This is a genomic window from Streptomyces sp. NPDC006372 (assembly GCF_040612515.1).
Classification (GTDB): Bacteria; Actinomycetota; Actinomycetes; order Streptomycetales; family Streptomycetaceae; genus Streptomyces.
The window spans coordinates 1-52650 of record NZ_JBEXQJ010000046.1; the positions used below are offsets into that span (position 1 = coordinate 1).

The window sequence follows — 52650 nt, forward strand, 5'->3', positions numbered from 1 at the left end:
GGACGGCGAGGCCGGCGGCGGCCGTCGCCCGGGCGACGGTACGCCGCGACACTCCGGCGGCGGGCTTCGGCGGCAGGTCGGACATGGCGGCTCCTCGGGTTCGGTTCAGGGGGCCCGCTCGGCGAGCACCCGGCTCAGGTGGGCGGCGATCTCGTCGACGTGCGGCGGATCGAGCAGTGACAGGTGGTGACCGGGCACCCGCACGACCTCCAGCCGCGGGCACACCTCGTCCCAGCCGAGCGCCTCGTCGTCCCGCTCGTACGCCGGATCGCGCACGGTGTGGGGAGCCGGCTCGGTGGCCCGGTAGAGGACGACCTGCCCGGTGTAGCCGCCGGGGTCGTGCGACTCCCCGATGCCGAGGTCCAGGTAGGAGGCCCGCTGGTGCTCCAGCGCGGCGGGGGGCACGTCGGCGGCCTCGCGCAGCGCCCCCAGCACCGTGTCGATGCGGGCCCGGTCGTCGTCCATGGCCGCGAGCCGGTCGTAGGGCAACTCCAGCTCTACGCAGTAGGTGCCGGCGATGTGGCGGGCGAAACCCTCGAAGTGTGCCCGGATCCGGTCCGCCCGCGTCAGCCCCGGGCGGGGGAGGGGCCGTACGGAGTCGATGAGCACCACCAGCCGCACCTCCCACCCCGCGGCGGTCAGTTGCCGGGCGGTCTCCTGGGCGACGAAACCACCGAAGGACCAGCCGCCCAGCACACAGGGCCCGTCGGGACGAGCGGCGCTGATCGCCTCCGCGTACCGACGTGCCTTCTCCGGCACGGTCCGGGCCTCCTCGATCCGCTCCAGGCCGTACACCGGCTGGTCGTCCCCCAGCCGTTCGGTGAGCGCGCGGTAGACGGACACCGGACCACCGGCGGCATGGACCAGGAACAGCGGGGGCCGCGAGCCGGTGGCGCGCAGCGCGGACAACGGAGTTCCCTCACGGGGGAGCGCCCGCTGGACACGGGCGGCGGCGTCCTCGACGGTGGCGGCGGCGAAGAGGTCGCGCAGGGACAGTTGGATACCGAACTCGCGCTCGACGGCCGTGCGGATGCGGACGGCCATCAGCGAGTCCAGCCCGAGGTCGGCCAGACGGGCCTGCGGACCTATGCGGGCGGGCCGGTGGCCGGTGACGGCGGCGATGTGGCGGGTCAGCCGGCCCAGGACCGAGGAGTGCTCCGCCCCGTCGGCGGGAGGCTCCTCCCTCGGCACCGGCTCGGCGTGTGCCCGGCCGTCCGTCCACCAGTGCCGTACGTGCCGCCACCGGGGCAGGGGCAGGTCGATCACCCGGCCGGGCGGCACGGGCAGCCGCCCGCCCGCCGCATAGAGGGCGCCCAGCCGGCCGGCGAACGCCTCCGCCCCGTCGGCGTCCCGGCGCAGGGTGGCCAGGGCGAGGGCGCCGGGCACGGTGTCGGCGACCGCGCCCGCCAGTACCGGGTGGGGAGAGATCTCGACGAACGCCGTGTGGCCGTCGGCCGCCGCGGACGCGAGCGCCCGGTCCAGCCGCACGGGCCGCCTCAGGTTGGCCGCCCAGTGGGCCGCGTCGAACACGCAGTCGCCGCGTGGATCGTCGAGGACGGTGGAGTGGACCGGGACACTCGGCCGCCGGCCCCGGATGCCGGAGAGCGCCTCGACCAGCTCCGGCAACAGCGGTTCCACCTGCGGAGAGTGCCCGGCGCCGACGACCCGCATGGCCCGGGCCGCCCGTCCCTGTCCCTCCAGCCGGCGCACCAGCCCGGCCACCGCCGCCTCCTCTCCCGTGACCACCTTCTGCCGGGGCGAGGAGTGCACGGCGACGTGCACACCGGGGAAGTCCCGCTCCAGGGAATCCAGTTCGGTGTCGTCCAGGTCCACCACGGCCATCGCACCACCGCGCAGCCCGCTCAGCAGCCGGGCCCGTACGGCGATGACACGCGCTCCGTCCGCCACGTCCAGCGCGCCCGCGCACACGGCCGCCGCCACCTCGCCCATGGAGTGACCGATCACCGCGGCGGGCTCGACCCCGTACGAACGCCACAGTTCGGCCAGCGCCAACTGGATCCCGAACAGGACGGGTTGGGCGACCTCCAGGCGGTCGAGGCCGGCCCCCGAGGACAGGTGGTCGTGGAGGGACAGACCGCACTCCGGGGCGAGGTGCGGGTCGAGCTTCTCCACGGCGGCGGCGAACGCCGGTTCCTCCGCCAGCAGCCGGCGACCCATGCCGGGCCACTGGCTGCCGTAGCCGGAGAAGACCCACACCGGGCCGCGCCCCACACGGTCACGGTCGTCGGTGACCACCCGCGGGTCGGCCCGCCCGGCCGCCAACGCGCCCAGGGCATCGGCCAGTTCGGCACGGTCCCGGGCCGCGACGGCGGCGCGGACGGGGCCGCGGCCGGTCCGCCCGGCCAGGGTTCGGGCCACGTCGGCGGGGTGCGCGGTGCTCCCGCGCAGCCAGTCGGCCAGCCTGCCCGCCGTGTCGCGGAGGCGCTCGGCGTCGAGGTCGGAGAGCAGGTGCAGGCGGGCGGCGGGCTCCCCGACCGGTCGTGCGGGGACCGGGCCGGGCGCCCCTTCCTCCAGCACCACATGGGCGTTGGTGCCGCCGAAGCCGAACCCGGAGATCCCGGCGACGGCCGTGCCGCCGTAGCGGGGCCAGGGCTCCGGCTCGGTCACCACGCGCAGCCGGTCGTCGGTGAGGGAGGTGCCCTCCGCACAGTGCAGCGACGGCGGAATGCTGTCGTGGTGCAGGGCGAGCACGGTCTTCACCAGGCCGGCGATGCCGGCGGCCGATTCCAGATGGCCGAGGTTGCCCTTCACGGACCCCAGCAGCAGTGGCTGGTCCGGGTCGCGTCCCGCGCCGAGCACGGCGCCGAGCGCGCCCGCCTCGATCGGATCGCCCAGCGGGGTACCGGTGCCGTGCGCCTCCACGTAGTCGACCTGAGCCGCGGCGAGCCCCGCCCGCGCGTACGCGCTCTCCAGCAACGCCTGCTGAGCCGCCGGGTTGGGCGCCATCAGACCGTTCGAGCGGCCGTCGGAGTTGACGGCCGTGCCGCGGATGACGGCCAGCACCCGGTCCCCGTCGCGTTCCGCGTCGGACAGCCGCTTAAGGATCACGGCCGCGCAGCCCTCGCCCCGCCCGATGCCGTCGGCCTCCGCCGAGAACGGCTTGCACCGCCCGTCCGGCGCGAGGGCCCCCGCTCTGTGGAAGGCGACCGTGACGGCCGGCGACAGCAGCAGGTTCACCCCGGCGGCGATCGCCGTGTCGCTCTCGCCCGTCCGCAGGCTGACACAGGCGTGGTGCACCGCGACCAGCGAGGACGAACAGGCCGTGTCGACGGCCAGACTCGGCCCCCTCGTGTCCAGGACGTAGGCGAGCCGTCCGGCGGCGACGCTCAACGCGCCCCCGGCCGGGGCCCAGGGATCGACGGCGGCCGGATCGGCGCCCGTCAGCTGCCCGTACTCCGGAGCGGACACGCCGACGAACACCCCGGTGGCGGTGCCTGCGAGCGAGCCGGCCGGCACCGCCGCGTGGTCGAGCGCCTCGTGGACGACCTCCAGCAGGATCCGCTGCTGAGGGTCGATCACGGCGGCCTCGCGCGGGGTGATGCGGAAGAAGTCCGCGTCGAACCCGGCGATGTCGTCGAGATACCCGCCGTAGGGGTGCGCGTCGGCGGGCGGGAAGGCGGTGAAGTCACGCCACCGGTCCTCCGGTACCCGCCGGATCGCGTCGACGCCCTCGCTCAGCAGCCGCCAGTAGCCGTCCGGGCCGTGCACTCCGCCGGGGAGCCGGCAGCCGACCCCGACGACCGCGATCGGCTCGGTGGTCCCGCCCTGCACCGTGAGCCGTGCCACCTGGGGCGCCTTGGCCTCCGTGCCGCACAGCCGTGCCACCAGGGCCTCCCCGGTGGGCGTCTCCCACAGCAGCGTGGCCGGCAGTTCCCGGCCCGTGGCCCGGGACAGCTCACCGGCCAGGGCGACCGCGTCCCGTGACGACATGCCGAGATCCGCGAGCGGCCGGTCCATCGGGACGCCCTCGGGGGTGGTGCCGTACCAGACGGCCACCCGTTCCGCGATCAGCCGGCGCAGCGCGCCCTCGTCGGCCCGCCTCATCCCGCGGCACCCGCCGCCACCCGGACCTGCCCGCCATAGGCGCCCTCCAGGTACCGGGCCCGGGTCAGCGACCGCGACACCTTCCCGCTGGAGGTGCGCGGCACCGTGCCCGGTGGCACCAGCACGACGTCGGCGAGCCGCAGCCCGTGCCGCGCGGAGACGGCACCGCGCACGGCCCGCAGCACGCCCGGCACGTCCAGCTCGGCGAGGCGCGCGGTCCGTGCGTGCTCCGCCACGACGACCACCCGTTCACCACCGTCGGGTCCACCCGGCACGGCGAAGGCCGCGAGCCGGTCCCGGCGCACCACCTCGTGCGCCTCCTGGGCCGTGGCCTCGACGTCCTGCGGGTAGTGGTTGCGGCCGTCGACGATGATCAGGTCCTTCAGCCGGCCCGTGACGACCAGTTGCCCCTCCAGCACCGTCCCCAGATCACCCGTGCGCAGCCACCGGCCGGGGCCCGCGGCGGAGTCCGCGAACTCGGCGCCGAAGACGTCCTGCGCGTCCCGGTTCCAGTAGCCGCGGCCCACGTTCGGCCCCTGCACCCAGATCTCACCGACCTCGCCCTCCGACAGGAGCGCCCGCGTCACCGGGTCGGCGATCCGGACCCGCTGGTCCGCCGGGCTGCCACAGCCCGCGAGCAGCACGGCTGACGGATCGTCAGGCCGCGCGGGCAGGGCCTTCCCGGCTGCCAGGGCGTCACGGTCGAGCGCGAACCGGCGGAGCGGTTCGCCCGGCCGGGCCGCGCACACGAACACCGTGGCCTCGGCCAGTCCGTACGAGGGACAGTGCGTCTCGGGCGCCAGGCCCTGCGCGGCGAACGCGGCGTGGAACCGGTCGGCCGTGCCGGGGCGGACCGGCTCGCTGCCGTTGATCAGCGCGGTGACCCCGTCCAGCCGCAGGCCCTCCTTCTGCTCGTCGGTGACGGTCGCGACGCAGTAGTCGTAGGCGAAGTTGGGCGCGGCGCTGATCGCGTTCGGATGAGCGGTGAGCAGCCGCAGCCAGCGCACCGGCTCGTGCAGGAACGCCGCCGGGTCCATCAGCGCCGACAGCCGCCCGCACACCACCGGGGCCGCGACGCTGAGCACCAGACCCATGTCGTGGTAGAGCGGCAGCCAGCCGACGCAGGTCACCGGGCGCGTGTCGGCACCGTAGGCGGACAGAGCCTGGCGGGCGTTGGCGACCACGTTGCCGTGACTGATCTCCACGCCCGCCGGGGCACGGGTCGAACCGGAGGTGTACTGGAGGTAGGCGGTCGCCCCGGGATCCGGTGCCACCGGCAGCCAGTCCCGGCCCTCGTCGTCGGGCACCTCGTCCGCGACGACGATCCGCGGCCCGTCGGCACCGATGAACTCCCGCACCTCCTCCCGGGCCCCGCTCGTGGTCACGACGGCCGAGGGGCACGCGTCGGCGAGCACGCCCGCGAGCCGGTCCGCATGGCCCGGCAGGCCCGGCGGATACAGCGGTACGGCGACCAGCCCGGCGGCCAGGGCCGCGAGGAAGGCGGTCACGTACTCCGTGCCCTGCGGGCACAGCAGCGCGACCCGGTCCCCGGGCGCGGCCTGCCCGGCGAGGCGCGCGGCGAGTGCCCGCACGCGTACGTCCAGGCGCCGCCAGGTCAGGGTGCGGTGGACGCCGCGCGAGTGCGGTGCCGGATGCTCGACGAAGCTGAACGCCCGGCGTTCGGGGGTGGAGGCGGCCCAGTGCCGCACGTACTCCGGCAGCGTGGCGCACACGGGCGCGAGCGGGGGGCGGCGGCTGTCCATCAGGCGGGGCTCCTCACGGCGCGGATCTGCTTACGGGCTGCAAGAAAAATGGGGGGCTGGCTAGAGCGGGATGTTGCCGTGCCGGCGCTCCGGCATCGGCGCGCGTTTGCCGCGCAGGGCGCGCAGCGCGCGGCAGACCTGCTCCCGGGTCTCGCGCGGCGCGATGACGGCGTCGACATAGCCGCGCTCGGCGGCGAGATACGGGGTGCCGTGGGTGTTCTCGTACGCGGCGAGCAGGCGGGCGCGCAGCGCCTCGGGGTCGGCGGCGGCGGCGAGTTCACGCCGGTGCAGCACGCCCACGGCCCCCTCGGCGCCCATCACGGCGATCCGGGCGGTGGGCCAGGCGAGGTTCACATCGGCGCCCAGGTGCTTGGAGCCCATCACCGCGTACCCGCCGCCGTACGCCTTGCGCACCACCACCGTGACCTTGGGCACGGTCGCCTCGGCGTAGGCGTACAGCAGTTTCGCTCCGCGCCGGATGATCCCGGCCTGCTCCTGCCGTACCCCGGACAGGTACCCGGGTACGTCGGCGAAGGTCAGCAGGGGAATGCCGAAGGCGTCGCAGAACCGTACGAACCGGGCGGCCTTCTCGGACGCGTCGATGTCGAGGACCCCGGCGGCGTGCAGCGGCTGGTTGGCGACGACACCCACCGAGCGGCCCTCGACACGGGCCAGGGCGCAGATGATGTTCGGCGCGAACAGCTCCTGCACCTGGAGCAGTTCACCGTCGTCGACGACCGCGTGCAGGACGTCCCGCATGTCGTAGGCCTCGCCCAGCCGGTCCGGGACGACCTCGTCGAGCGCGGCGCCGGGCGGAACGTGCCCGGGGGCGTATTCCGGCGGCCGTTCCAGGTTGTTGCCCGGGAGGTACGACAGCAGGTCGCGCACGGTGTCGAGGGCGTCCGCCTCGTCGGCGGCCAGGAAGTGGGCGTTGCCGTTGACCGTGTTGCTGGTGCGGGCGCCGCCCAGCTCCTCGGCGGTGGTGCGCTCACCGGTGACCGTCTCGATGACGTCCGGCCCGGTGACGAACATGTGGGAGGCGCCGTCCACCATCACCGTGAAGTCGGTGATGGCCGGCGAGTAGGCGGCACCGCCCGCACACGGCCCCAGGACGACCGATATCTGCGGGATCACCCCGGATGCCTTGACGTTGCGGCGCACCAGCTCGGCATAGAGGGCGAGAGCGGCGACACCCTCCTGGATCCGGGCCCCGCCGCCGTCGTTGAGGCCGATCACCGGGCATCCGGTCTTCAGCGCCAGGTCCATCAGCGCGGCGGTCTTCTCGCCGAACGCCTCGCCCATGCTGCCGCCGAACACCGTGGAGTCCTGGGCGAACACGCAGACCGGGCGGCCGTCGACCGTGCCGTAGCCGGTGATCACCCCGTCGCCGTAGGGACGGCGGGCGCCCTCCGCGGAGGGACGGGCCCGCACGAACAGGCCGGTCTCCGTGAAGGAGTCCTTGTCCACGAGCCGCTCGATCCGTTCCCGGGCCGAGAACTCCCCGCGTCTGCGCGGCCCGCCCGGAGCCACCGCCGCGTCCCGGCGGTCCTCCAGGCCGGCGACACGCTCCGCGGTGCTCCCGGGCACGTGTGTCGTCGCTTCCCCCGGACCGGATGCCGTCACCTCTGTGCTCACGACCACCTCCGAAGTGGTCCTCGAATATGGCAGTGAGACGGGGGAGTGCCGAGCGGATCGCCGTTCTGTGTGGGGGAGTTGAGTCCTCGGACGCGGGCTTTCATCCCCCGGTGACAACGGGCCGTCCGCCCGGCCGCCGAGGGACGGGCACGATTCAGTGGCCCGAGTGCTGAATGCGTTCTCCATCTTCTATTGGACCTCGGGCCGCCCGGCGTCCAGGCTGGAACGCACCATCGCCCGACAGCTGGAACGACAGCCGGAAGAGGTCACGAGCCCATGCACACCCGCCGCATCGGTGACGTCGAGGTCAGCGCGATCGGCCTGGGCGCGATGCCCATGTCCATCGAGGGACGACCGGACGAGGAGCGCTCCCTCGCCACGGTCCACGCCGCGCTCGACGCCGGCGTGACCTTCATCGACACCGCGGACGCCTACCACCGCGACGCCGACGAGGTCGGCCACAACGAGACCCTCGTGGCCAAGGCCCTCGCCTCCCACGACCGCGGTGGCGACGTCCTGGTCGCCACCAAGGGCGGCCACCTGCGCCCCGGCGACGGCAGCTGGACGCTGGACGGCAGCCCCCGCCACCTGAAGGCGGCCTGCGAGGCGTCCCTGCGCCGGCTCGGCGTGGAGGCCATCGGGCTCTACCAGTTCCACCGCCCCGACCCGCGCGTGCCCTACGCCGACTCCGTCGGAGCGATCCGGGATCTCCTCGACGAGGGCAAGATCCGCATGGCCGGGATCTCCAACGCCGACCCGGACCAGATCCAGCAGGCGAACGACATCCTCGGCGGCCGGCTGGTCTCCGTGCAGAACCAGTTCTCCCCGGCGTTCCGCTCCAGCGAACCGGAGCTGCGCCTGTGCGACGAACTCGGCATCGCGTTCCTGCCCTGGAGCCCCCTCGGCGGCATCTCGCGCGCCGGTGAACTGGGCTCGGCCCACGCCGCGTTCGCCCGTATCGCCGAGGTGCGCGGGGTGAGCCCGCAGCGGGTCTGCCTGGCCTGGATGCTCGCCAAGTCGCCGGTCGTCGTCCCGATACCGGGCGCGAGCCGCCCGGAGACCATCCGCGACTCGCTCGCCGCCACCGACCTCACCCTGACCCCCGAGGAGCTGGCGGACCTGGACGCCGCCTAGGTGTATTGATCACGAGCGTTGTTAACGCTGGCCGGGCTTGCCCGTCTGACCGTTCACGGCAGGCGGCTGCTCATCGAGCGTGTCCGTTCCGGCCGTCCGGTCGTGTGCATGCTGGGCCCGGCCCCGTATCGGGCCGATCCTGGGCCTGCCCGCCTCGACCGTCCACCGGGTCCTGACCCGGCACGGCATGAGCCGTCTGGCCTTCCTGGACCGGCCCACCGGCGAGGTCATCCGCCGCTACGAACGCGACCGGCCCGGCGAGCTGGTCCACGTGGAGCCACCACCTGCGCGGCCTTCCTGACCCGGGCCGCAGCCTTCTTCGCCAGCTGCGGTATCGGCCGCATCGAGCGCCTCCCGGCGGGGCCTACACGGCCCTGCACAGCGGCCAACTTGCCTGACGACCGGCCGGAGCCGATCAGTTCGCGTCAAATCCACCCCAGGTGAGAAAGACATGTGAATGTTTCCGCGTGGTTCGGGCATACGCAGCGAAAAACAGAGAGAGGGGCGCTACGTGCTCGTACCGGACCGGAAGGTCGTCAGGGAGTTGCTGACGCGGTACGCGTCGCTGAGGATCGCTCAGGCGGAGAGGCACGTGCCGACGGCGGCACGCGAGCTGGAGGACCTCAGTTACACGCTGTGCGTGATGATGGGAACGTCGAGCATTCACGACGCCATCGCCAAGGCGGACGCCCTGTTGCTCGTCAAGGGGCGGTCCGAGGCCGCGGACGCGGACGGGGAGAACGGCTTGACGCTGGTCGGCTGACATCGTGAGAGACCCGGCACGGGCCGGGTGTCGCGCCTCGGCGGCCTACGAACGGGCCGCCGAGGCGTTCGTTCGCCCGTTCGTCCGCCCGTGGAACGCCGTGCGGTACGCGTACGGCGTGGTACCCACCACCCTGCGGAACCGCTCCCGGAACGCCGTCGGTGAACCGAACCCAGCCTGACGCGCGATCCGTTCGACGGAGTGGTCGGTGTTCTCCAGCAGGTACTGCGCCCGGCGCACCCGGGCCCGCAGCAGCCACTGCAACGGCGTGGTGCCGGTCTGTTCGCGGAAACGACGGCTGAAGGTCCGCTCGCTCATCCCCGCACGCGCCGCGAGCGCGCCCAGTGTCACCTCGTGCGCGAGGTTGTCCTCGATCCACTCCAGCAACGGTTCCAGCGCCGACCCCCGGGGCACGGGCGGGTGCTCGTGCACGATGAACTGGGCCTGTCCGCCCTCCCGTTCCATCGGCATGACCGACATCCGGGCGATGTTCGCCGCGACCGCCGACCCCAGATCCCGCCGGATCATGTGCAGGCACAGATCCAGCGCGGCGGCCGCACCGGCGGAGGTGAGGATCTGCCCGTTGTCGACGTACAGCACATCCGGCTGCACCTCGATCCGCGGGTAACGGTGGGCCAGTTCGCCGGCCGCCACCCAGTGCGTGGTGGCGCGCAGCCCGTCCAGCAGCCCGGCTTCCGCCAGCACGAACGCGCCCACGCACACGGACGCGATCCGGGTACCGGCCTCGGCCGCTTGCCGCAGCGCCGCGAGCACCCGGGCCGAAGGCGGCGCCGCATCGGGGGAGCAGCCCGGCACGATGACGGTGTCGGCCTCCGCGAGCGCCTCCAACCCCCGGTCGACGCGCAGGGTGAACCCGCCGTCCGCACGCACCTCCGGTGTCTCCGCGCACAACCGGACCCGGTAGGCGGGCCGCCCGTCCGGCATCCGGGTCCACGCGAACGTCTGCTGGGGAGCCGCCATGTCGAACGGCACCACTCGGTCGAGAACCAGGATCGCCACGGTGTGCATGACCGCCACCCTAGGGGACTTCCCGCCAGCCGCATCACACGGGGAAAGGGCGCCCGCCGGGACAGGGGCGCAGGTCAGGCGAGTTGGCGGGAATCCGTTGGAAGCTGTCGTTCCAGCCCATGGGAGATCACGCCCCGGCTGCCTAACGTGAGCCCGGCACCGTCGATCGCATCACGGAAAGAGTCCCGGTGACCAAGTTCCTGCTGTCCCTCCACGTCCTGGCCGCCATCGTCGCCATCGGTCCCGTGACCGTCGCGGCCAGCATGTTCCCGCCGGCCGCGCGTCGCGCCGCTCCCGCGGACGGCGACGCCCCCGACCCGTCGGCCACCGGCACGGTCGCCCTGCTGCACCGCATCTGCCGGGTCTACGCCGCTGTCGGACTGGCCGTCCCGCTCCTCGGTTTCGCCACCGGTGCCGCGATGGGCGTCCTGGGCAGCGGCTGGCTCGTGACCTCCGTCGCACTGACCGCCGCGGCGGCCGGTGTCCTGATGGCTTTCGTCCTGCCCCGGCAGGAGGAGCTTCTCGGGCAGCTCAGGGGCGAACAGGCCCTCGACCACCGTGCCACCGTGCAACTCGCCATGCTCACCGGCGTCTTCAACCTGTTGTGGGCGACGGTCACCGTCCTGATGATCGTCCGGCCGGGCTCCACGACGGGGGCCTGAGCCCGGCGCGTGCGGCACTTGTCACAGGTGTCCGGTCTGCGTCAAGTCCGCCCAGGGAATTCACACTCCGGGGCATCGGGCCGCCTACACTCGCACTCTCGCCCCCGTACGGGTGCGACGAGCAGAAAGGCACGTTGACGGGTGTTCCAGGATTCCCCCATCTACGACCGACTCATCGCGGAGTGCGGCGATGTGCCCGCACAGGTTCGCCGCGAGGCCGAACGCGTGAGCAGGGAACTGGAGCTGGTCATGCGGCCCGCGCAGTCCCCCGGATACGACCGGCCGCACTCCCCGGGCACGGGCTGGCAACGCACCGCCATGCTGCCGGCCCCCCGGCAGCAGTGAGCCTTCCCTCTCAACGGATACTCGTGTTCCAGCCGTTGACCTGCGACAGCTCCTGGGGAACGGGACGGGCCAGCCACTCGGCGATGGTGCGGGCGATCGGCTGCCCCGTCTCCACCTCCACGAACCCGAACTGTCCCGACTGGTTGCACTCCAGGAACCACCAGGTCCCGTCGGCGTCCTCGACGAAGTCGAAGGCGCCGTACGCCAGTTCCGCCTCCCGCAGGTAGGCCCGGACGCCCGGCGCGATGCTCGACGGCACGTCGGTGGGCTCCCACGGCGAACCGGGAGCGGCGAACCGCACGTCGACCTCCTCGGGGTCGGCGTCCGCGGCGGTCGCCTTGCGGGCGGCCAGCATCCGCTCGCCCACCACGGTGAGACGGATGTCGGCCCGCTTGCCGATCCGCCGCTGTAACAGCGTCGGCCCGAACGCCACGGCCGAGAAGTCCGTGTCCGGCGCGACCCGGCTGGTCGGCACGGCCCGTGGCGGGTCCTGCGGATGCGCGCCCGACACCGGCTTGACCACCAGCTCCGGGTAACGCTCGGCGAACTCGCGGGCGGCGCGCGGGAAAGTCGTGATCAGCGTCGCCGGTACGGGCAGGCCGCACCGCTGGGCGAGGCGCAACTGCCACGGCTTGTGCCGGGCCCGGCGCGCGGCGTCCGGATGGTTCATCCACCGCGCGTCCGAGCCCCGCAGCATGCCGTAGAGCGCTTGGGCGGCCTCCTCCGTCAGCCACGCCGACGGCTGGACCGCCCGCCCGGCGGGCGCGCCGGGCCGGCGGACCCAGACCGATCGCAGTCCGCCTATGCTCACCAGCCGCCCCCCGGCGGACAGATGGCCACGGAAACGGCCGTGGACGTACTCCCCGGACAGTGCCACACCCCCGGTCAGGTCGGCGGGATCGACCCGGACCACGGGGACCCCCGAGGCGTTCAGGTGCACGACCACCATGTCCGCGGTCACGTCCTCCTCACAGGTGAGGATCAGTACGGTCATCTTCGGCGGCCCGTGTTCAGTCGTCGAAGTGCGTCTTGGAGCCGGCGGTGGACGTCGTGGTGCCCGCCTCTCTCAGCACGGCGAAGTCGCAGGCGGCGACCCGGCCGTCAAGAAGCACGTTCAGCTGCAGTCCGGCGTCGTACACGTACGGAATGACAGCTTCCAACTCCACTGCCGGGCGCGCGTAGTTGAGCGCGAACGGTTGCATCGTCTCTCCCTCGTCGGTGCTGCGCCGATCGAGCGGTGGTTCAGGGGCACGGCCACCCGGTCCGCCGGCTCGTTTCGGCTTCCAGAGACTTATACGAATCGAACGGGTGGTTGGTTTCCTTACTTTCCGTAGTCATCGCGCCGGTTGGCGGTCCGGCCGGCGTGTCGTACTGCGCTCCCGCTCGCCGAGGGAGCCGCGGACGGTGCGCAGAGCGAGCAGCAGGACGCCGATGTCGTCCAGGTACACGGGGTCGGGCAGCAGGTCGACGGGAAGCACGAAATAGAGGACCGCGCCCCAGAAGACCCAGCGCGGTCCTGTGGGCAATCCCACCCGCCGCAGTTCGCGCCGGGTCCGGACCAGCCGCACGAGGATGCCGACGGCGAAGACGAGGACGATCGCCGCGAGAAACGCGGCCACGATGATCACCTTTGTGGTCGTATCCACGGGGTCCCCTCCCAGGCGTGCCGCGACACAGGGTGTCCCTACGTGGATTCCCGTTTCCGGCGGCTGTATTGCCATCGGAGCCGGACATGTCGGCGAGTCGGCGGATTTTCCCGTGCGGGTGATCATCCCTGTGGCGTACCCGAGTGGCACGGTGTGACGGGGGCGCCTAGTAATGGTCACCGTAACGTCGCTCGTCACACGACGGGGGGCGCAGGAGCGGCCGCACTCTTCCCCGGGAGGCGAGTATGACCACCTGCTCTTCATCACCCGTCGCCGGCGGCAGCCATCAGGCGGACCAGACGAGCACACAGCCCGCAGCCGGCTCACACCCCGAACGGCCGGGCACCGAGCCCGTCGCCCCTGGCGTTCATCCGGTGGACCGTGCGCCCGACGGACCCGGTTCCCACCAGGTCGATGGTGCTGAGGAGCGTCCCGCCGAGCCCGGCCGGGACCGGACGGCTCCGGCGGACCAGGCGTACCCACGTGCCACCGACGTCGATGGCCGGACGGCGAAGGCAGCCGCACAGTTTGCCGCTTGCGACGCGGACGGCGCGGGCGCAGCGGACGCGCCGCCTGCCGGTCCCGCCCCGGAGCGGATGAGCCGGCCCGCCGCGCGGCGCGCCTTCGACGCAACGTACGCGGCCCGCCCCCATGAGCCCGCCGCGCGCGAAACGGGCCGGCCCGGTTCCGGGGCGTTCGTCGTGCGCTCCCTCGACGAGAACCTGGTGGAACTCCGGCCCGGCACCGGCCCGGACGCCGCCCCACCGTACGGCGAGGCCGTCAGCGACCTCGTGCACGCCGCGGTCGCGGACCGGCCCCTGGAGGAGGTCGTCGCCCTCATCACCTCGCTGGAGGAGTCCCCCGCCCACGCGGAGGCGAGGCTCGACGCACTCCGCACCGCCGGAGTGGGCCGGGACGTCGAGGACGTCTGCCGGATGATCGCCCTGCTGACGAGGCCTCCGCGCGACCCCGAGTGCGCGGACGAGGCGATCCGGGCCGCGGCCGCCCACCGTCCGGTGGCGGAAGTGACCCGGCTGGTCACCCTGCTGCACAAGCAGCCACAGGAACCTCACGTCCGCGAGGAGGCCCTGCGGGCGGCCGCGACCGGCCGGTCCGTCGAGGAACTGGTCGAGCTGATCGACCGCCTCGGCCTGGAGCGGCTGGACCGCAACGGCCCCCTGCCTCCCCGGCCTTCGCGTCCCGACCCCGGCGACGTCATCGAGACGGAGCCGCCCCGCCGACTGGGCGGCCGCCGCCTGGCACGGCTGGGCCCGGCGCACGGAACCCCCCGGGCGTTCGGATCCGCATCTCCGGGCCAGGACCGTGCCACGGATCCGCTCGCCCGGTTCGTGCCGTGGTCGGGCTGGCTCGCCGCCCTCGCCCTGGTGGTGTGTGCGGTGGCCCACTTCCCGTTGCAACGCGGCGGAGCGCCCCTGGGCCTGCACGCGTTCGCCCTCGCCCTGTCGGTGCTGTGCACGGTGCTGGCGCTGCTGCTGGCCGTGCGCCCGGTCCTGGTGGTGCTGGCCGGAGCTGTGGTGGTGCCCACGGTGCTGGCCGGGGCGCAGGCGTACCGCAGTTCCTTCCCGTCCGCGTCGCTGCCGCAGGCCGTGGAACTGGCGCTCGCCCCGCCGTGGTTCGCCTCCGGGGCCGCCGTGTGCGCGGCGCTGCTGTCCGTGACCACCCTGGCCTTCCGGACTCTCCTGCCCCTCATGGGCAGACAGTGGGCGCCCGTCTCTCCGCCCGAGGTACGCCGTATGGCGGAGTGACCACTACGGCCGCGGTACCGGACCGGATCCGCTCGTGGCGGGTCCGGTCCGAGCGTCGTTCGTGGCCCGGTGTCCGAGCAGCCCGGCCAGTACCCGGTCCGGCGTGAGCGGGAGTTCACGGAAGCGGACGCCGGTCGCATGGTGAACGGCGTTGCCCACCGCCGCGGCCGTCCCGACGATGCCGATCTCCCCGATCCCCTTGCTGCCCATGGGGTTGAGATGCGGATCGTCCTCGTCGATCCAGTGCGCCTCGATCTCGGCCACGTCGGCGTGCACGGGCACGTGGTACGACGCCAGATCCGACTCGGCGAAGTCACCGAACGCCACGTCCATCGTGCTGCCCTCGGTCAACGCCATGCCCAGACCCATCGTCATGCCTCCGACGAACTGGGAACGCGCCGTACGGGCGTTGAGGATGCGCCCGGCGGCGTACACCCCGAGCAGCCGGCCGGCCCGCACCTCGCCGGTCACCGTGTCCACCGCGATCTCGGCGAAATGCGCCCCGAAGGCGTGCCGCGACCAGGCGCTCTCGGCGTCCGCCGTGCCCCTCGTGTCGGCGCGCGCCTCTAGGCCCTGCTCGGGCAGCGGCCCCGAGTGCTCGGCCAGCCGTCGCGTCAGCCGGTCGCAGGCCTCGTGGACCGCCCAGCCCCAGGAGGCCGTACCGGACGAGCCGCCGGCCAGCGAAGCCGACGGCAGTTCGGTGCTGCCGATCTCGATCCGCACCTGTGCCTGCGGCACGCCCAGCGCGTCGGCACCGACCTGCGCGAGCACGGTCCGGGCACCCGTACCGATGTCCGTGGCGTTCACCCGCACGAGGAACGTCCCGTCGGGCAGCGCGCGGGCCGTAGCCGCGGAGGGAAATGCCATGACGGGATACGTCGCCGCCGCCACGCCCGTCCCCAGCAGCAGGGGCCCGTCCCGGCGGGAGCGCGGGCGAGGATCGCGCCTCTCCCACCCGAAGCGCCTGGCGCCCTCGCGCAGACACTCGACCAGATGCCTGCTGCTGAACGGCTTGCCGCTGTCGGGCTCGGTGTCCGGCTCGTTGCGGACGCGCAGCTCGATCGGGTCCATGCCGAGTTCGGCGGCGAGCTCGTCCATGGCGGACTCCAGGGCGTACATGCCCGGAGCCTCGCCCGGCGCCCGCATCCACGACGGGGAGGGCACGTCCAGCGCCGTGACCCGGTGCACCGTACGGCTGTGGGGCGCCGCGTACATCACCCGCGCGGGCACCGCCGCCTGCTCCACGAACTCCTTGATGCGGGAGGTGTGCGTGGTGGCCTCGTGGATGAGTGACGACAGCCGCCCGTCCGCGCCGGCCCCCAGCCGCACCCGGTGCAGCGTCGGGGCACGGTGCCCGACGACAGCGGGCAGGAAGCGGCGCGGGAGTGCCACCGTGACAGCCCGGCCGGTCTGCCGTGCCGCCATCGCGGCGAGCACGACGTCGGGCCGTGGCGTGCCCTTGGAGCCAAAACCGCCGCCGACGTGCTCGGCGGTGACGACGATCCGCTCCTTGGGTGTCTCGAACAACCCGGCGAGCACGCCCCGTACGGCACCGGTGCCCTGGCTGGAGGTGTGCACGATGAGCCGGCCGTCGTCCCAACGGGCGGTGCTGGTGTGCGGCTCCATGGGGTGGTTGTGCAGCGGTGGCACCCGGTAGGCCACGTCGACCCGGGTGGCCGAGGTACCGAACGCCCCCTCGGGGTCGCCCTGTCCACGGACGGCGGGGTACCCGCCGTTGACCTCCTCGGGGACGTACACACCCGGGTGGGAGGCGGAAAGGGCCACGTCGTGCGCCTCGGCGTCGTACGTGACACGGACGGCGGCGGCACCCGCCCTGGCCGCCTCCAGGGTCTCGGCCACCACCAGCGCCACGAACCAGCCGCGGTGCGGCACCCGCGGGCTCTGCAGCACGGCGAGCGTGGGATCGTCCGGCTCCGCGAGGCGCGGCGCGTTCTCATGGGTGAGGACGGCGAGGACGCCCGGCACGGCCAGGGCGTCCGAGGTGTCGACGCCGGTCACGCGGCCCCGGGCGACGGCCGCCGGCACGGGCCAGGCCTGGGCACGGCCGGGAAAGTGGTACTCGGCGGCGTAGCGGGCGGTGCCGCTGACCTTCTCCCGTCCCTCCCGGCGCTCGGCGGGAGCGCCCAGGCTGCCGGTCATGGAGTCCTCCTCGCAGGCGCCTCGTCCGCGAGCCGGGACAGCACGTCCACGGCGAGGTTGCGGGCCAGGGGCACTTTGTAGGCGTTGTCCCGCAGCGGCTGCGCGGCGGACAGTTCGACATCGGCGGCGTGCTCGAACGCGGCGACCGTGGGAGCCGCGCCCACCAGAGCCTCCTCCGCACGCCGGGCCCGCCAGGGCCGGTGCGCGAGGCCCCCGAACGCCAGCCCCACCTGGTCGACCACACCGTCCGAGACCCGCAGCACGGCCGCGACGGACGCGAGCGCGAAGGCGTACGAGGCCCGGTCGCGGGCCTTGCGGTACGCCGACGGCAGCCCGGCCGTGGCGGCCGGCAGCACCACGCCCGTGATCAGCTCGCCGGGGCGGATCTCGGTGTCCTGCTCGGGGTGGTCCCCGGGCAGCCGGTGGAACTCCGCCGCCGCGACACTCCGGGCGCCCTCGGGCCCGTACAGCTCGACCCGCCCGTCCAGAGCGGCCAGCGCCACCGCCATGTCCGAGGGGTGGGTGGCGATGCAGTGCGCGGAGTGCCCGAGCACCGCGTGATCACGGTGGACGCCGTCCCGCGCACCGCAGCCGCTGCCCGGCTCGCGCTTGTTGCACGGCTTCGAGAGGTCCTGGAAGTACGGGCACCGGGTGCGCTGGAGCAGGTTGCCGCCGGTCGTCGCGGCGTTGCGCAACTGCCCGGAGGCCCCCGCCAGCAGCGCCTGGGACAGCGCCGGGTACCGGTCGCGCACCACCGGGTGGGCCGCGAGGTCGCTGTTGCGGACCGTCGCCCCGATCCGCAGCGCCCCGTCCGGCAGTTCCTCCACCGCGTCCAGTGGCAGACGGGTGACGTCGATGAGGGCGGCGGGCCCCTCCACGCCGAGCTTCATGAGGTCGACGAGGTTGGTGCCGCCGCCGAGATAACGGGCGCCGGCATGGGAGGCGTACGCGGAGGTCGCCTCCTCGACACTCCCGGCCCGGACGTACGCGAACTCCTTCACCGGATCACGTCCTCCACCGCCTCGGCGATCCGCGGGTACGCACCGCACCGGCACAGGTTGCCGCTCAGCCGTTCCCGGATCTCCCCCCGGTCCAGCCGCACCGGCTCGCCCGAGGGCGCCGCCGGATCGGTGACGTGCGAGGGGTGACCGGCGGCCGCCTCGGCGAGCATGCCGGCCGCGGAGCAGATCTGGCCCGGTGTGCAGTAGCCGCACTGGAAGGCGTCGCGCTCCAGGAAGGCCTGTTGCAGCGGATGGGGTTGCTCTCCGTCGCCGGAGAGACCCTCGACGGTGGTGACCTCACAGCCGTCCAGGGCGACCGCGAACAGCAGACAGCTGTTGACGCGCCGCCCGTCCACCAGGACCGTGCAGGCACCGCACTGGCCGTGGTCGCAGCCCTTCTTGGCTCCCGTCAGGTCCAGATCCTCCCGCAGGAGGTCCAGCAGGACCCGCCGGTGGTCGACGGTGAGCGTGTGGAGTTTGCCGTTGACGCGGAACGTCGTCTCGGAGTGGTGCTGTTGGTTGCCCATGTCGTGGCGGACCTTCCCGGGCGGGCCGTACTGCCGTACGGACCGCGTATCCAGAAGGCCACACCTGACACCTGCGCCCCGGCAGGAAGGCGCCCGTCCCTTGCCCCCGCGGCTACTCCCTCTCCCCGGAGGGGCCCGCCGGCCGCGGGGACCTGCTCTTGAGACGCTCGAACGTCCGTGTGAGCTGTTGCAGCGGCGACGCGGTGGGGGCGTCGGCGGGCTGTTGCCTCGCGGAAGCCGCCTCGGCGGTCTCCTGGTAGGCGGTGAGGGCCTCGTGGGCGCGCTCGGCCGCCTCCCGGTACAGGTCACGGGACTTCGTCATGGCCTCGAGCGCCTCGGCGTACATGGCCACCAGACCACGCTGCCGGTCCAGCTCCTCCTGGAGGGTGAACAGGTGCCAGTCCTCCCGCAGCGCGGTGAGGGCGTCCTCGGCGCCGTCGGGCAGGGGCCTCGGCAGTGCGGCGAACCGTGTCACCGCGTCGACGAGGTCGGCCGGCTCCGAACCGTCGAGGAAGACCGCGCGGACGGAGAAGTCCGCCGCCTCGTAGCCGTCCGGGGCCGGGCTGCCGGGCAGCACCACGGCACCGCCGCGCGGAACCTCGACGCCGGAGTCCCGCAGAGCCCAGTTGAGTCCCCGCAGCTGCTGCGGCGCGGCACGGTGCTCCACCACACGGTGCCGCAGGCCCGGCGGCAGCCACCGGGCCACCGGCCTCCGGCCGCGGTCGTCCGTGGTCATCGCCTCATGGACGACGACATGGATGTGCCACCCCCCGCGCACCGCGTTCCTGAGCAGCCGCCGGGTCTCCTTGTCGTCCTGGGGGAGCGGGTTGATCTCCCGCAGCGACAGTTCACCGGTGGCGTCCCGGTCCCAGCCGGCGTCCGGCTCCTCCGGCCAGAAAAGGGCGGCGGGGGAGGGCCACTCATCGCGCCACGGCTCCTCGGCCTCGGCGACCAGGATCCACTCCTGCCCCTCGTCCGCACCGGGCCGCAGGCTCAGCCGGGCCCGCACGGTCACCGTCCCGGCCACCCGCCAGCGTGCCTCGAACACCCGCTCGGCGGGCGCGGTCTCGTCCTCGGGCAACTCCAGAAAGTCGTCGATGGCTCGACTGTGCTTGCGCTGCTCCAGCGAGCGCCGGAGCACGTCTTCCGTGGCGCCTCGGGCCTGGCGGCCACGAGCCAGCCACACCGTGGCGGGAGTCATGGGGCGAGCGGTGGGGGAGGTCGGCATGGGTCCATCTGGGAGCGGGGGCAGGTGCGCCTGCCAGTATCGTCGCCGCAGGCGGGCGGGGATGACCCGGGGGTCGCACCCGGCGTGGCGCCCTGCTGTGCCGGGCGCGAGGTGTGCGAGAGGGGCGCCACGCGCACGGGGTGTGCGCGGCGCGCGCACATCGGTGGATCTCACTCGTGGCCGCGCCGGGACCCCGATCCCGACAATGGTCCGCACGAGCAGGACCCGCCCACCATCCGCATCGGGGCGGGTCCTGCTCGCCGACGCACCACCTCGTACGCGTTCAGGACGCTGCCTGTCCCACCTTGGGGGCAGGCGCCAAAACCCGGGCACCCTCGATGACGAACCCACTGCGCACCCGGGTCGGCATGCGGTCCAGCGGGACCCGCAGATCCTGTTCGGGCACGTCGTACTCCAGCCTGGCCAGCCGGGGGACCAGGGTCCGCAGCAGCGCGATCGTGATGTCCTCGCCGGGGCAGCGGTGCCCCGCGGCGCGGTCGCCGCCCCCCTGCGGGATCAGTTCGTCACGCGCGGGCGGCCGCTCCAGGAAACGGCGCGGTTCGAACGTGTACGGATCGTCGTAGAGCGCGGGGTCGTGGTTCTGCCCGTACAGGTCGAGCAGGATCAGTGTGCCGGACGGGATCGGCTCGCCCCGCCAGTCGAGGTCGGTGACCGCCCGGCCGCCGAGGAACGGGGCGAAGGGGTAGAAGCGCCGCAGCTCATGGGCGAAGGCCACGGCATAGGCGGGGTCGTCGGTGTTCAGGCGCTCCCGCATGTCGGGCCGGAGGCACAGCGCGTGGCCGGCGTAGGTGACGAACCAGGACACCGCGACGGTCGGACGGATGACGTTCAGCAGCTCGACGGCGGCGGTGCGCGGGTCGAGGAGCCGTCCGTCGGCGTCCCGGTGCCGGACCACCACGTCCAGTGCCGACCCGTCCGGCGCGGTGACGGACCCGGCGCGTACGTCCTCGACCAGGTGTGCCAGCCATGCCTCACCGCGCGTCCGGGCGCGGCGGGCTCGCCAGTGGCGCGGTCCCGGCGTGGCGAAACCGTCGACCATGGAGACCAGGTCCCGGGCCACCGGGGCGGCGTCGTCGAGCGGGACACCGGCCCAGTGGCAGACGCCCCGGGTGAGCACCCGGCTCGTCTCGTCGAAGAGCACCACCCGGCGCCCGGACCACGACTCCACCGCCTCGTCCCACACCGCGCCGACCCGGTCCACCAGGCCGGCGACGGCCTCCGCGCCCGTGAGCAGGGACAGGAACATCTCCTTGCGGACCCGGTGGGCCCGTCCGTCCAGGGTGTGCACGGCACCGTGCCCGAACAGGGTGCTCAGCACCGGGCCGGGAAGCGCCGTCCCGCGCTCCACATGCCTCTCGTCGTAGAAGAAGCGCACCGCGTCGGGGCCGTGCAGGGCGACGGCGTGCCGTCCCATGAGCCGGGTCCGCACGAGCGGGGCGGTGGTGCGGCGCCTCAGGTCGGGCAGCCATGCGTACCCCTTGGCGAACAGGGCGAGAGAGCTGTCGGCGATCGGTGGACGACGTCTCTGATCCATGGCGCGGCGAGTGCCCGTGGCGCGGGGTGGGAAACGAGGCCGCAGGGAGGAAAGAGGTCAGGGTCGGAAGCGAGGCCAGGGTGGGAAGCGAGGCCAGGGCCGGAACGCGGCAGCGTGCTCGAAGCGCGTCCCGGTGTTCCGGTCGGCCGTTCAGGGCCGCGGGTTCACGCGACGCCAGCCTGGGCGTGCGTCAGGACCGCGGCGTCCGGCGACGGAGGCGCAGCGCGGGCACTGGCGCCGTACCCGGTCGGCCGCGCCGCCGGACTCCGGGAAGGTGTCCGGCCATCCGACGTGCGGGAAACGGACCAGGTCGGAGCGGCTGAGCGACAGTCCGCAGACGGTCTGGTTCAGCCCCGGCTCCCAGGCGTGCACCTCACCGGAGGGCAGCCGGCGCCGGCCCTCCTCCTCGTCGGTCCACTGCCCGGACGCGGCGACGGCGTACTGCTTGACGCGTGCCATGGCGTACGCGGCCCTCGGGTCAGCCGGCCGTGTGCTCGACACGCAGCCGCACCTGCTCCTCCAGGCGCCGAAGGCTGCTGTCCAGAGCGTCGCGGACCGCCGTCTCGCCCGGGTCATGACCGTCGTCGAAGAACGACAGGTGCACCGTCACCTCACTGGCCCCGCCACCGATGCCGGCGACCTGCAGCCACCCCGTGTAACTGCCCTGGTCGCGCGTGCCCCACTCGAGCCGCATCTGGTCGCGTTGCGCCCGCAACAGGGCGGAGGTGTCCTCGTCGGTGCGGTCCTCGTGCACCGTGACGGCGGGCAGCTCACGGGCCTCCACGTGCAGGGCCTCCGGCAGCCAGGTGTCCAGCTGTCCGACGTTCGCCGCCTGGTCGAAGACGTGCTCGGGCTGTGCGGGCATCGTGCGTGAACGTTCGTACTCGGTCATCGCGCCACCGGCCTTGCTCGGGTTCGGACAGCGCCCCGCGTTCCCACCCTGCCCGGGGGTAATCCCCGGCGATCCGGCCATGAGCCGGTCATCCGGTGCTTCACGTCCCTGTGCTCTGGCCGCTCACCAGGTCGGTCACCGCCCGGAGGCCGCCGTGCGCGAGGGTGGCGCGTTGCCGGTCCGCCCCGGTCCCGTTCTGAAGGAGCCGGTGGACCAGGGACGTCACCTGGCGGCTGTCGCCGGAGGCGTCGAGCGCCGGCGAGACGTGCCGGAGAAATTCGTACAGGACATCACCGGCCCGGTGCGTCGCACCGCCGGGGCCGACCAGGGTGTCGCCGAGGCCATGCCGGGCGGCGTGCCACATGGCGGCCTGCAGCATCTCCGGGGTGAAGTCGGGTGCGCGTGCCCCGGCGGCGGTCTCCGCCAGGGCGGTCTCCACGAGAGCCCGGGTGACCGCCGCGAGCATGACCGCCTCGTCGGCGCTGAGCTGGACGTCGAAGCAGCGCACCTCGACGGTGGGGTAGCGGGGCGAGAGGCGGGCCTGCCAGTACACCTGGCCGGCGTCGGAGATCAGGCCGGCGTCCAGCAGCCGTTGCACCCGCTCGTCGTAGTCGGCGGCATCGTGGAAGTGCGGCGGCATGCCGCTGACCGGCCAACGGCCGAAGATCACGGTGCGCCAGCTCGCGAAGCCGGTGTCGCCGCCGTCCCACAGCGGGGAGTTCGCCGACATGGCCGTCAGCGTCGGCAGCCAGGCCCGGATCCGGTTCAGCACCTGCACGCCGGCCTCTCGGTCGGGCACGGCGACGTGCACGTGCGTACCGTTGACCAGCTGCTCCGCCACCAGCTGCGGCGCCTGTGTGACCATCGCCCGGTACCGGGCCTGGTCGGTGACGGCCATGGGGTGGCCGTGACGCAGCGGCGGGGTCCCGCAGGCCGCGATCCGGCAGCCGTGCTCCTCGGCGGCCATGCCGATCGCGTGCCGCAGCCGCAGCAGATGCCCGCCGATCTCCTCCAGGGTCGCGCACACCGGGGTGGCCACCTCGACCTGTGCCTGGAGCAACTCGTACTGCACCTCCTGGTCGGCCACGAGACGCCCCAGGCCCGCCGCGGTACGGACCTTGTCCGCCTGAGGCACCGGCAGACCCGTGACCGGGTCGAGCAGCAGATACTCCTCTTCCACGCCGACAGTCGTCATCGGACACCTCTGTTCCGCCCGGCTGCCCGGGCCTGACCTCACGTCCCGGGTTGCCGCCGAAGCTTCCGTACAAACTGATCCGTATCGGGGCAGAAGGGCTCGGGTTCAGCGGCGCAGGGCGGTCTGCCACGACTACAGGAAGCGCCGGATCGGAGTGACCGCGGCCTCCTTCACGCGTTGCGGCACCGCTCTTCGTCTCCACCGGGAGAGATCGATCTCCACGCTGCGCCGCAGATCCGCGTCGTAGTCGTGGTCGAGCGATGCGGTGAACTCCTCGTCCAGGGCGACGAGCATGATCTCCTCGTCGTGGTCCATGGACCGGCGGTTGAAGTTGGTCGATCCGATGAGGGCGGCTACCGAGTCCACGGTGATGATCTTGGCGTGCATCATGCTCGGCTGGTACTGGCGGATGTGCACACCGGCCCGCAACAGCCGCGTGTAGTGGTGCTGACCGGCGAGCTGGCAGGCGCGCTGGTCGGTGTGGGGGCCGGGCAGCAGGATCTCGACGCGCACACCGCGACGCGCGGTTTCGCACAGCAGGTCGACGAAGTAGGCGTCCGGGGCGAAGTAGGCGGTGGCCAGCCGGAAGCGTTCCTCGGCGGAGGTGAGCAGGACCCGGATGAGGGTCTGCATGTCCTGCCAGCCGATGCTCGCGGACCCGCGGACGACCTGGACCACCGACGAGCCGGCCTGCGGGTGCTCGGTGAAACGGTCACGTTCGTCGAAGAGTTCGTCGTGGCACTCCGCCCAGTTCTGCGCGAAGGCGGCCGCGATGCCGTCCACGGCCGGACCACGGACCTGGACGTGGGTGTCTCGCCACTCGGCCGGATTGCGGGCATCGCCGCACCATTCCTCCGCGATGCCGACTCCACCGGTGAACGCGGTGTGCTCGTCGACGACGAGGGCCTTGCGGTGGCAGCGGTGATTCTGCTTGAACGGTGACAGCCACATGGGTTTGCGGAACCAGGCCACCTGCACACCGGCGTCGCTCATGAGCTCCAGCAGCCGCCCTTCGATCTCCTTGGCGCCGAAGCCGTCCAGCAGCAGACGCACGCGCACCCCCGCGCGGGCGCGGTCGGCCAGGGCGGCGGCGAAGTCGTGCGCGATCTGACCCCGCCAGTACACGAACGTCATCATGTCGATGGTGTGCCGGGCCGAACGGATCGCCCCGAGCATCGCCGGAAAGATCTCATCACCGTTGCGCAGCGGCACCAAGGAGTTGCCCTCGGTGGCGGCGACGCCGAGCAACCGCTCCAGACGTCGGCGCAAACGCTGCTTGCGCGCTGCTGGGTCCGGCGCGGCGCCGGGAGCAAGGGGTGCCGGTATGCCGTCGACCACCATGCCAAACCTCCCACTGAAACCATGGAGACAAAATGTCCAGGGCTCCCGCACGAGCCCGAACAACCGCATGCCCGGCCGGTACCGCGTCACTCACCCCCTCGACGAGCACGTCGGGAGTCGAGGGGCGACTCCTTCAGCTCCTCAGGCGGGCTCCAGTGCCCCACCAGCGCGGCCACCAGGCGCGTCATGGAGGGCCGCGGGTCGGGTGTGCCCGGCCGGCTGGTCATCAGGAGGTGGTGGGCGGTGCCGACGACGGCGAGGGCCACCGTCTGTGGATCGACGCTCTCCGGTACCCGGCCGAGCTCCCGCTCGGCCTCCAGATAGCCGGTGATGGCGTCCTGTGTCGCCGTGAAGCCGGGCGCCCCGGCCTCCAAGGCCTCCCGGATGCGCAGGGCGGCGCCGGGGCGGGTCAGGGCGAGGCCCGCGATGGCGGGCCCGCCGGATTCGAACAGTGCGAGGGCGACGGCGTCGAGGTTCCGTGCCACCGTTCCCTGCCCGGCGAGCCCCGGCAGTTCCCGTGCCTTCGCCGCCGTCCGCGCGAACCGGTCGAGGCACAGTTCGGCCACGAACTCGTCGAACCCCGCGAAGTGCGCGTGCAGCAGCCCTTTGGCGCACCCCGCCTCGGTGGTGACGGACCGGCTGGTGAGCGCACCGGGTCCATCCCTGTCCACGACACGTTCAGCCGCCGCGAACAGCCGCTCGCGCACGTCCGGCGTCGCCACTCCACGCGGTGACATGGGCCTCTCTTCCGTTCCGTCTCCGCCGCCCTCAAGGGAGCCAACCCCTGGAATCGTAACGGGGATTGCGAGTCTGGGCATGTGCCCATACTGTTCCCCATGTTGTTTGGGCGCATGCCCATTCCCCGTCGTCCACTCCAGGAGGCACCCGTGCCGGACATCGTCAACACCGAGCAGGCACAGGCATGGAACGGCCCCGAGGGTGCTCACTGGGCCCGCAACCAGGACCGCTGGAACGCTGTGAACGAGGGCTTCGACGAGCCGCTCCTCGACGCCGCCGGGATCGCGGGGGAGCACCGGACCCTCGACCTCGGCTGCGGCTCCGGGCAGACCACGCGGCTCGCCGCGCTCCGGACGCCCGGAGGGCACGCGTTCGGCCTCGACCTCTCCGGCCCGATGCTCGCCGAGGCCCGGGCCCGCGCGGATCGTGAGGGCATCGCCAACGTGTCCTTCTCGCAGGGCGACGCGCAGACGCACCCCTTCGAGGCGGGCGCCTTCGACGCGGCGATCAGCCGCTACGGGGTGATGTTCTTCGCCGACCCCGTGGCGGCCTTCGCCAACGTCGGTCGGGCGCTGCGGCCTGGCGGACGCCTGGCGTTCGTCTGCCCGGCCGATGCCACGCTCAACGAGTGGGTGGCGGCGGTAGCGTCACTGCGCGACCTCCTGCCGGTCGGCGACTTCGGCCGGCCGGGCCTGCCCGGCATGTTCTCCCTGGCCTCCCCGGACCACATCCGCGACGTCCTGACGACGGCCCGATTCACCGGCATCACCATCGACCGGGCGCAGGCGTACGGGACCTGGGGGCACGGAGCCGAGGACGCGGCGGAGTTCCTGCTGGGAACGGGGCCCGGCCGCCACCTGCTGGAGCAGACCGACGCGACCGCACGGGCACGCGCCCGCCGCGTCCTGACGAACCATCTGCGTGACCACGAGACAGCGGACGGCACGGTCCGGCTGCGCAGCACGTCGTGGCTGGTCACGGCGGACCGTCCGGCCGACCGGTGAGGTCACCCCGGAGGCGCCGGTCATCGGTGCGGGACCGTGCTCGCGGCACAGTCGATGGCCGCGCAGAGGGTGCGGATCGCGCGGGCCGGGTCGGGCAGGTCGACGTTCCACAGCGCCGCGGAGCCGCCCGCGGCGGCGGCCAGGGTGCGTCCGTCCGGGCTGAACGCCACTATCGCGGGTGAGCGGGTCGGCAGGGTGAGTCTGGACTGGCTGGTGGCGAGGTCCCACAGCTGGACTTCTCTGACGGTGCTCACGGCCAGCGTGCGTGCATCGGAGCTGAACGCCAGCGACACCACCTCACTGCCGACGGTGAAGCTCTCACGGAGCTGACCGGTGCGGGCGTCCCACGTCCTCACGGATCCGTTGCTGCCGCTCGCGGTGGCCAAGGTGTGGCCGTCCCGGCTGAACGCGAGAGACAGCGAACTCCGGGCGCCCGGCTTGATGGTGCGCTGTATGTGACCTGTTGAGGCGTCGAGCAGCGTGACCTTTTCGGCATCGGCCTCGACGTCCACGACGGCGAGTGTCCGGCCGTCGGGGGCGAACGCCAGCGCCGTGACGGATTGACCGTGTCCGGCTCGGATCGTGTGGAGTTCGCCGGTCGAGAGGTGCCAGATCCGCACCGCACCCTCGCCGCCGACGATGGCGAGCCGCGTCCCGTCGGGGCTGAAGACCGCTCTGGTGTCGGAGTCCATGACCCGGCTCCGGCGGAGGCGGCCTGTGGCGACATCCCGGACCTCGATCACCCTCCTCTTGACGGACCTGGCGGCCATGGCGCGCCCGGTCGCGCTGAACTCCACGGCTCCGAGGCGGGAAACGATGACGGTCAGTTCCTCTCCCTGGCGTGCCTGGTCGCTGTCCAGCGTCAGTGAGGCTTCTCGGTCGCCGTTGCCGGCATCCCAAAGCTCCACCGATGCACGGCCTGGCGGACCTTGATGAACTGTGGCCGCCGCGCGTCCGTCCGGGCTGAACGCCAGGCCGGCGATGACCGTGCCGGCGGGGCCCGGCAGAGTCGTCCGCGGCTTTTCGGCGGACGGCCGGTGGACGCGGACGGCGGGGTCGGAGTTGCTGCTGGTGACCAAGGCTCGCCCGTCGGCGCTGAGGGCCACCTGCATCGCCCCACCGCCGTGGTGCCCGGCGGTCACGGTGGCCCGCGCGGTGCCGGAGACGGTGTCCCACAGCCGCACCGTGTTTCCCGCGTGCGCGACGGCGAGGGTCCGCCCGTCCGGGGCGAAGGCCACCTCGTTCGTGCGGACAGCACCGTCTTCGATGACGCGCCGGAGTTTGCCGGTGGCGACCTCCCGCAGTTGCACCGAACCGTCGAGTACGACCGCGTACGTCCGGCCGTCGGGACTGAAGACCACAGCACGGCCCTTGTGCTGGTCGTGGGAGGTCAGGGTGCGGCCGGTTGCCAGGTCCCACACCCGCTCCGATCCGTAGAAGCTGGCCGCGGCCAAGGTGCGTCCGTCGGGGCCGAAGACGAGCGCCTCCGGGTCGGGGAGGCCGGTGAAGCTGTGCACCGTGCGGCCGGTGGTCACGTCCCACACCCGGACAGCCGTGATGGAGGTGGCGGCGACGGTACGTCCGTCGGGGCTGAAGGCCATGCCGCGCACCGCACCACCGGGGACGGTGAAGGCCTTGATTTTCCTGCCGGTGACCGAATCCCAGAGCGTCGCCTTGCCGGCCTCGCCGTCGACAACGACGGCGATGATGCGTCCGTCGGGGCTGAACGCCTCGACCTCCCTGATGTTGTGAACGGTGAACGTACGTCGGAGCTCGCCCCCGGGCAGGCTCCAGATCCGCACTGTCCCGTCTCCGCTCTGGGCGGCGAGGGTGTGTCCGTCCGGGCTGACGGCGATGGAGTGCACGGGTTCGCGGCCGCTGATCAGGCGCTTGCGCAGCGGCAGCGCCGCGGCGGCGTACAGGGCGGCTGTGGCTTCGCGGGTCGGGCTGGTGCGGTAGGCCCGCACGGCGAGCAGAGAGGCGAGGTCGGGTTCGGTGTCGAGCAGTGCACCGGACTGGGCGGCCAACTGCCGGGACTCGGCCAGGACCTGCGCGGTGACCGCGCTTCTCCACTGCCCGACGGCGAGGCCGGCGGCGACCAGGGCCATGCACAGGGCGGTGGTGACTGCGGTGAGCATCAGCCGGTACCGGCGACGTCCCTTTCGCTCCTGGTCGCGGCTGGTGTCGAGGAACGCGCGTTCAAGCTCGGTCAGGTCCTCGCGCGCTGCGCCGCCGAAGTGTTCCTGAGCGGCGCCGAGTCTGCTTCCCCGGTACAAGGCTCCCCTTTCGCGACCCAGTTGCTGCCAGGCGTGGGCGGCCTCGGTCAGATTCCGGTGCACACGCAGGCGTTCGCGGTCCTCCTCGATCCATCCGCGCAGTCGTGGCCAGGCCGTGATCAGGGCCTCGTGGGCCATCTCGACGGTGTCGCCGTCCAGGGTGAGCAGCCGGGCCTTGGCGAGCGCCTCCAGCACCTCGGCGGTGTCCTCCCTGCCCGTGCCGGGCAGTTCCGCGCGCTCTACGGGACGGCGGGTGTCCGGGGTGCCGTCACCGGGGGCGATCAGGCGCAGCAACACCCGGCGGGCAGTGGCCGCCTGGGCTTCGGTGAACCGGCCGAAGACCTCCTCGGCGGTCTTGGCGATCGCCCCGTCCAGGCATCCGGCCGCCTCGTAGCCCGCCATGGTCAGGGTCTTGCCTCGGCGGCGGCGCCAGGTCTCCAGCAACGCATGGGACAGCAGCGGCAGCCCACCCGGCGCGTCGGCGACCTCCTCGACCAGCCGGGCGGTGAGGGCGCGTTCCACGGTCAGTCCGGCGGCCCTGGCCGGTTTGACGACGGCGTCGCGCAACTCCGCCGGGCTCATCGCACCGGCCAGCAAGTTGGCATCGCGCAGTGCCTCCGCCAGGTCGCGGTGCTCGGCGCAGCGTCCGTAGAAGTCGCCGCGCACCGCCAGCAGCACCCGTAATCGGTGCTCGGGCTCTTTGGCGGCCAGCAGCAGGTCGATGAAGCGGGCCCGTTCGGCGGCATCGTGGCAGAGGGTGAAGACCTCCTCGAACTGGTCGACGATCACGAACGTGTCCGCCGCGCCGCTGCCGGCACCCGTGCCCGCGGGGGGGAGAAGGGTGGCATGGGTGCGAGCGGGGCGTTCGCCCGGAGTCAGGATGCGGATCGCGGCCGGACGCAGGTCCGGCTCCTGGGTCTGCCGGAGGACGGGTATCAGACCGGCCCGCAGCAGGGAGGACTTGCCGCTGCCGGAAGGGCCGAACACCGCGGCGAACCGACGGCGGCGCAGCAGGTCGACCAGGTCGGCGGTGAGCTGTTCCCGGCCGAAGAACCAGCCGCTGTCGCCGCTCTCGAAACGGGCGAGCCCCCGGTACGGTGCAGACGACTTCTCGGTGTCGCAGGAGTCGTCACCGGCGGACTCCTCCACCGCCGCCCTCCACCGCGCTTCCCACCGTGCCTCCTCGCCGCCGCAGGCCCGTACGTAGGCCAGGACCACCGGCAGCGTCGGCAGCTGCTCGCCCGCCGCCGCCCGGGACAGGGTGGTCACCGAGTAACCCGCCCTGCGGGCCAGGGCCCGGTAGGTGATTCCGCCCGCCTCTGCCCGCAACGTGCGCAACTCGAACGCGAACCGCTGCACCGCACCCGCCGCCGGATCCACCGGCACCTCACGACGCCCCGCCACGACACCCTCACCCCTCCGGCTGACCAGCATTGTTCGGCCGCCAGAACCGTACTGCCGAACAATGCTCCAGCCGCTGAGCTCGGGGCATGGAATCCCCACCCGCAGTTCCCGCACCTCAGGCGCGTTCACAGTCCGGCTTACGAACCTCACCTACGGCCATCGCGACGGCGGGCCCGTCGCGATGGGGCTGGCTGGACGCGCTGCGCGGCATCGCCGCACTCGTCGTGGTGTTCGATCACTCCTCGTACACCTTCATGGCGGACTTCCGGCGCGAGTTGATGCCGCAGTTCAACACCAGCCGCTATGGCATCATGCTGTTCTTCCTGGTGAGCGGCTACGTCATCCCCGCGTCACTGGAACGCCGGGGCTGCGTCCGGACGTTCTGGATCGGGCGGGTCTTCCGTGTGTACCCCCTCTGGACCGCCGTCGTAGCCGTGCTCCTCGCCGCCCATCTTGTAGGCGTGGTGGACATACGTGACTTGGGCCAGCAGAGCGCTGTCACGGTGGCCGTGGCTCACGCCACGATGCTCCAGGAGCTGCTGGGGACACCCAATCTGCTCCTCGTCCTGTGGACGCTCTCCTACGAGATGTCCTTCTACCTGCTGGTCGTCGCGCTTTTCACGGTCCGCCTTCATCAGAAGTCCGCGGCGATCGCCGTCACAGGGGCCGTGCTCGCCGCTCTGAGCGTGACGGCAGGGCTCGCGCTGCCGGCCGCCGGGCTGTCCGGCCTGGTCGGCACCGGCCCTCTGGTCGCGTTCGCCTCGATCGCCATGGGAGGCGCCATCTGCTGTGCGAGCGCCAGGTCAGCCGTTCTCCGGACGGCCGGGGGTGTGCTGGGCGGGATGCTGGCACTCGTCCTGGTCCTGCTCAACGGCACGGTTCCGCTGTGGGAGGGCCTGGTGATACTCGCCGTGATGTTCCTCGGCACCGCCGTCCACCGTGCCGAGGGCGGTCAGAGCACCTGGCGCTGTGCGGCCGGTGCCGCCGTCGTGGTGGTCGCCTGTTCCGTGGGGAGCGCGTACCGGTACGGCGACGGCGAGCACTTCACCAGGCGCGGCTGGATCCTCGCCTTTCTCCTGGCGGTACTCACCTTCGGCGCCGGACTGGCGTCACGTCGCCTGCGCACACCGGGGATGCTGACCGGCTTGGGGACGATCAGCTACTCGGTCTACCTGGTGCACCCGCTGCTGCTGGAGGTGATCGACAGCACGATCGGCCGACGGCGGCACGACAGTCTCGTGCTCGAAATGGCGTTCTTCACGGTGCTCCTTCCTCTGTGTCTGGTGACCTACCGTTACATCGAGAGGCCGAGCCAGACCTTGGGCCGCAGGGTGGCACGCCGCATGCAGCCACCGTGACGAGCGCCGGCGAGTGCGATCGCGGGGCAGACGGCAAGCAGGATGACGGACGGTAACGGGCGTACAAGCGCGCTGCACACGTGCCTTCAGAGGTTTTGAGGCGGACCGAGTACGCGGAACAACCCCGGCTCGACGTCCGGGGCGTTGATCGAGCCGTAGCCGAAGACGAAGCCCGGGCGTGTTGAGCGGTTCGCGGCGACTTCCGCCAGGGTGTAGACCGCCACACCGGATGCCCTGGCCCGGCCGGCCCGGTCCGCGAGGGCGCCTGGGTCCGTGAGGCGGCCTCGGGTGAATGCCGTCACGTGCAGGCCCGCGGCGGACGGCACCAGTTCGGCCAGGTCCGCGAAGTGGCCGGTGAGCACGCCGGTGACGGCCTGGTGCCGGGCCGCGTACGTGTGCTGCATCCTGCGGATGTGCCGGGCGAGCAGCCCGTCGTCGACGAAGCGGGCGAGCGCCGCCTGCGTGGGGACCGCTGTGTGCCAGTCGGCGGCGTACTTCGCGGTGCGCAGTGCTGAGCGCAGCGTGGCGGGTGCCACCAGGTAGCCGACGCGCAGGGCGGGCAGCATCACTTTCGAGAGCGACCCCACGTAGATGACGTGGCCGTCCCGGTCCAGGCTCTGCAGGGTCTCGACCGGCCGCCCGCCGAAGCGGAATTCGCTGTCGTAGTCGTCCTCGATCACCGCCGCGCCGTGCCGTCGTGCCCACCGCAGCAGAGCCGTTCTGCGCCGCAGGGACATCGGCATGCCGAGCGGGAACTGGTGGGCGGGGGTGACGTACACGGCGCGGGTGCCCGGCGGGATGGCGTCCACCAGCAGGCCCTCGGCATCCACCGGTACGCCCGTGACCTCGGCGCCCTGCGCCAGGAACGGCAGCCGGGCCGGTGGGTAGCCGGGCTCTTCGACGGCCACCCGGTCACCTGGTTCGAGCAGCACGCGCCCGATGAGGTCGAGGGCCTGCTGCGTGCCGGTGGTCACCAGCACGTCGTCCGGGCGGGTCCGCACGCCCCGCGAGAGTCCGAGGTGCCGGGCGAGCGCGGCCCGCAGTCCGGCGTGGCCGGCCGGGTCGCCGTATCCGACGGCCCCGGTCGCCGAGTGGCGCATTTCCCTGGAGATCAGGGGGCGCCAGGTGTCGTAGGGGAAGAGCCGGGCGTCGGGCAAGCCGACCCGGAAGTCGTGGGCCGCCGTGGTCGCTCCCGTGGTCTCCGGGGATGCCCATGGAGACAAGCCCGCCCACAGGGCGCGCGGGCGCAGTCCCGAGCCGGTGGCGTCGGTGGCGGTCGCGGCCCCGCGCGGGGGCAGGCCCGTGGCACGCACATGGGTCCCGGAGCCGACCTTGCTGTCCGCGTACCCCTCGGCCACGAGCCGTTCGTAGGCCACACCGACGGTGTTGCGGGCCACCGCGAGACGGCGGCTCAGTTCCCGGGTCGGAGGGAGAGGATCGCCGGGCCGCAGCAGCCCGTCGTGGATCGCGGCACGCAACTGGCGGTAGATCTGGCCGGACAGGTCCCGCTTCCCGTCGAGCCTGACGTGCACGTCCAACTCGCTCTCCCGTCTCAGCCATTGGATATCGGCTCGGCTGTTGCCGGCTCGCGGGCCCGCAATTGGCTCAATCAACTGACGACATATTGGATCTGGAGTTGAACCGCTGCGCGATTCTACGCTCCGGCCATGGACATACGACGACTGGACCGCCAGGCGCTGGCGCTGGCCGGGGAGGCGGTCTCCCGGGTGAAGACCGACCACTTGCGACGGGCGACGCCGTGCGCGGACTGGACCCTGTACGGTCTGCTCCGCCATCTGGTCAGCCAGAACCAAGGGTTCGGCGCCGCGGCCCGGGGCGCGGGTGAGCCGTGGGCCGTATGGCACGGCGGCGAACTCGGCGACGACCCGGCGGCGGCGTATGAGGCGTCGGCGGGCGAGGTCACCGCGGCGTTCGCGGAAGACGACGTGCTGGAGCGGCGGTTCGCGCTGCCGGAGGTGGACGAGGGCTTCACCGTCCCCGGGCGGACCGCGATCGGCTTCCACCTGCTCGACTACGTGGCACACGCCTGGGACGTCGCCGTGACGATCGACGCCCCGTGGGAACCCACCGCCGAACTCACCACCGCCGCACTGCGCGTCGCCACCCAGGTCCCGGACGAGGGCCGCGGGGCCGGTGCCGCGTTCCGGCGGCGGGTCGCCCTCCCCGACGACGCCTCGCCGGAACACCGCCTGCTCGCCCTGCTCGGCCGCGACCCGTCCTGGACGCCGCGGCCATGCTGAGGAGCAGCTGGAGCCAGGGACCGGCCGCCGACTCCCCGGCCGCCCGCGACGCGGCGAACGACGTCGGCAGCGGCATGCGCGATCACCGGAGCGGTCCGCTGATCGTCAGCGTCACCGACTTCACCAGCGGGACCTACCGCCACCTGCCGGGCATCGCGCGTCGCGGCCTCGCGCTACGGCGCCGCTGGCCGCATCTCGACGGAGCGGTCGGCATGTGGTTGTGGGTCATGCCCAGGGCCCGGCGCTGCGGATCAGTCTCGGTGTGGACAGGGCGGCGGGCTCTGAGGGAGTTCGTACGCCTGCCGGAGCATGTCGCGATCATGGACGAGTACCGGGGGAGAGGCACGATCAGGTCGGTGATCCTGGAGTACGACAGCTTCGACGCCGCGCGGATCCGTCGGGACGCGGAGGCATGGCTGCTGCCGGAGCGGCCCGGACGGGTTGCGCGGGGCTAGGTGTGCTGTCCGCTCCCATCACGGGCACAGGGCTCACGTCATGCGCGTGAATTCGGGCAGGGTGAGCGCCGAATGGGCTGGTCGGCCCTCCCCGGAGGGCATGGCACTGAGATTGCGCAGCATGTCGTTGCGCTGCTCCAGGGCCCGGGCGGTGGTCGGGAAGAGTGCGGCATCGCCCTCGCCGACCTGCTCCTGGTTCGCGGTCACGAACCCGCGGGTGTCGCGTTCGTAGGCGGCGAAGCCCGCGGCGTGGTCCCGTCCGGCCAGGGAGCCGGCCAGCATGTAGGCGCCGACCAGTGCGAGGCTGGAGCCCTGTCCGGTGAGGAAGGAGGGTGCGTAGGCGGCGTCGCCCACCAGCGCGACCCTGCCGCTGGACCAGCGGGGCATGCGAATCTGGCTGACTCCGTCGAAGAACAGGTCATCCGCGTCGCGCATGGCGGCGAGCAGGCCCGGGACCTGCCATCCCGCGTCGGCGAACGCCGTGGCGACCAGGTCCCGTTGGGCTGCGGGGTTCCGGAACGCGTCGAACGGCGGGTGCGGGCGGGCGAAGTTCAGGAGGGCGTGTACGTCATCGTCGTCACCCACGGCGTAGAGCGCCGCAGCCCTGCCCGGGGTGTTCCACAGCACGGTCTCGCGGAAGAGCCCGAAGGTGTTCCGCAGGGTGAACCCGGCGAAGCAGTAGCCGAGGTACCGGTGGAACCGCGCTTCGGGGCCGAACAGCAACTCGCGGGTACGTGAGTGCAGACCGTCCGCACCGACCACCATGTCGAACGTACGCCTGCCGCCTCCGCGGAAGGTGACGTCGACCCCGTGGCCGGACTGGTCGAGGCTGTCGATGCAGTCGTCGAACAGGAACTCCACGTCGTCACGGACCGCCGTGTGGAGAGCGGCGGTCAGATCCCCGCGCCGTACCTCCAGGTCCTGCCCCGCGACGCCGCCGGTGAGGGTGTGCGGGTCGACCGAGGCCACCTCGCCGCCGTCCCCGTCGAGGAAGGTCAGCCGGCGCAGGTCGATGTGCGCCTCCCGCAGCCGCGGGAGGATCCCCATCCTCCGGACGACCTCCACTGCGGTGCCGCGCACGTCGACGGGGTAACCACCGCCACGAAGCGCGCCCGCCTTCTCGACCACCGTGACGGCGAATCCGTGGTGGTTCAGCCAGAACGCGAGGGCGGGCCCCGCGACGCCGGCCCCGGATATCAGGACCGTGCGCCTCGGCGTGTTACGGAAGCCCCTCAACAGCTGCGTGCGGCTCATTCCTTGACTCCTTTGCTCATGGTGCGGACGACGAGCAGGGACAGCGCCGTGACGGCGCCGGCTATGACGAAGCCGGTGACGAAGGCCGATTCGGCCGGGACATCCGACCCGGAAGGGGTCGAGGCGGTGAGAATCGCGCCACTGACCTGCGCACCCACGGCGTAGCCGAGCACGCGAGTCACCAGGACCAGGCTGGTGGCGATGCCGGTGTCGCTTCGATCGACGGATGTGGCGGTGCTGGTCACCATCGCCGTGACGCACAGGCCGTTGGCCAGCGCGATCATCGCCTTGCCGATGACGAGGTGCCAGACCTCGGTGTGCACGGCCGCCAGGGCGATCAGGGCCGCGACCATGAGGACGATCCCGGCGGTGACCACGGCACGTGAGCCGAAACGCCGGGCCCCGATCCCACTGATCGGCCCGGCCAATGACGCGGCCACGGCTCCGGGCAGCAGGAAGAAGCCGATCTGGGTGGCGCTTGCGCCGAACCCGTACTCACCGGCGGGCACCGCGAACAGTTGCGGGACGAGATACACCGCCACCGACGTACCGACGCAGATCACGAACGTCAGCACGCACGACTTCCACACCGCGGGCCGTGCCAGCATGCGCGGATCCACCATCGGCGAGGCCGCACGACGCTCGACGGCCAGCCATCCGGTCACGAAGGCGGCCAGAACCACGATGAGGGCACCGAGCACGAGTGGCTGCGAACCGATGTCGGGCGCCAGCGCGAGCACGAGCATGAGCGTGACCAGCGTCCCGCTCAGGAGAACCAGGCCGGGCCAGTCGATCCCGGAGTCGTCCGGCCGGCCCGGCGGATCATGCGGCATCAGCCTGTTCACCAGCATGGTGGCCCCGATGACCGCGATCGTCGGCAGTGCGAACATCCAGTGCCGGGACAGCCCTTCCGCCACGGGCCCGGCCGACAGGGTTCCCGCCATCCCGCCGCCCACGAACAAGCCGCTGACCACCCCGATGGCCACCTTGGACTCGCCCGCGGGGAGGTGTTGGCGCACCAGGATGAACGACAGGGGCAGCGCGCCCACCATCGCCCCCTGCAGCACCTGACCGAGCAGGAGCACCGGCAGGTTCGGCGCGAGGGCGGACACCAGACCGCCGGCGCAGACCACTGCCATCAGCCGGATCAGCACCCGTTTTCCGCCGTAGCGGTCGCCTAACTTGCCTGCGACCGGTGTGACGAGCGCGCCGGTGATGAGGAGCACGATGCTGAGCAACGCCCCTTCGGAGGGGCTCATGTCCAGTTCGCGCTGCAGGAGCGGGAGCGTCGGCGCCACCACCGACTCCAGGGCACCGGTGGCCACTGCCAGCATGCCGAGGGCCCCGACAGCCGCTTTCCCGATGCGAACCGGGGGAGCCAGAGATGTGGTCATGGACGTCCTTTCCGTCATTTCCGGGCGAGGAACGGGCCGGCCGTGCCCGACGAAATTACACTACACCGTGCAGTGTAGAAAGGTTAGGATGAGCCCCATGCCGACCACGAAGACACTGCGCGAGGGGTCCACGCGGAAGCGGGCCGCCATCCTCTCCGCGGCCCGGGAACTGTTCCTCACCGACGGCTTCGACCGGTCCAGCGTCGACGCGGTCGCCGCCCGGGCCGAGGTGTCCAAGCGGACGGTCTACGACTACTTCGGCGACAAGAAGACGCTGCTGCAGGCGGTCGTCGACGCCGTCGGCCAATCACTGATCACCACGATCCGGCGCACCCTCGACGACACCCTCACCGGCCTCACCGAGGCCGCCGAACTCGAGGACGCCCTGGTCACGTTCTCGATGCGCATCGCGACCGACATGCTCGGCTCGGCGGAGTACGCGACGCTGCAACGCCTGGTCCGGGCGGAATCCGGTCACCTGCCGCACCGCGGCTACAACTCCATGGCCGACACCCCCGACGAGGCACTTGCCGAGCGGTTCGCCGCCCTCGCCGCGGCCGGGCTGCTCGACGTCCCCGATCCCCGGCTCGCGGCCGACCAGTTCATCGCGCTGACCTTCGGCGTCGCACTGGACAGGCTCGGTTCCGCGAATGCCGCGCAGGACACCCGCGTACGGCCACTCGTCGTCGAGGGAGTGCGGACCTTCCTCCGGGCATACCGAACCCCGTAGCGCCACCGCACGATGTTCACGAAGACCTCGGGGACACGTGCCCGACAACGAGGGAGGCGGCGTGGAGCCGTTGGAACTCCGCCGCGCAGTCGAGGCAGGACGGGCGACCGTTTCGGATCTGGGCCTTCAGGTCGACGACGTGGTCGTCATCCACAACTCCGACCGTGTCGTCCTGCGCCTGGTCCCTTGCGACGTCCTGGTTCGGGTCGCGCCTTCGGGGCAACTCGCTGATGCCGAGTTCGAAGTGGAGGTCGCTCACCGTCTCGCCGGCGTCGACGCTCCGGTGGCCGAGCTCGACCCTCGGGTCGCTCCTCGAGTCCATGTGCGTGATGCCTTCGCCATCTCGCTCTGGACCTACTACGAGCCCGTGGGGCCGGAGGTCGCGCCGGCCGACTACGCCGACGTGTTCATGCGGCACCATGCCGCCCTGCGCCGGATCGATCTGGACGCGCCGCATTTCACCGATCGAGTCGCCGTGGCAATGAAGGCGGTGAACGACCGGGAGCAGTCCCCCGAGCTGTCCGACTCCGACCGGCGATTCCTCAGCGAGACCCTCGGCGATCTGAGCGCCGCGATCAGCGCCGACCAGGCCGGCGACCAGCTGCTGCACGGCGAGCCGCATCCGGGCAACGTCCTGAACACCAGGAGGGGGCCGCTTTTCGTGGACCTCGCCACGTGCTGCCGCGGTCCGATCGAGTTCGACCTCGCCCACGCGCCCGAAGAGGTGGTCAAGCACTACGCCGGGGCCGACCACGACCTCACTCACCGGTGCCGTGCCCTGAACTGGGGTCTGTTCTCGGCCTGGCGCTGGCGCCGAGACGACCAGATGCCGGACCGGGCCCACTGGAGAGTGGAGGGTCTCAACCGGCTTCGTACCGCCCTTGATCGCTGCGGGCCGGCCTGAACTCGAGCCATGGGGCGGGTAGGTGTGCCACAGGTCGCCGGCTGACCGTCAGCGGGGGGCCAGCCCGCGATGCTGGGCCGCCGCTCCGAAGTAGTCGCCGCCCTTGCGCTTGGCGTCGTCGGTGCCCCAGGCCCGCTCGCCGTCGGCGGCGGACAGGTCCGTCCTGTCGGTGTTCTGCCTGAGCGGTGCTCGGACCAGCCTCGGTATGTGCTTCGAGCAGTGGATGTACGCCTCCTCGACCGCGACCCGCACCCACACGTGGGGCCGGCGACCGGGGGCCGGATCAACCGGGAGGCCCGGGAACAGGCGGCGCATCGTGTCATCGGTGACCAGTTGTGCTCGGCCGTTGACGTGCAGGCCTATCCGGTCCTGGGAGAAGTCGATCATCAGCATGCCGATGTGCGGGTTCTCCAGGATGTTGCCGAGCGAGGCCATCACGCCGTTGCCGCGGTACTCCGGGTACGCCAGGGTCGCGTCGTCGAGTACCTGGAGAAAGCCGGGCGGGCCGGCCCGGAAGGTGCTGTCGCACTCGCCGTGGCTGTCCGCGGTGGCGAGGAAGAACATCTCCTGGCGGGCCACGAACTCCCGCATCCGCGGATTGAGCCGGTCCAGCACCTGCTCGTCGTAGAAGCGGTCGGCACGGTCGACCGTGCCCAGTTCACGTTGGATGTGATGCTCGCCGTGGCTTCCGGGCCGGTCTGCCCGCTCATCGTGGTGCAACGGTCCTCCTGGGATCTCGGCAGGGCTGCAGCTCGTCGAGTCAGGGGGGTAGTGACTCGGGTCCGGGGCCTGCTTTCGGGTCCACCTCGGCATACGTGGCTGATTTCGTCACCTGGCAGGCCGAAAATCGGCACCGCCATGCACGAGAGACTAGAGCAGACACTCGCACGACATGTCGGGGGATGGCATTCCGGCCCGCCTCGGCACGAGCCGGGCCAAGGCCGTGGTGCACCGAGAGCCGCCCGGCCGGTGATCTGTCGGCGACATGTCGGTGGCCGCTGGAACCGTGGTGCCGGGTTGCTCGGCGATCAGCCGCAGCCGTCTTCACCAGCGAGGGAGTCCGTCACCATGTCGTCGTCCGTATCGTCCACCCCTGCCTGGAATGTCCACCGGCTGCCGCGTGCCGATGGCAGCGTCTTCCTGGTCACCGGCGGCAACGCCGGCATCGGGTACTTCGTCGCGGAGCAGTTGTCGGCCACCGGAGCGGCCGTCGTACTCGGCAGCCGGAATCCGGCGAAGGCCGAGAACGCCGCGGCTTCGATACGTGCGCGTGTCGCCGGTGCGCAGGTTCGGGCCGTACGGATGGACCTCGCCGACCTCTCCTCGCTCCAGTCGGTGATGGACTCACTGGAGGTGGAACGCCTCGACGCGGTGGTCCACAACGCCGGGGTCGCGCTCGACGACCCCCCGCGCAAGGAGACCGGGGACGGTCACGAGCTCATGTTCGGCACGAATCACCTCGGGCATTTCGCATTGACCGAGCGGCTCATGCCGCTGCTGTCGGCTGCGCCGGCAGGCCGCGTCGTGACCATGGGCAGCTTCGCGGCGAAGTCCGAGCGGCTCGACCTGGACGACCTGCAGTCCCTGCATGACTACCGTCCCAAGCGCACCTATGGATGCTCCAAACTGGCGCAGATGTACTTCGGCATGGAACTCGACCGCCGCCTGCGCGCTGCCGGCAGCACGGTGGCGAGCGTGGTGGTCCATCCCGGCGGCGCGCTGGACTCCCTCACCCCCTCACGGCCGCCGATGCATGTGCCGACGGCCGGCGCACGACTGAGCGGGGCACCCGCGGCCCTCTTCGTCCAGGGCAAGCACGCCGGCGCGTGGCCCGCCGTCCGCGCAGTGCTGGACCCGGCCGTGAGCGGGGGCCAGTTGTGGGGGCCGCGCGTCTTCGGCCTGCGTGGCGAGCCCCGACGCGAACCGGTGTGGAAGCACCTCGCCGACACCTGCGTCGCGGCGCGCTTGTGGGACGCGAGCCGTGACCTGACCGGCGTCGACCCCGGTGCCCTCCTTGGAGCCCGCTGAGCCGGTGATCCGGCCACAGACCCACTTCAGAGGTGGCGGTGGTAGGCCTTGTTGGCGATGCGCCAGCCGTCGTCGACACGGACCAGGAGAAAGATGTCGGTGAACGTGTCCGCGCCGTGTGAGAGCGTCATCGTGGCGGTCGCGACGGTGCCGTGGACATCGGCGACGTCGATACGGCGGGAACGGGTCGGTTCGTCCAGGGCCGGCCGTCCCGGGAAGAGGGCGCAGTACTCGTCCAGACGCCACGAGACGAATGCGCCGTCTCGGATTCCCTCGATGTGGGCCGTGGGCAGGAACGCGTCGCGGAAGTGGGCGGGGTCACCGGTGGCGTGCCCGCGGATGTAGGCGCGAAGCGGTTCGAGCACCGCGTCCTCCACTGCGGGGACCGTGGCGGCGACCGCGATGTCGGCCTCGGGGGCGGCGGGGGTGTGGGTCAGGCCGGCCGCGCCGTGCAAGGGGGTTGTCGACGCGGCGGCCAGCAGTGCCATGTCCTTGGCCAATGCACCGATGGTGAATTCGGCCGGGGCTGTGGCCGACTGTCCGGTGAGGAAGGGGCGCTTACCGGCCACGAGCCCGCCGAGTCGGCCGAGTTCGAGGACGTCCAGCACCCGGTTGCGGGGCAGGCCGAGCGCGTCGCCCTGCCGCAGTGAGTCACGCAGCGCGAGGACGGCTCCGGCGAGGCTGTGGTTGGCGATCAGTTTGAGTGCGGCGGCTGTGGAGGCGTCGTCGACGCGCCGGACGGTGCCCAGCGTTTCCAAGACCGGCCGGACCCGGTCGAGCGTGTCCTGGTCGCCGGCGGCGAGAATCTCCAGTGTGCCGGCAGCGACAGCCGGCACAGACCCGAGCACGGGCGCGTGGACATAGGACGGGCCGAGACGCCGGGCCAGTTCCGATGCCTCGCCGGGAGTGATGGTGCTGGTGTTCAGCACGATCGTGTCCGTGTGCAGCGAGTCGCGGACGTCGTCGAGGACCTGCTCGCAGGCGGGCCCGTCGAACAGCGACAGGAGCACCAGGTCGGCTCCGGCCACGGCGGCGCTCGGATCGCCGGTCACCTTGACGGTGTCTGACGTCCGCCCGGAGCGGGTCCAGCCGACGACGTCCCAGCCTTGGGCGGCGAGCCGTGTCGCGAACGCGGCGCCCATGCGCCCCAAGCCGAGGACGGTGACGGTATGTGACGTGTGCGGTGCGGTCATGTGCGCCAGCGTGGTGCACCGCCACACCTGCGACAAGCGCAGATTTTGCAGGTCAGCCCTGCGAGATGCGCATACCGCCCGCCATACTGACGCGATGGAACTGACTGTGTGGCAGGCCTTCGTGACCGTGTGCCGCCTCGGGTCGCTGTCGGCGGCGGCCGCCGAGCTCAACCACACGCAATCGGCCGTCTCCCGGCAGATCGCGGGGCTGGAGCGGCAACTCGGCGTATCACTCCTGGAGCGCCATCCCCGAGGTGTGCGTCCGACGCCTGCCGGCGAGGCGTTCCGGCACCACGCCGTAGCCACCCTCAACGAGGCCGACCGTGCTGTCCGCGCCGCACGAGAGGTTCACGACGGGACGTTTCGCCGGCCGCTTGCCGTCGGCGCCGCCCCTTCACTTGCCTCCGGGATCGTCCCCGAGGCCCTCAGGGGCCTGCTGAAGGAGGCCGGATCCATCCCGTGGAGCCTGGTACCCGGCCTGAGCGCACCGTTGCACCAGCGCGTGATCGACGGCGATCTCGACATCGCCGTCGTCACCGATGCACCACCCGGGCTGCCCCAGGACCCGCGGGTCGAACGACGGTTCCTCGGACTGGACGGCATGGTCGTCGTCCTGCCCGTCGGCCATCCGCGGGCCGGGAGCGGCCCGGTACCCATTCAGGCGCTGGCCGACGAGACGTGGGTCGAGGACAACGACGGCTCGGCCGCGCTCCTGCGTCAGCACGCCGCCCGCGCCGGAGTCAGCGTCCGTATCGACCTCGGCGCGGCTGATCTGCACGGCAAACTGGCCCTGGTCGCCACCGGTCACGCCATCGCGCTGATACCCGGGGTGCTGACGTGCGCGCTGCGGACCGACGTCACCACGGTGAGCCTCGTCGATCCCCCGACCCGCGGCATCTACACGATCACACCGCACCGCGACCCCCACCCCTGCGCAGCGCCGCTCCACGACCAGCTCGCCGTGGCGTTCGCTTCCCCCCTCCTCGGGGAAGTCAGAGGGTAACGATGTGCGACGGGCCGCCGCTCCGCTTTTGGCAGCGATGCGTGGACGATGCCCCCAGGCTGCCGGGCAGCCTTGTGAGTTGCTGGTATGAAGCCAAGCCTGCAGTCCGGTGGTCGATCCGCAAACCCGGTTACCAACTCCCGCCCGACGGGACGAGTTCTCAGTCGCCGGCCACCTCTCTGACGGACGCGTGGGGCGATGGCGTCGCTGAGGCCGCCGCGCGTAGCCCTTGCCAGGTCCCGCTGGCGCGAAGCCGAACCCTGGCCGACCGGTGGCCGGGCCGCGGCCCGGCCACCGGTGATGGATGCGGCGCGCCTACGGGGCCATCTCGTACGTGCCGGACAACGCCTCGACCCGCTGCCAGACACGCTCCGTGCGCGCCTCGTCGACGACCGGCCGCCGGACCGAGGCCAGCGCCCACTCCTGCTGCTGCTCGGTCGCCGAGTCCTTGCCGTGCAGTTCGACGGCGTGCCCGGAGAAGTCCCGTACGAGGACGGCGAAGAGTTCGTCGAGGACGTCCTCGTCGAGTCCGGTCAGGCCGGCCTGCTCCAGGACGAGCTGCCCGTGCACGACGAGCGCGAAGAGCTGGCCGATCGCGAGGACGAGGTCGAGATCGCGGCTCTGCTCCGCGTCGGGGGCGGCTGTGGCGACGAACTCGCAGAGCGCGTCGGCCTGCTCGCGCAAGCGAGCGACGTTGGGCAGATGCGCGTACGCCTCGAAGGCCGGGCGCCAGTCGTGGAAGCGCACCGAGCCCAGGCCGCGGGCCGGTCCCTGCCGGAACAGGAAGTCGTCGTCGGCCGCGTCGAGACGGGTCGGCACACTCCGGTACTCGGCCGGGTCGAGGAGGTGGTTGCGCATGAACTTCAAGATCAGCGCAAGGTTGACGTGGACCGTGCCCTCCAGCTTCGGCAGACCGCGGATCTCCACGGCCGCCTGGCTGAAGTAGTTGTCCTTCTCGAAGCCCTTGGCGGCGATGACGTCCCACATCAGGTCGATGACCTTCTCGCCTTCCGTGGTCACCTTCATCTTCGTCATCGGGTTGAAGAGCAGATAGCGACGGTCGTCCGGGCCGGCGGAGCGGAAGTAGTCGACGGCGCGGTCGCTGAACAGCTTCATGCCGACGAGCCTGACGTACGCGTCGGTCAACTCACGCCGCACGTGCGGGAACGCGGTGACGGGGCGGCCGTAGAGGACGCGGTTGTGGGCGTGGGTGACGGCCTCGTACATCGCGTGTTCGCAGATGCCGATCGAGGCGGTGCACAGGTTGAACTTGCCGACGTTGACCGTGTTGAGGGCGGCGTCGAAGGCGGCGCGGCCGGTGTGCAGGATGTCCTCGGCCGCGACGGGATAGTCCTCCAGGCGGAACTCGCTGACGAACTTGGACGAGTCGACGACGTTCTTGACCAGGTGGTAGGCCGGATGACGGCTGTCGGCGGCGAAGAACACATAGCCGTCGGCGCCTTCGACGTCGGTACGGCGACCGAAGACGGAGACGAGTCCGGCGGCGTTGCCGTTGCCTATGTAGTACTTGGAGCCGGTGGCGCGGAAACCGCCGTCGCCGTCCGGCTCGAGCAGCATGTCGGTGGAGTAGATGTCGGCGCCGTGGGCCTTCTCGGACAGGCCGAACGCGAACACCTCTCCCTGGGCGAGGAGTTCGGCGGCGCGGGCGCGGGCGGCGGCGTTGTCGCTCTGCCAGACCGGGCCGAGGCCGAGGATGGTGACCTGCCAGGCGTACCAGTAGTCCAGGCCGTAGAAGCCGAGGATCTCGTTGAGCGCGGCGATACGGGCGGTGTCCCACCGCTTGTCCGGCTCCCCCTCCCCAGCACTGGACACCGGCGTCAGGAACGTGGCGAACAGGCCTTCCTTCGCGGCGAAGGCGAGGAAGTCACCGAGCCATGCGCGGGTCCGGTAGTCCTCGATCAGCTGCCGCTTCCCGCGCTGCTCGAACCAGTCGACGGTGGCACGCAGCAGGCGGCGTGTTTCGGGGTCGAAGTGCTCGGGGTCGTAGGTGCGCGGGTTGAAGAGCAGGTGGTCAGCCATGGTGAGGACCCCTTTCGGCTGGTCGGCGGATGGGAATCGAGAGGTGGGGCGGCCGGCGAGGAGCAGCAGGGGCGGCCCGTGCGGCGGCGCGGTCAGTGGCCCGGACCGAATCGGGCCAGCGTGGCGAGCACGTCGTCCAGCCAGCCGATCATCATCCGCTCGTAGGCGATGCCGCCGCGCAGCACGACGTGCTGGAGCTCCCGCTCCGCGTCCAGCGGTGCTTGCGGAGCCGCCGCGACCGCTTCGGGACTCGTGAAGTCCCGCTCCTCACCTGCCAGATAGTGCGCCAGCCGGTCCCGGTGCGCCTGCCGGTGCCGCTCCACCTCGCGGATGAGGGCGGCCGGGTCGTCGAAGGCGGCACCCCGGATCTTCACCGCCAGGTCGTGGCGGACGCTCTCCGGCTCGATCGGATCGTGCAACCACGAGGACAGCGCGGCCCGGCCGAGGTCGGCGACGGAATACTCCTTCTTGTCCGGCCGTCCCTGCTGCGGGACGTCCCGGGCTTCGACCCAGCCGTCGTTCTCCATGCGCTTCAGCACGCGATAGATCTGCTGGTGGGTCGCGGTCCAGAAGTAGCCGATGGACCGTTCGAAGCGCCGGGCCAGCTCATAGCCGGACCCCGGCTTCTCCAGGAGCGACACCAGGATCGCGTGTTCGAGCGCCATGACGACGATCGTGCTATGCAACTCGTTGCATAGCAAGTCTCACCCGTTCCGATGCGACGCGGCTCACGCCCGCACTTCGCGAGGACGATGAATTCGAGGTGGTCGGGGAGGCGGGGGAGCGGTGGTGCCCGCACACTTCGTCTCCGCCGTTGGTCAGGACGGAGTGGCACCATGGCGCACCCGGTCGCAGTGCGTGGTGAGACTCGGAGCGGATCAACCCCCCATCAATGCGCCGTGATGGCCCTTTGACCTCGCAGAACACCCGCGCGGACCGCCTGAGGTTGTTGTCGATCGGTTTTGGCGTGCCCGGAAGCCGGACGGTGGACGCCGAGGCGACGAAGTGTGCGCAGTTCTCCGGCACTTTCGTTCGGGCAATCCACATGCTCCTTCCGCACTCGAAGACTTACATCTGTAAGGTGACACTCGTAAGGTGTCGGATGAAAGGTCGGCGGTCTCGCGCCGACTCGCCGGCTTGGCTGTCGGAAGGGCAAGTGGCATGAAAATCACTGTTGACGAACCCAAGTGCTGCGGAGCGGGCCAGTGTGTGTTGGTGGCCCCGGACGTGTTCGACCAGCGTGACGAGGACGGCATCGTGGTCCTGCTGGACGCGGAGCCTCCGGCGGATCTGCACCTCGCCGTGCGGGAGGCGGCTCAGGTGTGCCCGGCCGCGGCGATCACTATCGAGGAGGGCTGAACGTGTCGGCCGCGACGGGACTTCACCGGCTTGTCGTGGTCGGTGGTTCGGCCGCGGGGCTGGGAGTCGCCGAGGAGGTTCGCCGCCGCGGCTTCACGGGCGACGTGGTCATGGTCGACGGGCAGCCCGGCCTGCCGTACGACCGGCCGCCGTTGTCGAAGCAGTTGCTGGCCGGGGAGTGGGAGGTCGAGCGGCTCCTGCTGCGCCCGCAGGAGCAGTGGGACGCTCTGGGCATCACCCACCTGCCCGGCACCGCTGCCGTACGGGTGGACGCCGATGCCTCGACGGTGAGTCTCGCCGACGGTGGAGAACTCGCGTACGACGCCTTGGTGATCGCCACCGGCGCTGCGGCAGTGCATCCTCCTTCCCTCGGTGCCGGCTTGCACGGTGTCCAGGTGTTGTGGAACCTGCCGGACGCCCTCCGCCTGCGCCAAGCCCTCGGGCACGGCGGACGGCTGGTCGTCGTGGGTGCCGGATTCGTCGGTGCGGAAGCCGCGGCGGTGGCCCGGGGGATGAACGTTCCTGTGACGATGGTCGACCCGCTTCCCCTCCCCATGGTCAATGTGCTGGGAGAGGAAGTGGCGGGCATGCTCGAGTCCCGTCACCACGCCGCCGGCGTCGACCTGCGGTGCGGCCGGGGAGTCGTCGGGGTGCTCGCCGAGAACAACCGGGCCACGGGCGTCGTGCTCGACGACGGCTCCGTGGTCGAGGCGTCCACCGTCCTCGTCGCGGTCGGCGCCCGTCCGGCGGTGGGCTGGCTCGCCGGATCCGGCGTGCCGCTCGGGAACAAGGAGCGGGACGGCGTCGAGGGTGTGCTGTGCGATGCGCGGGGCCGGGCCGCGGAGAGGATCTGGGCTGTCGGCGACGTGGCCGCCTGGCTGGGCCCCGCCACGGACCGCCACATACGCAACGAGCACCGGCTGGCCGCCACAGAACAGGGACGTGCGGTCGGCGCGGCCATCCTGGGCGGCGAACCGGCCGCCCCCGCGTTGCCCTACTTCTGGTCCGACCAGTACGACCTGAAACTCCAGTCCTACGGCTCCACGGGGCGACAGATGGCCTTCACGGTCGTCGAGGGCTCCCTGGAAGAAGGACGGTTCGTCGGGGTCTACGGCCACCGTGACGTCGAGGGACGCCCTCACCAGGTCGACGGCGTGCTGGGCAACGGCATGGCACGGTCCTTGCGCACCTGGCGCCAGGCCGTACTGGACCGCGCGCCCTGGCCCGCCACCCCCGCGTGCGCAGTTCCCGCCATCGCAGCATCAGATCTTTGATCGAGAAAGACGACATGACGACGACCGCAGCAGAACTCCCCGCAGCCGACGAGGCACCGTTCTTTCCGGCTCCGCGCAGCTGTCCCTTCAGCGAGCCGCCGCAGTACACCGAGTTCCGGGAGGCCGGCGGACTGCACCAGGTCACCATCTGGAACGGCACCCGGCACTGGCTGGCGACCCGGCACGCGGACATTCGCGCCGTACTGTCCAGTCCGTCCTTCAGCGCCGACGTACGCAACCCCGACTTCCCCCTGGTGCACTCCAACCAGCCCGAGCACGAAGGCGGGCTGTTCCTGCGCCTGGACGACCCCGAACACGCCCGGCTGCGGCAGATGCTCACCAAGGAGTTCAGTGTCAAGCGCACTCAGGCGATGCGCGACCAACTGCTGCAGATGACGGACGAGTTGATCGACGCGATGCTCGCCAAGGGTGGCCCGGTCGACCTCATCCAGGACTTCGCCCTGCCGATGCCCTCGCTCGCCATCTGCACCATCCTCGGGGTTCCGTACGAGGACCACGACGTCTTCCAGCGGCACGCGAACGCCGGCACCGACCTGGACATCAGTCACGAAGAGCGCGCGCGGACGCAGAGCGAGGCGTTCGAGTACTACACGGCTCTCGTCGAGCGCAAGCGCCGGGAGCCCGCGGACGACATGATCAGCCGCTTGCTGTCCGATCACGAGGGGCCGGGCGGTTTCGCGCCGGAGATGATCCCCGCCCTGGTCGGGCTCCTGGTCGGCGCAGGGCACGAAACCACCGCGAACATGCTCGGCCTGGGCACCGTGGCCCTCCTGCTCAACCCGGACCAGCGCGACCGCCTGCGGGAACACCCCGAGCTCGCTCCCAGCACAGCCGAGGAGATGCTGCGTTACTGGAGCATCGTCTCGACCGATCCGCGGCGGGTGGCGACCGAGGACGTGGAGATCGGCGGGCAGCTCGTACGCAAGGGCGAGGGGGTCATCGTCTCGCTGATCGCCGGCAACCGGGACGGACGTGCCTTCGGCGCGGGCGAGGGAGAGTGCCCGGCGGACCAGCTCGACATCGGCCGCAGCGCTCGCCACCATGTGGCCTTCGGCTTCGGTTCCCACCAGTGCCTGGGGCAGAACCTGGCACGGATCGAGATGCAGGTCGCCTGGCCGCGCCTCTTCGAGCGCATCCCCGACCTGCGTCTCGCCGTGCCCGAGGACGAACTGCCGTTCAAGAAGAACAGCATCGTGTACGGCCTGACGTCCCTGCCCGTCGAGTGGTGAGCGGCATGCAGGACGAGCGGACATTCGCCGTCGGCGGACATGCCGACGGGCGTGGCACCCGTATGACAGGAAAGGCGGCGCTGGTGACCGGCGCCGGCAGCACGGGTGACTTCCTGGGCACCGGGGCGGCCACCGCGCTGCTGCTGGCGGCCCAGGGAGCCACCGTGGGCATACTCGACATCAGCGCGGAGCGCGCCGAACACACACGCGAACGCATCGAGGGCGCCGGCGGACGGGCGATCGCGCTCACCGCGGACATCACCGACGAGGCGGCGGCGGGCGCGGCGGTCGACGAGTTCGCCGCCCGCGCCGGGCGCCTGGACGCCGTGGTCAACAACGCCGGCATCAGCGGGGAAGGCGACGTCATGGATACCAGCCGCGCGGGCTGGGACCGGGTCTTCGCCCTGAACGTCACGGCCGCCATGCAGGTGGCCCGCGCCGCTCACCCCCACCTTGTGCGAGGTGGTGGCGGATCCGTCGTCAACATCTCCTCCATCGCGGCGCTGCGTGGTTTCGGCAGTGGTGCGTACGGACCCAGCAAGGGCGCACTGCAGTCGCTGACCACCGACCTCGCCTACAGCTGGGGGCCGGACCACATCCGCGTCAACTGCCTCGTCCCGGGCCACCTGCACACCCCTGTCGGGGAACACGGCGGCGCGGAGGGACGGCGGATGCGCAGCGCGGCCAACCTTCTCGGTCTGGAGGGCACAGCCTGGGATCTGGCCTGGGCCGTTCTCTTCCTCGCGGGCGTGGAATCGCGCTGGATCACGGGCACGGTGCTCCCTGTCGACGCGGGCACCACCACGACCACGGTGCTGGGGATGCTGCCTCGCATGCGTGATGCCCAGGGAAAGGAGAACGATGACCGGCAGTGAACCCGGTGAGCGCCGCGCTGCCGGCGAGCAGGTCGTACGGGAGATGTTCGGCGAGACCTTCCTGCAGAAGAACATGGTCGCCCCCGCCGAGGGGACGGGCCCCGGAGCGGACATGGCCCGGCTCGCACTGGAGCAGTGCTTCGGCGAGGTCTGGTCTCGTCCGGGCCTGGACCGGCGCAGTCGTAGTCTGGTCACGCTGGGTGTGCTCATGGCCCTGGGCCATCAGTGGGAGGTGCGCAATCACGTCCTCGGTGCTCTCGCCAACGGTCTGACCTCCGAGGAGATCCTTGAGGCCGTGCTCCAGACCGCTCCGTACATAGGGCTTCCCGCCGCCGGCCAGGCCATGACCACCGCCGCCCGCGCGCTCGAGGAGGCGTAACCGCGGTGCCTTGCGGGGCCACGGCCACGATGGTGTATCCCCGCAAGGCGTCGGCTCCCGCAGAATGAGAGGCATGAACCAGGACACCGCAACCAGCACCGACACCGCCCGCAGACGTAACCCCCGCGGCCAGGGCGATCGGCTCCGCGCGGAAATCCTGGCCGCCGTCGCCCGTCTTCTCGACGAGAAAATCACCGACAACGCCCTCCCGGTGTCCCTTCGGGAGGTCGCGCGGGAAGTCGGCATCGCGGCCCAGAGCATGTATCTGCACTTCGCGGACAAGGACCAACTCGCCCACGCGGTTGCCGAGGACGGATACCAGCGGGTGGTCGCAGCGATGCGCGAGGCCGACACCCGGGCGGCGGATCACGGAGCCGATGCCAGCGAACGCCTCCGCGCCCAGGCGAACGCCTTCTGTGCCTTCGCCGTCGCCGAGCGCGGAGTCATCCGCATGATGTTCGGCCACGATGCATCGAGCTTCGGTGAGCCCGGTCAGGAGCACCCTGCTCGTGTTCTCTGGCAGCAGTGGGTGGACGCCGTGCACGCCTGCGAGGGCGAGGGACTGCGCTGGCCGGACGGCGCGGAATCAGCCGCTCTACTGCTCTGGTCCGCGCTCTTCGGCCGGTTCGCGCTGTGGACTTCGACCTTCGGACGGCACGACCAGAGCGAGCTCACCCTCTTCGTCGATCGCGTCGTCGACGCTGTCCTGCGTGACGGAAACAGGTGACCGGCCAACGGAGTCCAGCGCGTGACCTCGCCCCGCATCCGTGCTTCCAGCCCGCACCGGTGGGTGGGATCCCGGCGCAGGTGCCGTCGTGAGGGGTTTTCACCCGTTGGCCTTTGAGGTCGAGTAAGTGAGCGTAACCATGTGTGAGTGATTGTCGTTGTCGGAGTGTGAATCTGACGGAGTGGGCGAAGATGCAGGGTGTGCATCCGCAGACCGCGTATCGCTGGTTCCGTGAGGGGACGTTGCCGGTACCGGCTCAGCGGGTCGGGCCGCGCACGATCCTGGTGAACATGGAGACCAGCGCCGCTGCGGGAGCGGTGGGCGGTCTGGGCTTGTATGTTCGCGTCTCCTCGCACGATCAGAAGGGCGATCTGGAGCGGCAGCTGGCCCGGTTGTCCGGGTGGGCGGCCAAGGCGGGCGGCAGGGTCGTTCGGGTCGAGTCCGAGATCGGCTCGGGTATGAACGGCAGTCGCAGCAAGGTCCGTCGCCTGTTGGCCGATCCGGGCGTGACCTGCGTGGTCGTGGAGCACAAAGACCGGCTCGGCCGCGTGAACGTTGAACTCGTCGAGGCTGCCCTGTCCGCACACGGCCGCCGTCTCGTCGTGCTGGATGACGGCGAGGTCGAAGATGACCTGGTGCGGGACATGGTGGAGGTGCTGACGTCGTTCTGTGCCCGCCTGTATGGGCGCCGGTCGGCGAAGAACCGGGCCAGGGCTGCGTTGGCTGCCGCTGAACGTGGCTGACTCCAAGTTGCGGGCCATTGAGGCGCCGTTCGTGGTGCTCGGGCCGTCCGGGGTGGCGATCCGTGACCGGCTCAAGCACCTCACACCCGAGGATGAGAAGGTCTTGCGGCTCGTCGGCAGTCATCTGGGCACGCTGGCCGGGCGGGATCTCAAGGCCCGATGCCAGGCTGGGCTGGACCACGACACCGACGCCTGGGCGGAGCGCAAGCGCGCTCTGACCGGGGAGTCGTCGTCGAGGTGGGCCGGTTCGATCACGAAGGCCACGCACGATCAGTGGGCTCTGTCCCGCCGGGCTCAGCTCGCGCATATCCAGAACCTCGAGGCAGGGGTGCGCACGGTCGCGCACGGCCTGTCACTGCCGGTCGGTGAGAGGGGAAGCGGACGGGCACCGGGCGGATACCGCAGCGCGCAGGAGTGGTTCGCCAAGGCCCGTCGCCTCCACCTGCTGGAAGACCGGCTGGAGGCCGCACGCGCGGACCGTGAGTCAGGAGTCGTGCACGTGGTGCGGGGAGGGAAGCAGCTGGCACGCCACCGGCACAACCTTGAGGCGGCCCAGCTCACCGAGACCTCCTGGCGTCAGGAATGGGAGGCCGAGCGGCGGTTTCTTCAGGCAGAGGGGGAGTCCGGGAAGCGATTCGGGAATGAGACGATCCGCCTCACCCCGGACGGCGAAGTGAGCATCAAGCTCCCGGCACCGCTGGCGCACCTGGCCAACGCCCGGCATGGCCGGTACGTTCTCACGGGCACGGTGCGGTTCCCGCACCGAGGCGATGCCTGGCGCGATCGCATCACCGCGAACCGGGCTGTGGCCTACCGCATCCACGAGAACGTGGAGCGGGGCCGCTGGTACGTGACGGCGTCGTGGACGATTGCCCCGGTCAAGACCGTTTCACTGGACGCTGCACGTGCCGGCGGCATGGTCGGGGTGGACACCAACGCCGATCATCTCGCCGCCTGGCGGCTGGACGAGCACGGCAACCCGATCGGTGAGCCCCGCCGCTTCCACTACCAGCTCGACGGCCCCGCGGATCATCGTGACGCACAGGTCAGGCAAGCCCTCATCCGACTCCTGCACTGGGTTGTCCGGCACAGCCTGAGCATCGCGATCGAGGACCTGGACTTCACGGCGGAGAAGACCCGAGAGAAGCACGGCCGCCGCAAGAAGTTCCGCAAGCTGATCTCCGGCATGCCCGTGGCCAAGCTGCGTGCCCGGCTCGTGTCCATGGCCGCCGAACTCGGCGTGACCGTGGTCGCAGTCGATCCCGCGTACACCTCGAAGTGGGGCGCCCAGCAC

Annotated in this window: 46 protein-coding genes and 1 pseudogene; 22 read left to right on the top strand and 25 right to left on the bottom strand. The window is 71.7% G+C overall.

The features are described from left to right. Nucleotides 1-105 precede the first annotated feature (105 nt). From ABZ016_RS38495 to ABZ016_RS38505, 3 genes are read right to left on the bottom strand one after another with little or no spacing between them, the layout of a single operon-like run. Nucleotides 106-4065: a type I polyketide synthase gene (locus ABZ016_RS38495; protein ID WP_356921409.1), complete on the bottom strand. Its 3960-nt coding sequence runs from the start codon at nt 4063-4065 to the stop codon at nt 106-108. Further along, entirely contained in the window at nt 4062-5828 is a 1767-nt protein-coding gene (locus ABZ016_RS38500; RefSeq protein ID WP_356921410.1) for a fatty acyl-AMP ligase, read from the bottom strand. Before ABZ016_RS38500 ends, ABZ016_RS38495 begins: the two co-directional genes overlap by 4 nt. Before the next feature lie 60 nt (nt 5829-5888). Continuing rightward, on the bottom strand, nt 5889-7415 hold the full coding sequence (locus ABZ016_RS38505; RefSeq protein ID WP_356921411.1) for an acyl-CoA carboxylase subunit beta: 1527 nt from the start codon (nt 7413-7415) through the stop codon (nt 5889-5891). 324 nt (nt 7416-7739) lie between these two features. Here ABZ016_RS38505 and ABZ016_RS38510 point away from each other — a divergent pair, with 324 nt between their 5' ends. The 3 genes and pseudogenes from ABZ016_RS38510 (at nt 7740) to ABZ016_RS38520 (ending at nt 9360) form a co-directional block, all read left to right on the top strand. Further along, nucleotides 7740-8597, top strand: coding sequence for an aldo/keto reductase (locus ABZ016_RS38510; RefSeq protein ID WP_356921412.1), 858 nt, complete (start codon nt 7740-7742; stop codon nt 8595-8597). Between the two features lie 72 nt (nt 8598-8669). Next, nucleotides 8670-8874: pseudogene (locus ABZ016_RS38515) on the top strand (IS481 family transposase); the annotation flags it as partial. Nucleotides 8875-9108: 234 nt separating this feature from the next. After that, nucleotides 9109-9360, top strand: a complete 252-nt coding sequence (locus ABZ016_RS38520) for a DUF5133 domain-containing protein (RefSeq protein WP_356921413.1) — start codon at nt 9109-9111, stop codon at nt 9358-9360. Between the two features lie 45 nt (nt 9361-9405). Here the strand turns inward: ABZ016_RS38520 and ABZ016_RS38525 are convergent, their stop codons facing one another. After that, nucleotides 9406-10389, bottom strand: coding sequence for a helix-turn-helix domain-containing protein (locus ABZ016_RS38525; RefSeq protein ID WP_356921414.1), 984 nt, complete (start codon nt 10387-10389; stop codon nt 9406-9408). 188 nt (nt 10390-10577) lie between these two features. On the opposite strand from ABZ016_RS38525, the gene ABZ016_RS38530 reads away from it, so the two are divergent. Next, complete coding sequence (locus ABZ016_RS38530; protein ID WP_356921415.1) at nt 10578-11051, top strand: hypothetical protein; 474 nt, start codon at nt 10578-10580, stop codon at nt 11049-11051. A 141-nt stretch (nt 11052-11192) separates the two neighbouring features. Further along, entirely contained in the window at nt 11193-11396 is a 204-nt protein-coding gene (locus ABZ016_RS38535; RefSeq protein ID WP_003995020.1) for a hypothetical protein, read from the top strand. Between the two features lie 10 nt (nt 11397-11406). Here the strand turns inward: ABZ016_RS38535 and tgmB are convergent, their stop codons facing one another. From tgmB to ABZ016_RS38550, 3 genes are all read right to left on the bottom strand, one after another. Continuing rightward, nucleotides 11407-12390, bottom strand: a complete 984-nt coding sequence (gene tgmB, locus ABZ016_RS38540; RefSeq protein ID WP_356921416.1) for an ATP-grasp ribosomal peptide maturase — start codon at nt 12388-12390, stop codon at nt 11407-11409. Nucleotides 12391-12406: 16 nt separating this feature from the next. Then, nucleotides 12407-12598: a putative ATP-grasp-modified RiPP gene (gene tgmA, locus ABZ016_RS38545; RefSeq protein WP_356921417.1), complete on the bottom strand. Its 192-nt coding sequence runs from the start codon at nt 12596-12598 to the stop codon at nt 12407-12409. Nucleotides 12599-12730: 132 nt separating this feature from the next. After that, on the bottom strand, nt 12731-13042 hold the full coding sequence (locus ABZ016_RS38550) for a YkvA family protein (protein ID WP_356921418.1): 312 nt from the start codon (nt 13040-13042) through the stop codon (nt 12731-12733). 596 nt (nt 13043-13638) lie between these two features. On the opposite strand from ABZ016_RS38550, the gene ABZ016_RS38555 reads away from it, so the two are divergent. Beyond that, entirely contained in the window at nt 13639-14808 is a 1170-nt protein-coding gene (locus ABZ016_RS38555; protein WP_356921419.1) for a hypothetical protein, read from the top strand. 3 nt (nt 14809-14811) lie between these two features. Here the strand turns inward: ABZ016_RS38555 and ABZ016_RS38560 are convergent, their stop codons facing one another. The 10 genes from ABZ016_RS38560 to ABZ016_RS38605 all read right to left on the bottom strand — a co-directional run bounded on the left by ABZ016_RS38560 (nt 14812) and on the right by ABZ016_RS38605 (nt 25444). Further along, nucleotides 14812-16968: a xanthine dehydrogenase family protein molybdopterin-binding subunit gene (locus ABZ016_RS38560; RefSeq protein ID WP_356921420.1), complete on the bottom strand. Its 2157-nt coding sequence runs from the start codon at nt 16966-16968 to the stop codon at nt 14812-14814. Further along, nucleotides 16965-17969: a xanthine dehydrogenase family protein subunit M gene (locus ABZ016_RS38565; protein WP_356921421.1), complete on the bottom strand. Its 1005-nt coding sequence runs from the start codon at nt 17967-17969 to the stop codon at nt 16965-16967. Before ABZ016_RS38565 ends, ABZ016_RS38560 begins: the two co-directional genes overlap by 4 nt. Next, nucleotides 17966-18496 carry a 2Fe-2S iron-sulfur cluster-binding protein gene (locus tag ABZ016_RS38570; protein ID WP_356921422.1) on the bottom strand — a complete coding sequence of 177 codons (531 nt, stop codon included), beginning with the start codon at nt 18494-18496 and terminating at the stop codon, nt 17966-17968. Before ABZ016_RS38570 ends, ABZ016_RS38565 begins: the two co-directional genes overlap by 4 nt. Nucleotides 18497-18608: 112 nt before the next feature. Beyond that, a complete protein-coding gene (locus tag ABZ016_RS38575; protein ID WP_356921423.1) occupies nt 18609-19697 on the bottom strand; it encodes a hypothetical protein in 1089 nt (362 codons plus the stop codon). A gap of 310 nt (nt 19698-20007) precedes the next feature. Next, complete coding sequence (locus ABZ016_RS38580; RefSeq protein WP_356921424.1) at nt 20008-21279, bottom strand: cytochrome P450; 1272 nt, start codon at nt 21277-21279, stop codon at nt 20008-20010. A 150-nt stretch (nt 21280-21429) separates the two neighbouring features. Beyond that, the gene (locus ABZ016_RS38585; RefSeq protein ID WP_356921425.1) at nt 21430-21738 is read right to left on the bottom strand and encodes a hypothetical protein; all 309 of its coding nucleotides are present in this window, start codon (nt 21736-21738) and stop codon (nt 21430-21432) included. Between the two features lie 19 nt (nt 21739-21757). Further along, nucleotides 21758-22171: an SRPBCC family protein gene (locus ABZ016_RS38590; protein WP_356921426.1), complete on the bottom strand. Its 414-nt coding sequence runs from the start codon at nt 22169-22171 to the stop codon at nt 21758-21760. Between the two features lie 100 nt (nt 22172-22271). Beyond that, nucleotides 22272-23366: a glutamate--cysteine ligase gene (locus ABZ016_RS38595; RefSeq protein ID WP_356921427.1), complete on the bottom strand. Its 1095-nt coding sequence runs from the start codon at nt 23364-23366 to the stop codon at nt 22272-22274. Between the two features lie 132 nt (nt 23367-23498). Continuing rightward, on the bottom strand, nt 23499-24707 hold the full coding sequence (locus ABZ016_RS38600) for a phospholipase D-like domain-containing protein (protein WP_356921428.1): 1209 nt from the start codon (nt 24705-24707) through the stop codon (nt 23499-23501). A gap of 86 nt (nt 24708-24793) precedes the next feature. Next, on the bottom strand, nt 24794-25444 hold the full coding sequence (locus ABZ016_RS38605; RefSeq protein WP_356921429.1) for a TetR/AcrR family transcriptional regulator: 651 nt from the start codon (nt 25442-25444) through the stop codon (nt 24794-24796). A 150-nt stretch (nt 25445-25594) separates the two neighbouring features. Here ABZ016_RS38605 and ABZ016_RS38610 point away from each other — a divergent pair, with 150 nt between their 5' ends. Beyond that, a complete protein-coding gene (locus ABZ016_RS38610) occupies nt 25595-26449 on the top strand; it encodes a class I SAM-dependent methyltransferase (protein WP_356921430.1) in 855 nt (284 codons plus the stop codon). 20 nt (nt 26450-26469) lie between these two features. Here the strand turns inward: ABZ016_RS38610 and ABZ016_RS38615 are convergent, their stop codons facing one another. Further along, complete coding sequence (locus ABZ016_RS38615; RefSeq protein ID WP_356921431.1) at nt 26470-30129, bottom strand: helix-turn-helix domain-containing protein; 3660 nt, start codon at nt 30127-30129, stop codon at nt 26470-26472. An 86-nt stretch (nt 30130-30215) separates the two neighbouring features. On the opposite strand from ABZ016_RS38615, the gene ABZ016_RS38620 reads away from it, so the two are divergent. Next, nucleotides 30216-31487: an acyltransferase gene (locus ABZ016_RS38620; RefSeq protein WP_356921432.1), complete on the top strand. Its 1272-nt coding sequence runs from the start codon at nt 30216-30218 to the stop codon at nt 31485-31487. A gap of 86 nt (nt 31488-31573) precedes the next feature. On the opposite strand, the gene ABZ016_RS38625 is transcribed toward ABZ016_RS38620, so the two are convergent. Further along, nucleotides 31574-33019, bottom strand: coding sequence for a PLP-dependent aminotransferase family protein (locus ABZ016_RS38625; protein WP_356921451.1), 1446 nt, complete (start codon nt 33017-33019; stop codon nt 31574-31576). Between the two features lie 135 nt (nt 33020-33154). Between ABZ016_RS38625 and ABZ016_RS38630 the strand changes: the two genes are divergently transcribed. Both ABZ016_RS38630 and ABZ016_RS38635 read left to right on the top strand, forming a co-directional pair. Continuing rightward, nucleotides 33155-33748: a TIGR03086 family metal-binding protein gene (locus tag ABZ016_RS38630; RefSeq protein WP_356921433.1), complete on the top strand. Its 594-nt coding sequence runs from the start codon at nt 33155-33157 to the stop codon at nt 33746-33748. After that, nucleotides 33742-34203: a hypothetical protein gene (locus ABZ016_RS38635; protein ID WP_356921434.1), complete on the top strand. Its 462-nt coding sequence runs from the start codon at nt 33742-33744 to the stop codon at nt 34201-34203. Before ABZ016_RS38630 ends, ABZ016_RS38635 begins: the two co-directional genes overlap by 7 nt. A 33-nt stretch (nt 34204-34236) precedes the next feature. On the opposite strand, the gene ABZ016_RS38640 is transcribed toward ABZ016_RS38635, so the two are convergent. Both ABZ016_RS38640 and ABZ016_RS38645 read right to left on the bottom strand, forming a co-directional pair. Beyond that, complete coding sequence (locus ABZ016_RS38640; protein ID WP_356921435.1) at nt 34237-35457, bottom strand: FAD-dependent monooxygenase; 1221 nt, start codon at nt 35455-35457, stop codon at nt 34237-34239. Then, entirely contained in the window at nt 35454-36851 is a 1398-nt protein-coding gene (locus ABZ016_RS38645; protein ID WP_356921436.1) for an MFS transporter, read from the bottom strand. The genes ABZ016_RS38640 and ABZ016_RS38645 overlap by 4 nt, the downstream gene beginning before the upstream one ends. A 97-nt stretch (nt 36852-36948) precedes the next feature. Here ABZ016_RS38645 and ABZ016_RS38650 point away from each other — a divergent pair, with 97 nt between their 5' ends. Together ABZ016_RS38650 and ABZ016_RS38655 are read left to right on the top strand one after the other, a co-directional pair. Then, on the top strand, nt 36949-37581 hold the full coding sequence (locus ABZ016_RS38650) for a TetR/AcrR family transcriptional regulator (protein ID WP_356921437.1): 633 nt from the start codon (nt 36949-36951) through the stop codon (nt 37579-37581). Nucleotides 37582-37642: 61 nt separating this feature from the next. Continuing rightward, entirely contained in the window at nt 37643-38485 is an 843-nt protein-coding gene (locus tag ABZ016_RS38655; protein ID WP_356921452.1) for a phosphotransferase, read from the top strand. A gap of 48 nt (nt 38486-38533) precedes the next feature. Here ABZ016_RS38655 and ABZ016_RS38660 read toward each other — a convergent pair whose 3' ends face one another. Continuing rightward, nucleotides 38534-39205, bottom strand: coding sequence for a pyridoxamine 5'-phosphate oxidase family protein (locus ABZ016_RS38660; protein WP_356921438.1), 672 nt, complete (start codon nt 39203-39205; stop codon nt 38534-38536). A gap of 348 nt (nt 39206-39553) precedes the next feature. Between ABZ016_RS38660 and ABZ016_RS38665 the strand changes: the two genes are divergently transcribed. Continuing rightward, a complete protein-coding gene (locus ABZ016_RS38665; protein WP_356921439.1) occupies nt 39554-40513 on the top strand; it encodes an SDR family NAD(P)-dependent oxidoreductase in 960 nt (319 codons plus the stop codon). 26 nt (nt 40514-40539) lie between these two features. On the opposite strand, the gene ABZ016_RS38670 is transcribed toward ABZ016_RS38665, so the two are convergent. Continuing rightward, nucleotides 40540-41733, bottom strand: a complete 1194-nt coding sequence (locus tag ABZ016_RS38670; RefSeq protein WP_356921453.1) for a nuclear transport factor 2 family protein — start codon at nt 41731-41733, stop codon at nt 40540-40542. A gap of 67 nt (nt 41734-41800) precedes the next feature. Here ABZ016_RS38670 and ABZ016_RS38675 point away from each other — a divergent pair, with 67 nt between their 5' ends. Further along, complete coding sequence (locus tag ABZ016_RS38675; RefSeq protein ID WP_356921440.1) at nt 41801-42709, top strand: LysR family transcriptional regulator; 909 nt, start codon at nt 41801-41803, stop codon at nt 42707-42709. 315 nt (nt 42710-43024) lie between these two features. Here ABZ016_RS38675 and ABZ016_RS38680 read toward each other — a convergent pair whose 3' ends face one another. Both ABZ016_RS38680 and ABZ016_RS38685 read right to left on the bottom strand, forming a co-directional pair. Further along, on the bottom strand, nt 43025-44749 hold the full coding sequence (locus ABZ016_RS38680) for an acyl-CoA dehydrogenase family protein (protein WP_356921441.1): 1725 nt from the start codon (nt 44747-44749) through the stop codon (nt 43025-43027). Between the two features lie 92 nt (nt 44750-44841). Further along, the gene (locus tag ABZ016_RS38685) at nt 44842-45414 is read right to left on the bottom strand and encodes a PadR family transcriptional regulator (protein WP_356921442.1); all 573 of its coding nucleotides are present in this window, start codon (nt 45412-45414) and stop codon (nt 44842-44844) included. Between the two features lie 496 nt (nt 45415-45910). On the opposite strand from ABZ016_RS38685, the gene ABZ016_RS38690 reads away from it, so the two are divergent. From ABZ016_RS38690 to ABZ016_RS38725, 8 genes are all read left to right on the top strand, one after another. Beyond that, a complete protein-coding gene (locus ABZ016_RS38690) occupies nt 45911-46108 on the top strand; it encodes a ferredoxin (protein ID WP_356921443.1) in 198 nt (65 codons plus the stop codon). A gap of 2 nt (nt 46109-46110) precedes the next feature. Further along, nucleotides 46111-47382 (top strand): FAD/NAD(P)-binding oxidoreductase, encoded by a 1272-nt coding sequence (locus ABZ016_RS38695; RefSeq protein ID WP_356921444.1) that lies wholly within the window; start codon nt 46111-46113, stop codon nt 47380-47382. Between the two features lie 14 nt (nt 47383-47396). Next, nucleotides 47397-48632, top strand: coding sequence for a cytochrome P450 (locus tag ABZ016_RS38700; RefSeq protein ID WP_356921445.1), 1236 nt, complete (start codon nt 47397-47399; stop codon nt 48630-48632). Between the two features lie 5 nt (nt 48633-48637). Beyond that, nucleotides 48638-49507 carry an SDR family oxidoreductase gene (locus ABZ016_RS38705; protein ID WP_356921446.1) on the top strand — a complete coding sequence of 290 codons (870 nt, stop codon included), beginning with the start codon at nt 48638-48640 and terminating at the stop codon, nt 49505-49507. Then, the gene (locus tag ABZ016_RS38710) at nt 49494-49886 is read left to right on the top strand and encodes a carboxymuconolactone decarboxylase family protein (protein ID WP_356921447.1); all 393 of its coding nucleotides are present in this window, start codon (nt 49494-49496) and stop codon (nt 49884-49886) included. Before ABZ016_RS38705 ends, ABZ016_RS38710 begins: the two co-directional genes overlap by 14 nt. A gap of 73 nt (nt 49887-49959) precedes the next feature. Beyond that, the gene (locus tag ABZ016_RS38715; RefSeq protein WP_356921448.1) at nt 49960-50613 is read left to right on the top strand and encodes a TetR/AcrR family transcriptional regulator; all 654 of its coding nucleotides are present in this window, start codon (nt 49960-49962) and stop codon (nt 50611-50613) included. A gap of 167 nt (nt 50614-50780) precedes the next feature. Next, complete coding sequence (locus tag ABZ016_RS38720; RefSeq protein WP_356921449.1) at nt 50781-51356, top strand: IS607 family transposase; 576 nt, start codon at nt 50781-50783, stop codon at nt 51354-51356. Then, nucleotides 51349-52650, top strand: a 1302-nt coding sequence (locus ABZ016_RS38725) for an IS200/IS605 family accessory protein TnpB-related protein (protein ID WP_356921450.1), incomplete at its 3' end; no start/stop codon positions are given. The genes ABZ016_RS38720 and ABZ016_RS38725, both read left to right, overlap by 8 nt.

What these genes read in the sequence shown, in the direction of transcription:
- ABZ016_RS38495 (WP_356921409.1), bottom strand. Translation starts at nt 4,065, where the DNA reads ATGAGGCGGGCCGACGAGGGCGCGCTGCGCCGGCTGATCGCGGAACGG.
- ABZ016_RS38500 (WP_356921410.1), bottom strand. Translation starts at nt 5,828, where the DNA reads ATGGACAGCCGCCGCCCCCCGCTCGCGCCCGTGTGCGCCACGCTGCCG.
- ABZ016_RS38510 (WP_356921412.1), top strand. Translation starts at nt 7,740, where the DNA reads ATGCACACCCGCCGCATCGGTGACGTCGAGGTCAGCGCGATCGGCCTG.
- ABZ016_RS38525 (WP_356921414.1), bottom strand. Translation starts at nt 10,389, where the DNA reads ATGCACACCGTGGCGATCCTGGTTCTCGACCGAGTGGTGCCGTTCGAC.
- tgmB (WP_356921416.1), bottom strand. Translation starts at nt 12,390, where the DNA reads ATGACCGTACTGATCCTCACCTGTGAGGAGGACGTGACCGCGGACATG.
- tgmA (WP_356921417.1), bottom strand. Translation starts at nt 12,598, where the DNA reads ATGCAACCGTTCGCGCTCAACTACGCGCGCCCGGCAGTGGAGTTGGAA.
- ABZ016_RS38555 (WP_356921419.1), top strand. Translation starts at nt 13,639, where the DNA reads ATGAGCCGGCCCGCCGCGCGGCGCGCCTTCGACGCAACGTACGCGGCC.
- ABZ016_RS38560 (WP_356921420.1), bottom strand. Translation starts at nt 16,968, where the DNA reads ATGACCGGCAGCCTGGGCGCTCCCGCCGAGCGCCGGGAGGGACGGGAG.
- ABZ016_RS38570 (WP_356921422.1), bottom strand. Translation starts at nt 18,496, where the DNA reads ATGGGCAACCAACAGCACCACTCCGAGACGACGTTCCGCGTCAACGGC.
- ABZ016_RS38575 (WP_356921423.1), bottom strand. Translation starts at nt 19,697, where the DNA reads ATGACTCCCGCCACGGTGTGGCTGGCTCGTGGCCGCCAGGCCCGAGGC.
- ABZ016_RS38580 (WP_356921424.1), bottom strand. Translation starts at nt 21,279, where the DNA reads ATGGATCAGAGACGTCGTCCACCGATCGCCGACAGCTCTCTCGCCCTG.
- ABZ016_RS38585 (WP_356921425.1), bottom strand. Translation starts at nt 21,738, where the DNA reads ATGGCACGCGTCAAGCAGTACGCCGTCGCCGCGTCCGGGCAGTGGACC.
- ABZ016_RS38590 (WP_356921426.1), bottom strand. Translation starts at nt 22,171, where the DNA reads ATGACCGAGTACGAACGTTCACGCACGATGCCCGCACAGCCCGAGCAC.
- ABZ016_RS38595 (WP_356921427.1), bottom strand. Translation starts at nt 23,366, where the DNA reads ATGACGACTGTCGGCGTGGAAGAGGAGTATCTGCTGCTCGACCCGGTC.
- ABZ016_RS38600 (WP_356921428.1), bottom strand. Translation starts at nt 24,707, where the DNA reads ATGGTGGTCGACGGCATACCGGCACCCCTTGCTCCCGGCGCCGCGCCG.
- ABZ016_RS38605 (WP_356921429.1), bottom strand. Translation starts at nt 25,444, where the DNA reads ATGTCACCGCGTGGAGTGGCGACGCCGGACGTGCGCGAGCGGCTGTTC.
- ABZ016_RS38620 (WP_356921432.1), top strand. Translation starts at nt 30,216, where the DNA reads ATGGAATCCCCACCCGCAGTTCCCGCACCTCAGGCGCGTTCACAGTCC.
- ABZ016_RS38630 (WP_356921433.1), top strand. Translation starts at nt 33,155, where the DNA reads ATGGACATACGACGACTGGACCGCCAGGCGCTGGCGCTGGCCGGGGAG.
- ABZ016_RS38635 (WP_356921434.1), top strand. Translation starts at nt 33,742, where the DNA reads ATGCTGAGGAGCAGCTGGAGCCAGGGACCGGCCGCCGACTCCCCGGCC.
- ABZ016_RS38640 (WP_356921435.1), bottom strand. Translation starts at nt 35,457, where the DNA reads ATGAGCCGCACGCAGCTGTTGAGGGGCTTCCGTAACACGCCGAGGCGC.
- ABZ016_RS38645 (WP_356921436.1), bottom strand. Translation starts at nt 36,851, where the DNA reads ATGACCACATCTCTGGCTCCCCCGGTTCGCATCGGGAAAGCGGCTGTC.
- ABZ016_RS38650 (WP_356921437.1), top strand. Translation starts at nt 36,949, where the DNA reads ATGCCGACCACGAAGACACTGCGCGAGGGGTCCACGCGGAAGCGGGCC.
- ABZ016_RS38665 (WP_356921439.1), top strand. Translation starts at nt 39,554, where the DNA reads ATGTCGTCGTCCGTATCGTCCACCCCTGCCTGGAATGTCCACCGGCTG.
- ABZ016_RS38675 (WP_356921440.1), top strand. Translation starts at nt 41,801, where the DNA reads ATGGAACTGACTGTGTGGCAGGCCTTCGTGACCGTGTGCCGCCTCGGG.
- ABZ016_RS38680 (WP_356921441.1), bottom strand. Translation starts at nt 44,749, where the DNA reads ATGGCTGACCACCTGCTCTTCAACCCGCGCACCTACGACCCCGAGCAC.
- ABZ016_RS38685 (WP_356921442.1), bottom strand. Translation starts at nt 45,414, where the DNA reads ATGGCGCTCGAACACGCGATCCTGGTGTCGCTCCTGGAGAAGCCGGGG.
- ABZ016_RS38690 (WP_356921443.1), top strand. Translation starts at nt 45,911, where the DNA reads ATGAAAATCACTGTTGACGAACCCAAGTGCTGCGGAGCGGGCCAGTGT.
- ABZ016_RS38700 (WP_356921445.1), top strand. Translation starts at nt 47,397, where the DNA reads ATGACGACGACCGCAGCAGAACTCCCCGCAGCCGACGAGGCACCGTTC.
- ABZ016_RS38705 (WP_356921446.1), top strand. Translation starts at nt 48,638, where the DNA reads ATGCAGGACGAGCGGACATTCGCCGTCGGCGGACATGCCGACGGGCGT.
- ABZ016_RS38710 (WP_356921447.1), top strand. Translation starts at nt 49,494, where the DNA reads ATGACCGGCAGTGAACCCGGTGAGCGCCGCGCTGCCGGCGAGCAGGTC.
- ABZ016_RS38715 (WP_356921448.1), top strand. Translation starts at nt 49,960, where the DNA reads ATGAACCAGGACACCGCAACCAGCACCGACACCGCCCGCAGACGTAAC.